The sequence below is a fragment of the Burkholderia sp. BCC0398 genome (assembly GCF_902833245.1).
In the GTDB taxonomy this organism is placed as follows: domain Bacteria; phylum Pseudomonadota; class Gammaproteobacteria; order Burkholderiales; family Burkholderiaceae; genus Burkholderia; species Burkholderia sola.
The window spans coordinates 1-56667 of record NZ_CADFEM010000018.1 but is presented as its reverse complement, the minus strand read 5'-3'; the positions used below and the strand labels follow the sequence as shown (position 1 = coordinate 56667).

The window sequence follows — 56667 nt, the reverse complement described above, 5'->3', positions numbered from 1 at the left end:
GTCACGTAGTTCGTCAGCACGCCGAGCCGCACGCCTTCGAGCGGCCGCGCGGCCGGTACGTGCGGCTCGAGCCCCGCGAGCATCCGGTCGACCAGCGCGCAGCACGCGACCGTCAGGCCGATCGGGCCGAACGAGTCGAGCGTCGTCGACAGCGGCACGCCGCCTTGCGTCGGGATCCGGCTCGCGGTCGGCTTGAAGCCCGTCAGCCCGCATAGTGCGGCCGGAATGCGGATCGAGCCGCCGGTGTCGGTGCCGAGCGCGACGGCGGCCATCCCGTCGGCGACCGACGCGGCCGCCCCCGACGACGAGCCGCCCGAAATCCGCGCATCGCCCGGCACGTCGCGGTGATACGGCGAGCGCGGGTGGCCGAAGTGTGGATTCAGCCCGAGCCCGGAAAACGCGAACTCGCTCATGTTGGTGCGGCCGACCAGCACCGCGCCCGCGCGCTTGAGCCGCGCGACGGCGACCGCATCGGTGTGCGCGGCCGGCGCGCCGTCGAGCACCCGCGAACCCGCGCGCGTGACCTGGCCCGCGACGTCGAACAGGTCCTTGACCGACACCGGAATGCCCGCGAGCGGCGACAGCACCGTGCCCGCGGCGCGCAGCCGGTCGTGCGCGTCGGCGGCCGCGCGGGCGTTGTCGGCATCGACTTCGGTGAAGACGACGGCGCCCTGGCCCGACGGATCGGCGATCCGGTCGAGCGCGGTGTCGACGAGCACGCGGCTCGTGGTCCGGCCGGCGGCGAGGTCGGCGGCGAGCTGGGCGAGCGGGGGGAAGGGCGTGAAAGTGGTCATGGCGGCTCAGGGGCGAAGATGTTGAAGAAGCGTGGAGCGGAACGAATCGATATGGTTTTCGACGGCCGCGCGCGCACCGGCGGCGTCGCGCGCGGACAGCCGGTCGAACAGCGCGCGGTGCTCGTGCTGGACGTCGGCGAGATGGTGCGGTTCGGACAGCGTGACGAACCAGAAGCGCAGCGAGCGCTCGTGCAGCGCGCGCAGGATGTCGGCGAGGACCGCATTGCGCGCGGCCGCGGCGATCGTCTGATGAAACGCGCGGTCGAGCTCCATCATGCCCTCGACGTCGTGCATGTCGACGCAGGCCTGCCCGTCGTCGAGCAGCGTGGCCAGGCGCGCGAGATCGTCGGGGGTCGCATGGCGCGCGGCGAGTTCGGCGCAGTGCGCTTCGTTGACGCGCCGCACGTCGATCACCGCGACGATGTCGTCGAGCGACAGCGGCTGCACCATCAGGCCCTTGCGCGGCATCACGGACAGCAGCCCTTCGAGCACGAGCCGATGCACGGCCTGATGCACCGGCGTGCGGCCGATGCCCGTGCGTGCGACGAGGTCGGCTTCGTTCAGCGCGGCGCCCGGCTTCAGGCGCATCGTGATGATGTCGCGCTGGATCAGCGCGTACGCGCGGTCGGCGAGGCTGGCTGGCGACGCGGCGGCCCGGTCGCGGGTGAGGTCGGTCACGGTACTCATGCCGGTGGCGGCGCGGCGGCCGGGAGGGGCGCGATCATGGCGCGGAGGCTCGGAAAGCGTGGACGATCGCTGGATATTATTGTGATATATCAGTAGTGTCCAGCGCCAGCGAGGCCGGGCAATCGGTGCCGACGCGCGAGCGGCGTCGTTCTGCGGCGTGCGTGGCCGCCGACTTGCAACAATATCGACAGGATGTTGCAGGTTTGCCGCGCGATCGTGCACTGAAGCATAATGAATCCTCGTCTATCCCTACGCGCGAGCGACGCATCAGACTATCGTCATGAGCGAAAACACGCCTTCCCCGGCCGGTCTGCCCGGCACCTCTTCCGCTTCTTCCGATTCCCCCCGTCCCGATCCGGCGAAAACGCCCGATGCGCCGGCCACGCAGGCCGCCGCGGAGCATGTCGCCGATGACGGCGCGTCGCCCGTCACGGCTGCATCCGAACCCGGTGCGCCCGGTGCGGCAGGCGCCGTCGGCGATGGCGCGGCCGCGCCCGCGCCGCTGAAGCCAGGCGCACCGCCGCCCGGATTCGGCGCGCCGCCCGATTTCGACACGCCGCGGCCGCCGCCCGCGAGCGCGCAGAATGCGCCGCCCGCCTATCTGAAGCAGAGCGACACGCCGTGGTCGGTGTTCGGCCGGATCGTCGCGGCGCGTGCGCGGCGGCTGTTCGACCGCGCCGGCCAGCGCATCACGCAGCGCACGCTGCGCATCGGCGTGTCGGCGCGGATCTTCCATCCGGAGCCGGGCGCGAAGGGGCTGCGCGGCAAGACGCTGCAGTATCTCGAGGAATCGATCGCCCACTGGGTGATGTCGCGCGACGTGCTCGTGTTCATGATTCCGACCGTCGGCCATCAAGGCATGATCCATCCGAGCAACATCCGCCTGCGCGATTACGCGAAGCATCTCGACGGCCTGCTGCTGCAAGGCGGCGCCGACGTGTCGCCGCAAACCTATGCGGCGTCGGATGCGCGTCCCGAATGGCCGGGCGATCGCGTGCGCGACATGTACGAGCTCGAACTGCTGCACGAATTCGTCGAGTCCGGCAAACCCGTGCTCGGCGTATGTCGCGGCTGCCAGCTGATCAACGTCGCGTTCGGCGGCTCGCTGTACCAGGACATCGCGACCGACGTGCCGACCGCGCACGCGCACGTGAGCGAGCATTACGACCAGCATCGTCACGCGATCCGCTTTCCCGATTCGTCGACGCTCGCGAGCATGTTCCCGGGGCGCAGCGAAGCGATCGTCAACTCGATTCACCACCAGGCGATCCGCGATCTCGGCCGCGATCTGAACATCGAGGCCGTGTCGGCCGGCGACGGGATCATCGAAGGCATTCGCCATCGCCGTTCGCCGTTCGTCGTCGGCGTGCAGTGGCATCCGGAGTTCCATCGCGCGGGCGGTTCCGAACTGCTCGACTGCACGCCGCTGCTCGACGCGTTTCTGCGCGCGGCGCGCGAAACGCGTCTGTAGCACGCCGTATTTTCCGTGCTGAACGAAGGCCGGCCGCATCCCGATTAATTCGAGATGCGGCCGTTTCGTTTTGCACGATAATCGCCAGTTCCGATTCGTTCGCCGGAGTCTGACGTTGGCTTTCCGAAATTTCTCCCCTGCACGATGCGCAACGTGGATCGTTGCGCTGGCTGCCTGCGCGCAAGCGGGCACGGCCTGGTCTACCGACGCGACCGCACCCGTCGCCGGTACGCGTCCGGCGGTCACGAGCCTGAGCGGCGGCGCGGCGCCGGCGCCGGCGGCGTCGGCCGCGACGGAGGCCGCCGTGCAAGGCAACGTCGCCGAGCTGACGCAGATGCTGCACGACGGCCGGATCGTCGAGATGCGCACGACGTACAACGGCAGCTACGGTGCGAGCCTGATGTTCGATCCGCGCGAGATGACGTATTACGTCGCGCTGTTCCAGGACAAGAACCTGTGGCGCGTGATTCGTTCGCAGGAAAAGACGCGCGCGGAGATGGTGTACGCGAATTTCGTCCAGCAGACGGCGCAGCTCGCCGAGATCGAGATCCGCCGGACCGAGCTGCAGGCGCAGAAGGCATTTTTCGAACGCGTGATCGCGCTGCAGGCGAATCGTGCGCAGCAGTTGCAGGCCGATCTGAGCGTCGCGCGCAGCCAGCAGGCCGAAGTCGCGCAGCGGCAGAAATCGGCGCAGGAGCAGGCGCAGGCGCTGCAGGTCGAGAAGCGGGCGGCGCAGTTGCAGTTGCGCGATTTGCAGGAGCAGGTGCGGCAACTCGAGAAGCAGACCGAGACGGGGCTGCCCGTGCACAAGTAACGTGTCGTCGAGCGGACGAAACGAGACGAGCGAAAACCCGGCGAAGCGATCTTCGCCGGGTTTTTTATTGCGCGGGCGTCAATGCGCGAACGCGTCCGGCACGTCGGTCACGCGGCGGTGCGACAGGTGCGACGTCCAGTCGACGCCGGCCGGGCCGGCTGCGCGGCGCGCAGCGTGTTCGCCATTGCGATCAACGTGGCCGGATCGTCGAACGAGTCGCGTGTATCGCGCGTATCTGCCGTGCGCAGCGGCCGAGCGAGTCGATCGCGTGTGCCGGTGTTGGCCGCGTCGCGCTGGAGCGGCGCACGCTGGAGCGGCTGATGTGCGGCGAGCCGCGGCACGACCGGCGTACGGGTCGGGGCGTTTGCCGTGCGCTGGCCGGTTGCCCGACGTGGCGAAGCAGGGGCGGCATGCCGCACGTCGGCCGTCGCTTGCGGGTGAAGCGTTGCGGGTCGAAGCGCGACGCGATGCTTGGCTGGCGGCGATTCGACCGTGTTCGCGACAGGCGTCGCCACCTTGTGCTGCGGCATCGCATGCGTCGACGTATCCGGTTGCGCCGCCGCGATACGTATCGTACCGGTCGATGTCGCGGCGTGATCGGGCGTACTGCCGGCCGCCTGGATCGCGTACGCGGGACCGGAACCCGCGGGCCGGTCGTACGTGCCGATCAGCCAGCCGATGATGCCGAGCGCGCCGATGCTCCAGCAGACGACGTACATCGCGCGCCGGTCGCGAGCGTGGCGCGCGGAATGGCGCAAGCGCCGGCCCGGGACAACTGTCGACGGGACAGGCAGCCCGGCCGAAGCCGGCAGCGACGCCGCCACGGATAGCGGCTGCCATCGGCACTCGCGGTGCGGTCGGTCGACATCGATGCAGGACGTCGTCAGCGTCGCGAGGCAGTTCCTGCCAGGCGCTGCGCCGGGTGCGCCGCGAAATCGCCATTCGCGGCCGAACGGCGGGACGTGGTCGAGCGGGGTGGCGCGAGGGCGGGCGAGCGCGCCTTCGACCGGGACGAGGGGCGATGGGATCATGGCAGGGGCGTCGTGCGACACGAGCATCCGTGCCGGCGCGGCGTGAAAATGTCGTCGCAAATCGTGACATTGTGGTCAGCCGGCGAAGGTCGGTCGATCAGATCGATCTGATTCTTGTGTCCGCTTCGGGGCGACTTGTACGAGGCGGACATCGCGACGTCGGTGACAGGGGCGCTACAAGGCAAATGTCGGGTTGCCGTGGCATGATTCGCGGATCATGCCGGCGGCGCGCCGTTACGCGCCGTGCCGCCGGCGGGCAGCGATGCCCGTGCGCGTCGGCCCGACCCGGCGCGGCGCGCGTCGCCGGATCCATGCGGCGCGGTATTCGCGCCATCCGAGCTGAGCGAGAAACCATGTCCACAGCGTCGCCTGCGATCGCGCAGGAATCGAAAGTCCGCACCGTCTTCCGGGTCGTCAGCGGCAACTTCCTGGAAATGTACGACTTCATGGTCTACGGGTATTACGCGTCGGCCATCGCGAAAACGTACTTTCCGAGCGGCAACGCGTTCGCGTCGCTGATGCTGTCGCTGTCGGTATTCGGCGCGGGCTTCCTGATGCGACCGGTCGGCGCGATCGTGCTCGGCGCGTATATCGACCATCACGGCCGCCGCAAGGGGCTGATCCTGACGCTCGGGCTGATGGCGATCGGCACGCTCGCGGTGGCCGCGATACCGGGCTATGCGACGATCGGTGTGCTCGCGCCGGTGCTCGTGCTGCTCGGCCGGTTGTTGCAGGGCTTCTCGGCGGGCGTCGAACTCGGCGGCGTGTCGGTCTACCTGTCGGAGATCGCGACGAAGGGCCACAAGGGGTTCTATACGTCGTGGCAGTCGGGCAGCCAGCAGGTGGCCGTCGTGTTCGCCGCGTTCGTCGGCGTCGTGCTGAACCGCGCGCTGCCGGTCGAGGAAATGACCGCGTGGGGCTGGCGCATTCCGTTCCTGATCGGCTGCCTGATCGTGCCGTTCCTGTTCCTGATCCGCCGTTCGCTGAAGGAGACCGACGAATTCCTCGCGAAGCGCCACCGCCCGACGATGGGCGAGATCATGCGCTCGATGCTCGACAACTGGGGTGTCGTGGTGGCCGGCATGGGGATGGTGATCATGACGACGGTGTCGTTCTACATGATTACCGCGTACACGCCGACGTTCGGCAAGGAAGTGCTGCATCTGTCGTCGCTCGATGCACTCGTCGTGACCGTCTGCGTCGGGATCTCGAATCTCGTGTGGCTGCCGCTGTCCGGTGCGCTGTCCGACCGTATCGGCCGCCGCCCGGTGCTGATCGCGTTCACCGTGCTGACGCTGCTGTCGGCTTACCCGGCCGTGCGCTGGCTCGTCGGCGATCCGTCGTTCCTGCGGCTGCTCGCGGTCGAGCTGTGGCTGTCGTTCCTGTACGCGTCGTACAACGGGGCGATGGTCGTCGCGCTCACCGAAGTGATGCCGGCCGACGTGCGGACGGCCGGTTTCTCGCTCGCGTACAGCCTGGCCACGACGATCGGCGGCTTCACGCCGGCGATCTCGACGCTGCTGATCCACCAGACCGGCAACAAGGCGGCGCCGGGGCTGTGGCTGAGTGTGGCCGCGATCTGCGGCTTGATCGCGACGCTCGTGCTGTACCGCACGTCCGACGCGCGCAACCAGTACAAGTCGGCCTGACGGCGGCCGGCATAGTGCGCGACGTCGGCCGCGGATCACCTTGAACAAGGGAGCGCAATGCGCTCCCTTGTTCGTTTGCGGTCATGCTTCGCGCAGCATGTCGGCCACCGTGGCCGCCACGTCGGGCCACGCGCCCGGCGCAGGCTGGCGCGCGATGCTGGCGCGCGCATACCACGGGCAGTCGTCGCCGGTGAACCAGCGCCAGTCGGGAGCGAACGGCAGCATGACCCACAGCGGCTTGCCGAGCGCGCCCGCGAGGTGCGCGACCGCCGTGTCGATCGTGACGACGCCGTCGAGGCGCTCGACCAGCGCGGCCGTATCGGCAAAGTCGTTCAGCCGGCCGTCGAGACGATGCACGCGCGGATGCGCATCGACGCGCGCGCGTTCGTCGTCGTCGAGCGCGGGCTGCAGCACGATCCAGTCGATGTCCGGCAGCGCGAGCAGCGGCGCGAGCGCATCGAACGGCATCGAGCGGTTTTCCTGCGCCTGTCGGCGCCCCGACCACGCGAGGCCGAACTTGCGCTTCGACTGCCCGCCGAGCGAGCCGCGAAAGCGCCGCCGGGCGCCGTCGGGTGCATCGAGGTAGCGCGAGCCGACAATGTCCTCCGGCCGAAGCCCGAGCAGGAACGGCAGGCTCATCAGCGTGCAGGCGACGTCCGCGGCCGGCGGCTTCGCGGCGCCTTGCGGGACGAGCGTCACGCGCCAGCGCGCGGCGGCCGGCGTCAGCAGCGCGACGAGTTCCGGCTGGACTTCGAGCACGACGCGCGCGCAGCGTGCGCGCACCTGCGGCACGAAGCGGACGAACTGCAGCGTGTCGCCGAACCCCTGTTCCGCGCGGATCAGCAGCGTGCGCGACGTAATCGGCTCGCCTTGCCAGCGCGGCAGCGCGCCGAGCGGCGTCGCGCCGGGCGTCTCGTGACGCGCTTCGTACGCGGGCAGGCCGCGCGTGAAGTCGCGCAGCGTCAGCAGCGTGACCGCGCGATGCAGCCGCGCGAGCGTGAGATCGGGCGCGACGCGCAGCGCCTGGTCGAATGCGCGCAGCGCCATCTCGTGCGCGCCGAGCGCGTGATGTGCGTTGCCGAGATTCAGCCACGCGAGCCCGAACGACGGATCGAGCCCGACGGCGCGCTCGTAGTAGGGCAGCGCGTCGCGGTGGCGCGCCTGCGCGCAGAGTGCGTTCGCGAGCCCGAACAGCGCGAGCGGAAACGGCGGGTGCAGTGCGAGCGCGGCTTCGAACGCCGCGGCCGCCTCGGCATGCCGGCCGACCGCATCGAACGTGTTGCCGAGATTGAAATGCGCGGCGACGAACCGCGGCTGCGCGGCGATCGCAGCCTGGAAGTGCGCGATCGCATCGTCGGCGCGACCCATCGCGCTCAGCGCCATCGCGAGGTTGTTGTGCGCGCCCGCATGGCCGGGCCGCAGCTCGAGCGCGCGACCGAACGCGGCGAGCGCGTCGTCGTGGCGGCCGAGCGCGTTCAGCGCGTTGCCGAGATTGTTGTGGATCGATGCGTCGTCGGGCGTGAGCCGCAGCGCACGGCCGAACGCGTCGATCGCATCGTCGTGACGCTGCAGCGCCGCATACGCGTTGCCGAGGTTGTAGTGCGCGAGCGGGAATTCGGGCGCGAGCGTCAGCGCGTTGCGGAAGCGGTCGATCGCTTCGTCGAGCCGGCCCAGCGCTTTCAGCGCGTTGCCGAGATTGAGCTGCAGCGCGGCATCGTCCGGACGCAGCGCGACGGCGCGGCCGACGAGGTCGGCTGCCTCGGCATGCTGGCCCTGCTGGTGCCGCAGCACGCCGAACAGGTGCAGCGCGTCGGCGTTGGCAGGGTTGGAGGCGAGTGCGTGGCGATAGCCGTGCTCGGCCTCGGCGAGGCGGCCCGCGCGATGTGCGGCGTACGCCCGGTCGAATGCGGAATCCATGACGCGAAAAGGGGCGGAAAGCGCGTATTTTCCCACACCGCGCGGCGAGGCCGCGCATCGGCCGGTCGGCATATGGCCCCGTCACGCGGAGCGGCGTAGACTGGCAGGGTCGCGTGTCATCGAGGTCTCCATGGCTGACACACTATCCGATATCCCGCCCGTGCTGATCGTCGGCGCGGGGCCGACCGGCCTTGCCGCGGCGATGAGCCTCGCGCGGACTCGCGTGCCGGTGCGCATCATCGATCGTCTCGCCGCACCGGCGCCGTTTTCGCGTGCGATCGGCATCCAGGCGCGCACGCTCGAACTGCTGGAGCAGCATCGCGCGGTCGAACCGTTTCTCGCGCTCGGCCATCGCGCGCATGCGGCCGAGCTGCATGCCGACGGCCGCGTGATCGCGCGACTCGATTTCGATCCGCTGCAAACGCGCTATCCGTATCTGATGTTTCTCGACCAGAGCGTCACCGAGCGGCTGCTCGCCGAGCACCTGGCCGGAATGGGGGTGACCGTCGAACGCGGTACGGCGCTGACCGCGTGCGACACGGGCGCTACGTCGCTCGACGTGACGCTGCGCCGCGCCGACGGCCGCGACGAGTCGTTCGCGCCGTCGTACCTGATCGCCGCCGACGGCGCGCACAGCACGGTCAGGCACCTGCTCGGCCTGGGCTTTACCGGACATGCGTTCGAACAGACTTTCCTGCTGGCCGATTTCGCGGCGATACCCGACTGGTCCGACGAGGAGATCCACCTGTTCACGACGCCCGCGGGCATCGCGGGCCTGTTTCCGATGGGCGGCGGCCGTTACCGGCTCGTCGCGGACCGGCCGCCCGGCAGCGGCGCGTCGCCCGACTCGACGCCGTCGCTCGACGAATGCGACGCGATCATCCGCGCGCGCGTCGGCGCATCGATCTCGCCAAGCGATCTCGCGTGGTCGTCGTATTTCCATCTCCACAGCCGGATGGTCGACCGGCTGCGTCACGGCCGCGTGTTTTTCGCGGGCGACGCCGCGCACGTTCACAGCCCGGCCGGCGCGCAGGGCATGAACACCGGCATCCAGGAGGCGTTCAACCTCGGCTGGAAGCTCGCGCGCGTGCTGCGCGCCGGTGCGCCCGAGCGGTTGCTCGACACGTATCACGCGGAGCGCCATCCGATCGAGCGCGACGTGTTGCGGCAGACCGGTTTCGTCACGCAGGTGGTCGAAGCCGAGCGCGGCGCGATGAAGCTGCTGCGCGATCACGTCGTGCCGCTGCTGGCATCGTTCGGGCCGATGCGCGACGCGCTCAGGCGCACGGTCAGCGAGCTCGGCGTGCAGTACCGGAAGAGTCCGCTCACGCTCGAGCGCGTGCTCGACGGCGGTCCGCGCGCGGGCGAGCGCGCACCCGACGCGCTCGTGCACGTGCTCGACGGGCCGCTCGGTCGCGCGCCCGGCACGGCGCGGCTATACGATCTTCACGATCCGGCGAGTTTCACGCTGTTGCTGCTGGAAGAGCCGGCGAATACCGACGCCGGCGAGGTGCCGCCGATCCCGGCCGATGCGCAGGCGCTCGTGCAGGGGCTCGAACGGATCATGCCGGAAGCGGTGCGCGTGTGGCGCGTCGCCGATGCCGAAGGCGACGGCGCCGCGGGGCTCGCGCAGGAATACGGCCGCTCGCGGCCGTCGTTCTATCTGCTGCGGCCGGACGGCTATGTCGCCGCGCGCGGGCGCACGGCGACCGACGCGAACGCGCTGCTGCGCCACTGCGAAAGCTGGTTCGCGGGCATGTCGGTATCCGCGTAGCCGCGCGCTCAGGCGGGCGCCGCGGCAGGGACGAGCGACGCGCGATGCGCGGCGATCGCATCGCGCACGATCGGCGCCGCGCGCTGTCCGGCTTCACTCGACGGATCGTCGAGCGCGGCGAGCAACGCGCGACGCATCCGCGGCTCCCAGAAGCGCCGGATATGCTCGGCGATGCCGGCCAGCGCTTCGTCGCGATCGGGCATCGATTCGAAGAACGCGCCGATCTGGTTGGCCATGTCGATCAGGTGGTCGTGGTCCATGGTTGCCTCACTTGCCCGTCGTCGCGGCGGCCGGCTCGGCGGCGCGGCGCTCGAGCAAATCGAGCTGCTCCGAGTTGAAGCGCGCATACGCTTGTTGCCAGTCGGACGGTTGCGCCACCGGCAGCACCTGCACGGCCGTCACCTTGTATTCCGGGCAGTTCGTCGCCCAGTCGGAGCTGTCCGTCGTGATCACGTTCGCCCCCGATTCGGGGAAGTGGAACGTCGTGTACACGACGCCCGGCTGCATGCGCTCGGACACCAGCGCGCGCAGCACCGTCTGCCCCGCGCGCGATTCGATGCCGACCCAGTCGCCGGTGCGGATCCCGCGGTCCTCCGCGTCGTGCGGATGGATCTCGAGGCGATCCTCTTCGTGCCACCGGACGTTTTCGGTCCGGCGCGTCTGCGCGCCGACGTTGTATTGCGACAGGATGCGGCCCGTCGTCAGGATCAGCGGATAGCGCTGTGTGACCTTCTCCGGCGTCGGAATGAACTTGGTGATCACGAACCGCCCCTTGCCGCGCACGAACGTGTCGATGTGCATGGTCGGCGTGCCTTCCGGCGCGTGTTCGTTGCACGGCCACTGGATGCTGCCGAGCGCGTCGAGCTTCTCGTACGACACGCCCGAGAAGGTCGGCGTGAGCCGCGCGATCTCGTCCATGATTTCCGACGGATGCGTGTAGTGCATGTCGTAGCCGAGCGCCTGCGACAGCAGCAGCGTGACTTCCCAGTCCGCGTAGCCCGCGAGCGGCGGCATCACCTTGCGCACGCGCGAGATCCGGCGCTCCGCGTTCGTGAACGTGCCGTCCTTTTCGAGGAACGTCGAGCCCGGCAGCAGCACGTGCGCGTATTTCGCGGTTTCGTTCAGGAAGATGTCCTGCACGACGATGCATTCCATCGCCGACAGCGCGGCCGCGACGTGCTGCGTGTTCGGGTCCGACTGGACGATGTCCTCGCCCTGGCAGTAAAGCCCCTTGAAGCTGCCGTCGAGTGCCGCGTCGAACATGTTCGGGATGCGCAGCCCCGGCTCCGGCTGCAGCGTGGCCGACCACGCCTGTTCGAACTGCGTGCGCACGACCTCGTCGCTGATGTGCCGGTAGCCGGGCAGTTCGTGCGGGAACGAGCCCATGTCGCACGAACCCTGCACGTTGTTCTGGCCGCGCAGCGGATTGACGCCGACGCCTTCGCGGCCGACGTTGCCGGTCGCCATCGCGAGGTTCGCGATGCCCATCACCGTCGTCGATCCCTGCGCGTGTTCGGTCACGCCCAGGCCGTAATAGATCGCGGCGTTGCCGCCCGTCGCGTACAGGCGTGCGGCCTCGCGCACCAGCTCGGCCGGCACGCCCGTCACGTCCGCGGTCGCCTCGGGCGAATTGTCCGCCTGCGCGACGAAGTCGCGCCATTGCTCGAACGCGCGCGTGTCGCAGCGCTCGGCGACGAAGGCGTCGGCCACCAGCCCTTCGGTGACGATCACGTGCGCCAGTGCGTTGACGATCGCGACGTTGGTGCCGGGGCGCAGCTGCAGATGATGCGTGGCCTTCACGTGCGGGCCGTCGACGACGTCGATGCGGCGCGGGTCGATCACGATCAGCTTCGCGCCTTCGCGCACGCGCCGCTTCAGCCGCGAGCCGAACACCGGATGGCCGTCGGTCGGGTTCGCGCCCATCACGACGATCACGTCGGCCTGGCCGACCGATGCGAACGTCTGCGTGCCGGCCGATTCTCCGAGCGTCGTCTTGAGGCCATAGCCGGTCGGCGAGTGGCACACGCGGGCGCAGGTATCGACGTTGTTGTTGCCGAACGCCGCACGCACGAGCTTCTGCACGAGATAGGTTTCCTCGTTCGTGCAGCGCGACGACGTGATCCCGCCGATCGAATCGCGGCCGTACTTCTGCTGCAGCTTGCGGAATTGCGTCGCCGCGTAGGTGAGGGCTTCGTCCCAGCTCACTTCGCGCCACGGGTCGGTGATCTTCTCGCGGATCATCGGCTTCGTGATGCGGTCCTTGTGCGTCGCATAGCCCCACGCGAAGCGTCCCTTCACGCACGCGTGGCCTTCGTTCGCGAGACCGTTCTTGTGCGGCGTCATGCGCACGACCTGCGTGCCCTTCATCTCGGCCTTGAACGAGCAGCCGACGCCGCAATACGCGCAGGTCGTGACGACCGAGTGCTCGGCCTGCCCGAGCTGCACGACGGATTTTTCCTGCAGCGTGGCCGTCGGGCAGGCGGCGACGCACGCGCCGCACGACACGCATTCCGACGCCATGAACGATTCGCTTTCGCCGGCGGCGACGCGCGATTCGAAGCCGCGCGCGGCGATCGTCAGCGCGAACGTGCCCTGCGTTTCCTCGCACGCGCGTACGCAGCGGTTGCAGACGATGCACTTCGACGGATCGTACGTGAAGTACGGATTCGATTCGTCCTTCGTGTCCTTCAGGTGATTGGCGCCATCGAAGCCGTAGCGCACTTCGCGCAGCCCGACCACGCCGGCCATGTCCTGCAGCTCGCAGTCGCCGTTGGCCGGGCAGGTGAGGCAGTCGAGCGGGTGATCGGAGATGTACAGCTCCATCACGTTGCGGCGCAGGGACTGCAGCCGGTCCGACTGCGTGCGCACCTTCATGCCGGCTTCGGCCGGCGTCGTGCACGACGCCGGATAGCCGCGCCGGCCTTCGATCTCGACGAGGCACAGCCGGCACGAGCCGAACGGCTCGAGCGAATCGGTCGCGCACAGCTTCGGGACGTTGACGCCGGCTTCGATCGCCGCGCGCATCACCGATGTGCCGGCCGGCACCGTGACCGGCTGGCCGTCGATTTCGAGCGTGACGTCGGTATCGGCGTACCGTTGCGGCGTGCCGTAGTCGGTCTCGTCGTGCGGATCGCGTGCGTGCGCCTGGGCGGCGCTCTTGCACGCGCATTGGCCCGAGCCGCAGCCGCCTTGGCGGACGTTGTTCGTGTCGAGGGACATGCAGGGCTCCTTCTGGGTCAGGCCGCAGCCTTGACCGGGCCCGACGCGGCATCCTTGCCGGCAGCGAGCCCGAAATCTTCGGGGAAATGGTCGAGTGCGGACAGCACCGGGTACGGCGTCATGCCGCCCATCGCGCACAGCGAACCGGCGAGCATCGTGTCGCACAGGTCGCGCAACAGCGTGATTTGCCGCTCCGACGTGTCGCCGTCGCGGATCCGCGCGATCGTCTCGACGCCGCGCGTCGAACCGATCCGGCACGGCGTGCACTTGCCGCACGATTCGATCGCGCAGAACTTCATCGCGTATTCGGCCAGCTCGGCGAGATTCGACGTGTCGTCGTGCAGCACGATGCCGCCGTGGCCGACCACCGCGCCGATCGCCGTGTACGCCTCGTAGTCGAGCGGCACGTCCCACTGGTGATCGGGCAGGTAGGTGCCGAGCGGGCCGCCGACCTGCGCGGCGCGGGCCGGCCGGCCGCTGGCCGTGCCGCCGCCGAAGTCGAACAGCAGCTCGCGCAGCGTGACGCCGAACGCGAGCTCGACGAGGCCGCCGTGACGGATGTTGCCCGCCAGCTGGAACGGCAGCGTGCCGCGCGAGCGGCCCATCCCGTAGTCGCGATAGAACGCGGCGCCGCGCGCGAAGATCACGGGCGCCGTCGCGAGCGTGATCACGTTGTTGATCACGGTCGGCTGGCCGAACAGGCCCGCGAGCGCGGGCAGCGGCGGCTTCGCGCGCACGACGCCGCGCTTGCCCTCGAGCGATTCGAGCAGCGCCGTTTCCTCGCCGCACACGTACGAGCCCGCGCCTTTCGCGACGTGCAGCTCGAACGCATGCGCGGAGCCCAGCACGTGCTCGCCGAGCCAGCCGGCTTCGCGTGCGCGGACGATCGCGGCTTCGAGCGTCGCGATCGCGTGCGGGTATTCGCTGCGCACGTAGATGTAGCCGACCGTCGCGCCGGTGGCGACGCCCGCGATGATCATCCCTTCGATCAGGCAGTACGGATCGCATTCCATCAGCAGGCGGTCGGAGAACGTGCCCGAGTCGCCTTCGTCCGCGTTGCAGACGATGTATTTTTGCGCGGCGCGGGCTTGCCGCACGGTACGCCACTTGATGCCGGCCGGGAACGCCGCGCCGCCGCGGCCGCGCAGCCCCGACTCGATCAGCGTTTCGCATGCGGCGTCGCCGTCGAGCGCCAGTGCGTTCTTCAGGCCGGCGAGGCCTTCGTGTTTCAGGTAGTCGTCGATCGACAGCGGATCGGTCAGGCCGATCCGCGCAAACGTGAGTCGTTGCTGGCGGGCGAGATACGGCAGCGCGTCGACGAGGCCGACACCGCTCGGATGCGCGCCGCCATCGAGCCAGTCGGCGTCGAACAGGGCCGGCACGTCGGCGGCCGACAGGTTCGCATAGCCGACGCGGCCCGCGGCCGTCCCGACCTCGACGAGCGGCTCGAGCCACAGCAGCCCGCGCGAGCCGTTGCGGACCAGTTCGATCGCGACGCCGCGCCGTTCGGCTTCGGCCGCGATCGCGGCGGCGAGCGCGTCGGCGCCGAGCGCCAGCGCGGACGAATCGCGCGGAACATAGATGCGGGTCGTCATGCGGCCTCCGGCGTGTGGGCGACCGCGTCGGCCAGCAGCGCGTCGAACTTCTCCGGCGTGACCTTGGCGTGGAGCACGCCATTGACCGTCATCGACGGCGATTGCGCGCACAGTCCGAGGCAGTAGACCGATTCGAGCGCGACGTCGTCCGGCGTGTGGCCCGCGGCCCCGTCGCCGTGCGCGGCGTCGAACCGGCAGCCCGTGCGGGCTTCCGCGTGGGCGGCGAGCGTTTCGCAGCCCATGCTGCGGCACGCTTCGGCGCGGCACATCTGGATCGTCACGCGCGCGGGCGGCGCGGTGCGGAAATGGTGGTAGTAGGTCAGGACGCCGTGCACTTCCGCGCGCGACAGGTTCAGCGCTTTGGCGAGCGGCGCGACGCAGCCCGAAGGCACGTAGCCCGCGTCGTCCTGGATCGCGTGCAGGATCGCGACGAGCGACCGGCCGGCGCGCGCGTGGCGCTCGACGAGCGCGTCGGGCGCAGGGGAATTCGGGGACATCGGTTATGCTCCTCCAAAGTCTCATATGCGCTCGGAATTCATATAGTGCGCAGCGTGACTTCGTTCTGATTGATTTTCACCAACGATAAGCGGAAGATTTCGCGGTCGCAATAGGAAATCGGAGTGCATAATTGATTCGAATCGAATGCGACGCGTATCTGACCGTGCGCGACACCGAAGGCCGGTCGGCCAGCCTGTCCGACGTCGCGCCGCTGCTGGAACTCGTGGCCGGGACGGGCAGCATCGCTCAGGCTGCGCAAGCCAAGGGGCTGTCGTACCGGCACGCGTGGGGCATGCTGCGCGCGCTGGAGTTGTGCGTCGGCGGCGCGCTGATCGAGACCGCGCGCGGCAAGGGGTCGACGCTGTCGGCGCTCGGGCAGGCGGTCGTCGATGCGCAGCGCCTCGCGCGCAGCCGCCTCGACGGGAACCTGCGCACGCTGGCGGCCGAGGTGGCCAGCGAACTGAACCGCCGGCTCGCGCAGCGCGACGGGGCCGTGCGCATTCATGCGTCGCACGGGTACGCGGTGGCGACGCTCGTCTCCGCGCTCGTCGATGCGCAGGCGGCCGTCGACATCAAATACCGCGAGAGCGTCGAGGCCGTGCAGGCGCTCGCGCGCGGCGAATGCGACCTCGCCGGCTTCCATTTGCCGCGCGGCGCGTTTCGCGCGCAGTGCGCGCAAATCTACCGGCCGTGGCTCGACGACACGCGCCACGTGCTGATTCACCTGACGCGCCGCCAGCAGGGATTGTTCGTTCCCCGCGGCAACCCGAAGCAGGTCCGCGGGCTCGCGGATCTGGCACGCAACGACATCCGCTTCGTCAACCGGCAGCCGGGGTCTGGCACGCGCATGCTGCTCGATCTCGCGTTGCGCGCGATCGGCATCGATCCGGAGCGCATCGACGGCTATGCGTCGGCCGAACTCACGCATTCGGCGATCGCGGCGTTCGTCGCGAGCGGCATGGCCGATCTCGGTTTCGGCGTCGAGCCGGCCGCCCGTCATTTCGGGCTCGACTTCATCCCGGTCGTCGACGAGGATTATTACTTCGCCTGCGAACGCGCGCGGCTCGATGTGCGGCCGCTGGCCGATGTGCTGGCGCTGCTGCGCGACGCACGCTTCGTCGAGCGCGTCGCGCATCTCGACGGCTACGATCCGGCCGCGTGCGGCGCGCTGGAACACATCGCGACCGGGCTGGCCGGCGGCGACGGCGCGCGCGCGCCGGACGGCAATTCCCGGTAACGCGGCGGCGATCGAATCGCGCTGCAGCAGCGGGGGATTTGCGCTACGCTTGCCGCTCGATCAACGTTCCAACAAGCACGCCGTTCAGGCGTCATCCCGACATGAAATTTTCCGTTCCCCTTGCCGCGGCAGCGTTGACCGCGGGGCTGCTGGTCGTCGCTTCGCCGTTTGCGTTCGCGCAGAATTCCCCGGGTGTGCCCGGCGGCATCCTGAGCGAACAGTTCCGCCTGAACGAACATCCGCAGATGCCGTTCGCGGCGTCGGCGCCGTCGGAGAAATATCAGAGCGGCAAGAAGTCGGCATTGCGCCGCAAGGGTGACCTGGGCGACCCGAACGGCTGCAACCTGAAGTGCCCGATGGATACCCGGTAACGGGCAGGCAGCGTGTCGGCGCCCGAGCGGGGGGCGCCTCTTCTGCGCCGCAGCGTGATCCACTGACGGAGCTGCGTACGTTCCACCCCGATCTCGCTTGATTCGAGCCCCGCGAAGCCCGTCGCTTCGCGGGGCTCATGCTTTCTGGCGAGCGTTCATGTAATGCGGGATGGACGAAGCGGCCGTTCGCCCGCATGGGCCGCGCCGACAGTGATTAAGGGTTAACCCGTAAATCAGGAAGGATGTCTTCCTCAAACCTGCCTTATTCTTAAGCATCCACCTACATAAACTTCGGTTTGTCGGCGCTGATCAAGGTGTTCACCGCCGAATCAGACAAATCTGGAGGTAGGTCATCATGAAGTCGCTCGTTCAAGCCGTTGTCGTTGCCGCTGCTCTCGTTGCTCCGGTCGTGTCGTTCGCCCAGTCGGGTTCGACGATCACCCGTGCGCAGGTCCGTGCCGAACTGGTTCAACTCCAGCAGGCCGGTTACAACACCGCCCGCGGCGAGGACCCGCATTATCCGGAAGCGATCCAGGCCGCAACGGCGCGTGTCGCGGAGCAGCAGCGCAGTGCGCTCGCACAGGCTCGAGGCGCCGACGCCGGCGGCTACGGTGCGCAGGCGCAGGGCGCATCGGCGTCGGGTTCGCGCGCAATGGGTGTGCGCCCGGCCAGCGCGGAGGAAATGAAGTCGCTGTATCGCGGCAGCTAAGCGGCACCTCGCCCGGTATGGGCGGCGCGGGCCCCGGCGCGGCGATGCGTCGCGCGCTGCCCGAAGCCTGACCACCGGGCCGGCCGCCACCCGGCGCAATCGACGATGGCGCGGGCGCGGGAGAAACATCCGTCACCTCCGGCCGCCGAACACCGGCGGCATTCCGCCCGGCCCGTCCGTGGCTGGGCGCTTTTTCGGAAGGGAAGGGAAGGCGTGGGGCGTACGCGTTACGCCGGCAACAAAAAACCCCGCAGACTGGCGTCATGCGGGGTTCGTGCGACGAGCGCGGAATTTGGTGGAGGCGGCGGGAATCGAACCCGCGTCCAGAAGCGCTCCACGACTAGTTCTACATGTTTAGTCCAGTCTTTTGATTTAACCGCAGCGACGCGGACGAACACGCTGCACTACGGCGATTCGCTAGATTTTCGACCCTGGCGTCGCGACGCCGACAGGGCTTAACTGACGTAAATGACCTCTGGCGGTATTGCTACCGGTCTTGCGACACTAGCCCGTCAGTGAACTAGGCAGAGGACGGCGGCCCTTAGGCTGCCAGTGCGAACGTATCGTCGTTTGCAGTTACGATTTTCCCATTGATTAACGAGGTGACGGGTCCTCGACATGCCCTAGCCGCTTCACAACCCCTGTCGAAACCAGGTCGCCCCCGCGGATAAGATCGATCATTATAGCCCAACATCGCGCAGCAGGTCCCGCAGTTCCTGCGTCGTATCGACGAGGTGCTGGGCCTGCCAGTCGGCCGGCGCGACGCCGTCGCCGCAATAGCCGTATGCGGCTGCGACGGTGGCCATGCCGGCGGCGCTGCCGGCCTGAATGTCGCGCAGGTCGTCGCCGACGTAGACGATACGCTCGGGCGCGAGCGTCAACTGGTCGGCCGCATGCAGCAGCGGGGCCGGATGCGGTTTCGGATGCGGCGTAGTGTCGCCCCCGACGATGCAGGCGGCGCGCGGCGCGAGGCCGAGCAGCTCGACGAGCGGCGCGGTGAGCCGCATCGCCTTGTTCGTGACGATGCCCCAGCGTACGCCGCGCGCATCGAGTTCGTCGAGCACGTCGCCGATGCCGGGGAACAGCGTCGTATGCACGCAGAGGTCGGCTGCGTAGTTGGCCAGGAACTCGTCGCGCATCGCTTCGTAGCCGGCCGTGTGCGGATCGATGCCGAACGCGCCGCCGAGCAGGCCGCGTGCGCCGGCCGAGGCCAGCGGCCGCAGCACGTCGAGCGACGTTTCGGGCAGGCTGCGCGCGCGCTGCATCTTGTTGACGGCTGCCGCGAGATCGGGCGCCGTGTCGGCGAGCGTGCCGTCCAGATCGAACAGGACCGCATCGCAGTGCAGCAGGCGCGGTTCGTCTGCGATCCGCGCGGTCGAAAGGGGAGTCGTCATGCCGGTCAAAAGGTCATGCGCCGCGTCGGCATGCGACGAGGTAGTTGATGTCGGTGTCGTTCGACAGCGCGAAGCGCTTGCCGATCGGGTGATACGTGATGCCCTTGATCTCGGCGATGTGCAGATCCGTCGCGCGCACGAAGCCGGCCAGTTCCGACGGGCGGATGAAGCGCGCGTAATCGTGCGTGCCCTTCGGCAGCATTTGTGCGATGTATTCCGCGCCGATCACCGCGAACAGGTAGGACTTCAGGTTGCGGTTCAGCGTCGAGAAGAATACCCAGCCGCCCGGCTTCACGAGCGTCGCGCACGCGGCCACGATATCGGCGGGCGACGGCACGTGCTCGAGCATCTCCATGCACGTGACGACGTCGTAGCTGCTCGGTTCGCGCGCGGCGATCGCTTCGGCGGCGATCGCCTCGTAATCGACCGAAATGCCGCTTTCGAGACTGTGCAGATCGGCCACGCCAAGCGCTTCGGTCGACAGGTCGATGCCTTTCACCTGTGCGCCGAGTCCGGCCATCGATTCGGACAGGATGCCGCCGCCGCAGCCGATGTCGAGCACGCGCTTGCCGGCCAGGTGCGCATGCGCGTCGATCCAGCCGAGCCGTACCGGGTTCAGGTCGTGCAGCGGTTTGAATTCGGCATTCGGGTCCCACCACCGATGGGCGAGGTCGCTGAATTTCTGGAGTTCGTGCGGATCGGCGTTGGTCATGTCGGCAAACGGGCTACGAGAGGAGGGCGGTGCGTCGGTGCGTCAGCCCCGAGTATATAAGCGGGCGGACGGCGAGGCCAGCGAGCGCCTGGACGGGCGTCAATGAAAAAGCCCCGCCGGAGCGGGGCTTTGAAGCAGTCGAAAACCGCGGCTTAGTTTGCCGGAACGGTCGTCTTCTGGACTTCTTGCGTACCGACCACTTCGACTTCCACGCGGCGGTCCGGTGCGAGGCAGGCGATGAGTTGCTTGCGGTTCTTCTGGTTGCAGCCGGTCGTAACCGGGTTGCGCTTGCCCTTGCCTTCCGTGTAGATCTTGTTGGCCGGCACACCCTTGCTGACCAGGTACGACTTCACGGCTTGCGCGCGGCGCAGCGACAGACGGTCGTTGTACTTGTCCGAACCGATGCGGTCCGTGTAGCCCGTTGCGACGACCACTTCCGTGTTCATGCCCTGGATCTTCGACGACAGTTCGTCCAGCTTTTGCTTGCCCAGCGGCTTGAGCGTTGCCTTGTCGAAGTCGAACAGTGCGTCAGCTTGATACGTGATCTTCTGGCTCGTGATGGCCGGAGCGACCGGAGCGACCGGCGGCTGCGGTGCCTGGGCGACCAGTGCGCCATCGCACTTCGCGTTGGCGGTGGCCGGCGTCCAGAACGCATCGCGCCAGCAGAGCTCGTTCGTGCCGTTCATCCACACCCATTCGCCCGTGCCGTTCACCCAGTTGTCATTGACGGCTTGACGCGACGCCGGCACCGACTGTGCCGAAGCGGATGCAGCCATAACTGCGGTAGCTGCAATGAACGCGAGCTTTGAAAGTTTATTCATATTTCTCCTCTCGAAATTGAGATTACCGCAGGTTTACTGCGAGCCTGTTGACGGTGACAAGTCATACATTGCTCGAAGTATAACATTGGTGCGGCACAAAAAACGCGGCACCGCTCTGTGTAGACTTCGAGCAGCGTCTAACTTTCAGTGCGTTGGCATTTTGCCATATCGTTCCCTTCCTACGAAAAAAAATCCTCCCCACCCCAAGATCGCTTCAACTTTGTGGTGCATGCGCAACACCCGCCTGCCGTAACTTTTAGAGATTGTCAAGAGCGGGGCGGCGAAATTGCGCGATTGCATGCGGTTGTTTACTCGCGCGCAGGAAACGCGGCGGATGCGATCGCCTGCGACGTCGCGTCGCGTCGCGTACCCGCGTACCCTTTCGTCGGCCCGATTTCGACCGAGGATTTCGGCCGATTCGCCGCGGCCGCGATTTTTGCTGTTTACATATAGTGGGGGAGGCGGATTGGCGGCCGATGGGCGCATGTTAGAATCTCGCGTTGCGTTGCGCATGCAGCGCCCACGCGAAAGGCGTTCGCCGTCTTCGCTCCGAAACGATACGGATACATGGATCAATTCGCCAAAGAGACCCTGCCCACCTCCCTAGAGGAGGAAATGCGCCGTTCGTATCTCGATTACGCGATGAGCGTGATCGTCGGACGTGCCCTCCCGGATGTCCGCGATGGCCTCAAGCCCGTGCACCGGCGCGTGTTGTTCGCGATGCACGAACTGAACAACGACTGGAACCGCGCGTACAAGAAGTCGGCGCGTATCGTCGGTGACGTGATCGGTAAATACCACCCTCACGGCGATACCGCGGTCTACGACACGATCGTGCGGATGGCGCAGGATTTCTCGCTGCGCTACATGCTGATCGACGGGCAGGGCAACTTCGGCTCGATCGACGGCGACAATGCCGCGGCGATGCGTTACACCGAAATTCGCATGGCGAAGATCGGCCACGAGCTGCTCGCCGACATCGACAAGGAAACCGTCGATTTCGAGCCGAACTACGACGGCAACGAAATGCAGCCGTCGGTCCTGCCGTCGCGCATTCCGAACCTGCTGATCAACGGCTCGTCGGGCATCGCGGTCGGCATGGCGACCAACATCCCGCCGCACAACCTGAACGAAGTCGTCGACGCGTGCCAGCACCTGCTCGGCAACCCGGAAGCGACGATCGACGAGCTGATCGAGATCATCCCGGCGCCGGACTTCCCGACGGCCGGCATCATCTACGGCGTCGCCGGCGTGCGCGACGGCTACCGCACCGGGCGCGGGCGCGTCGTGATGCGTGCGGCCACGCACTTCGAGGAGATCGACCGCGGCCAGCGGATGGCGATCATCGTCGACGAGCTGCCGTATCAGGTGAACAAGCGCTCGCTGCTCGAGCGGATCGCCGAGCTCGTCAACGAGAAGAAGCTCGAAGGCATTTCCGACATCCGCGACGAGTCCGACAAGAGCGGCATGCGCGTCGTGATCGAGCTCAAGCGCGGCGAAGTGCCGGAAGTGGTGCTGAACAACCTGTACAAGGCGACGCAGCTGCAGGACACGTTCGGCATGAACATGGTCGCGCTCGTCGATGGCCAGCCGAAGCTGCTGAACCTGAAGGAAATCCTGCAGTGCTTCCTGTCGCACCGACGCGAAGTGCTGACGCGCCGCACGATCTACGAACTGCGCAAGGCTCGCGAACGCGGCCACGTGCTCGAAGGTCTCGCGGTCGCGCTCGCGAACATCGACGAGTTCATCGCGATCATCAAGGCCGCGCCGACGCCGCCGATCGCGAAGCAGGAACTGATGGCGAAGCCGTGGGATTCGTCGCTCGTGCGCGAGATGCTGACGCGCGCCGAGAGCGAGAACGCGGCGGCCGGCGGCCGTTCCGCGTACCGTCCGGAAGGCCTGAACCCGGCGTTCGGGATGCAGACCGACGGGCTGTACCGCCTGTCCGACACGCAGGCGCAGGAAATCCTGCAGATGCGTCTGCAGCGCCTGACCGGCCTCGAGCAGGACAAGATCATCGGCGAGTACCGCGACGTGATGGCGCAGATCGCAGACCTGCTGGACATCCTCGCGCGCCCCGAGCGGATCACGACGATGATCGGCGAGGAACTGACCTCGGTGAAGGCCGAATTCGGCGACGCGCGCCGCTCGAAGATCGAGCTGAACGCGACCGAGCTGAACACCGAGGATCTGATCACGCCGCAGGACATGGTCGTCACGATGTCGCACGCGGGCTACGTGAAGTCGCAGCCGTTGTCCGAGTACCGCGCGCAGAAGCGCGGCGGTCGCGGCAAGCAGGCGACGCAGATGAAGGAAGACGACTGGATCGAGACGCTTTTCATCGCGAACACGCACGACTACATCCTGTGCTTCTCGAACCGCGGCCGCGTGTACTGGGTCAAGGTCTATGAAGTGCCGCAGGGCTCGCGCAATTCGCGCGGCCGTCCGATCGTCAACATGTTCCCGCTGCAGGAAGGCGAGAAGATCAACGTCGTGCTGCCGGTCAAGGAATTCTCGGCCGACAAGTTCATCTTCATGGCGACGTCGCTCGGCACCGTGAAGAAGACGCCGCTCGAAGCGTTCAGCCGCCCGATGAAGAAGGGCATCATCGCAGTCGGCCTCGACGACGGCGACTACCTGATCGGTGCGTCGATCACCGACGGCGCGCACGACGTGATGCTGTTCTCGGACTCCGGCAAGGCCGTGCGTTTCGACGAGAACGACGTGCGTCCAATGGGGCGCGAGGCGCGCGGCGTGCGCGGCATGCAGCTCGAGGACGGGCAGCAGGTCATCGCGATGCTCGTCGCGGGCAGCGAGGAGCAGACCGTGCTCACCGCGACCGAAAACGGCTACGGCAAGCGCACGCCGATCACCGAGTACACGCGCCATGGCCGCGGGACGAAGGGTATGATCGCGATCCAGACGTCCGAGCGCAACGGCAAGGTCGTGGCTGCCACGCTCGTCGACGCCGAGGATCAGATCATGCTGATCACGACGGCCGGCGTGTTGATTCGCACCCGCGTATCCGAGATTCGCGAGATGGGGCGCGCCACGCAAGGTGTTACACTCATCAGTCTCGATGAGGGTACGAAGCTCTCTGGCCTCCAGCAGATCGCCGAGGCCGAAGAGGGAGAGGGCGAAGCCGACGAGGCGTCGGACGGCGAAGCCTGAAGAACGGATGAGACTCTGGCCGCCGCGGGCGAAAAGCGCCGCGGCCGGCGAGCAACCATTCATATTTCCAAAAGGGAGTGATGATGCAAAAGCAATTCAAGCAACTGGTTCTGCTGGCTGCACTGGTGCCGACTTTCGCGATGGCGCAGGCGCTGTCGAATTCCGCACCGGCTGCTCCGGCGGCAGCTGCGCCGATCGATGCCGACAAGAAGGCAGCGATCAAGGATCTGCTCGACGCGATCGACGCGCCGAAGCTCGTGTCGGCAATCGGCAACAGCGCCGAAATGCAGGCCAAGCAGCTCGTGCCGGCCATCCTGTCGGACGCGCTGTCGGAAAACAAGACGCTGAACGACAAGCAGAAGCAGGCTGCCGTTCCGACGCTGCAGAAGAACGCGGTGCCGAAGCTGGTCGACGGTGCTGGCAAGGTGTTCGGCACGCAACAGTTCCAGAGCGACGCGATGTCGGCTCAGTACGACGCGTACGCGAAGTACTACAGCACGTCGGAGATCAAGGATCTGACGACGTTCTACAAGAGCCCGACGGGCCGCAAGTTCATCCAGGTTCAGGATCAGGTCGGTCGCGACGTGGTCAACGGCCTGATGCAGAAGTACATGCCGCAAGCGATCCAGGCAACGCGTACGCAGGCTGACAAGGAAGTCGCAGCAGTCAAGCCGGGCAAGTAAGCTGTCCGGGCGCGCCCCCCCGGCCGTTCGGCCGGGTTTGGCGGGAGCCTGACGACAGTGCGATAATGGCCGTTTGCGCGCGAGCGCAAGCGGCCATTTCTTTTCTGGCGCGTTTTGCCGGCGACAAGCCGGTCGCGTCCCTCCCGAGGTTTTCACGATGCGCGTCTTTAATTTCTCCGCCGGCCCTGCGGCGATGCCCGAGGAAGTGCTGCGGCAGGCCGCCGACGAAATGCTCGACTGGCACGGCAGCGGCATGAGCGTGATGGAGATGAGCCATCGCGGCAAGGAATTCATGTCGATCCACGAGGCCGCGCTGACCGACCTGCGCGACCTGCTAGGCGTGCCGGCGAGCCACCGGATCCTGTTTCTGCAGGGCGGCGGCATCGCGGAAAACGCGATCGTGCCGATGAACCTGCTGGGCGCGCGCAAGACGGCCGACTTCGTCGTGACGGGTTCGTGGTCGCAGAAATCGTTCGGCGAGGCGAACAAGTTCTGCACGCCGCATCTGGCCGCGAGCGGCAAGACGGAAGACGGCTTCACGCGTGCGCCCGTGCGCGCGGAATGGCAACTATCGGACGATCCGGCCTACGTGCATCTGTGCACCAACGAGACGATCGACGGCGTCGAGACGTTCGAGATCCCCGATCTCGGCGACGTGCCGCTGGTCGCGGATGTCTCGTCGCACATCCTGTCGCGTCCGATGGACGTCGCGAAGTACGGCGTGCTGTTTGGCGGCGCGCAGAAGAACATCGGGATGGCCGGCGTGACGGTCGTGATCGTGCGCGAGGATCTGCTCGATCGCGCGCTGTCGATCTGCCCGTCCGCGTTCGAATGGAAGACCATCGCCGCGAACAACTCGCTGTACAACACGCCGCCCACCTACGCGATCTACATCGCGGGCCTCGTGTTCCAGTGGCTGAAGCGGCAGGGCGGCCTCGAAGCGATCGAGGCCCGCAATATCGAAAAATCGAAGCTGCTCTACGACACGATCGACGCGAGCAGCTTCTATCTGAACAAGGTCGAGCCGGCAGCACGTTCGCGGATGAACGTGCCGTTTTTCCTGGCCGACGAAACGCGCAACGAAGACTTCCTTGCCGGCGCAAAGGCGCGCGGGCTGCTGCAGCTGAAGGGCCACAAGTCCGTCGGCGGCATGCGGGCGTCGATCTACAACGCGGTGCCGCTCGAGGGCGTGAAGGCGCTCGTCGAGTACATGAAGGACTTCGAGCAGCGCGGCGCCTGACGGCGGCGCTGCTCAAACAGCACGGCAAAACGCATGGACGACGAACTGAATTCCCGCCTGAAACCGCTGCGCGACCGCATCGACGCGATCGACGCGCAGCTGATCGCGCTCCTGAACCAGCGCGCCGCGGTGGCGCTCGAGGTGGGCGAGGTCAAGAAGCATTTCAACGCGCCGGTGTTCCGGCCCGAGCGCGAGCTGCAGGTGATCGCGCGGCTGCAGGACATGAGCGCCGGGCCGCTCGCGAGCGAGCACATCAGCGCGATCTGGCGCGAGATCATGGCGGCGAGTCGTGCGCTCGAGCAGACGATCCACGTCGCGTTCCTCGGGCCGGTCGGCACGTATAGCGAGCAGGCGATGCTCGAGTATTTCGGCCAGTCGATCGAAGGGCTGCCGTGCCCGTCGATCGACGAGGTGTTCCGCTCGGTCGAGGCCGGTGCGTCCGCGTTCGGCATCGCGCCGGTCGAGAATTCGACCGAAGGCGCGGTATCGCGCACGCTCGACCTGCTGCTGCAGACCCAGCTCGTGATCAGCGGCGAACTCGCGCTGCCGATCCATCACAACCTGCTCACGCAGAGCGGCACGCTCGACGGCGTGACGCGCGTCTGCGCGCATGCGCAGGCGCTCGCGCAATGCCAGCAGTGGCTCGCGGCGAATGCGCCGCAGCTCGAGCGGCAGGCCGTGGCGAGCAACGCGGAGGCCGCGCGCCTCGCGGCGGCCGATCCGACCGTCGCGGCGATTGCCGGCGACCGCGCGGCCGCACACTATGGATTGCAGATCGCGTTCTCGCTGATCCAGGACGATCCGCACAACCGCACGCGCTTCGTGATCGTCGGCAAGCAGCCGGCCGGGCAGAGCGGTCACGACCAGACGTCGCTGATCGTGTCCGTGAAGAACGAGCCGGGCGCCGTGTTCAAGTTGCTCGAGCCGCTCGCACGGCACGGCGTGTCGATGACGCGCTTCGAGTCGCGTCCGGCGCGCGTCGGCACGTGGGAGTACTACTTCTATATCGACATCGAAGGGCACCGTGACGATGCGGCGGTGGCGGCCGCGCTCGCGGAACTCGGCCAGAAGGCCGCGTTCCTGAAGATACTCGGTTCGTATCCGCGCGCACGCTGACGCGCGGCGGCCGTCGCGTGCTTGGCGCAGGCGGGGCGGGCAGGGCAGGCCGGTCCGCTGCCGAAGGCGGGTTCGGGCGGTATCCGGCGCAGGTGGCGCCGGGTGCGGGCCCGTTGCCCGGAATCTGGAATTCCGCGTGCGGGGCGTCGTTTCGCGCGCGTAACTTGGCTCTTGTCGTGTCAGGCTTTGCATTCAACAAACTGGTCATCTTCGGCGTCGGCCTGATCGGCGGATCGCTGGCCCGCGCGCTGCGCGAGCGCGCGCCGGGCGGCGCGGGCGAGATCGTCGGCGTCGGCCGTTCGCGCGCGTCGGTCGAACGTGCGTGCTCGCTCGGCGTGATCGACCGCGCGGCGGCGCTCGACGACGACGCGCAATTGCGCGACGCGCTTGCCGGCGCCGATCTCGTCCTGCTGGCCGCGCCCGTCGCGCAGACGGGCCCGTTGCTCGCGCGCATCGCGCCGTGGCTCGACGGCGCGACGATCGTCACCGATGCCGGCAGCACCAAGTCCGACGTCGTCGCGGCTGCGCGCGACGTACTCGGCGCGCGGATCGCGCAGTTCGTGCCCGGTCATCCGATCGCGGGGCGCGAATCGAGCGGCGTCGAGGCGGCGTTGCCGGACCTCTACGTCGGCCGCAACGTCGTGCTTTGCCCGCTGCCGGAGAACGCGCCCGACGCGGTGGCCCGGATCGACGCGATGTGGCGCGCGACCGGCGCCGACGTGCGCATGATGAGCACCGAGCAGCACGATCGCGTGTTCGCGTCGATCAGCCATCTGCCGCACGTGCTGTCGTTCGCGCTCGTCGAGCAGATTCTCGGCGAGGCTGACGCGGAACTGAAATTCTCGTACGCGGCCGGTGGTTTCCGCGATTTCACGCGTATCGCGGCGTCGAACCCGGAAATGTGGCGCGACGTGTGCGTCGCGAACCGCGCGGCACTGCTCGACGAACTCGACGGCTACACGCGCGTGCTCACGCGGTTGCGTGCGGCGATCGACGCCGGCGACGGCGCGGCGCTCGAAGCCGTATTCACGCGCTCGCGCGCCGCACGCAAGGCATGGCAGGAGCGCGGCGGCGCGCCCGCTGCCGAACCGGTCAAGAAATAACAGGACGATTCCCATGGACTACCTCGATCTCGGCCCGTACTCCAGCGCTTCGGGTACCGTGCGCCTGCCCGGCTCGAAGAGCATTTCGAACCGCGTGCTGCTGCTCGCGGCGCTCGCCGAAGGCGAAACGACGATCACCAACCTGCTCGACTCCGACGACACGCGCGTGATGCTCGACGCACTCGGCAAGCTCGGCGTGAAGCTCGCGCGCGACGGCGACACCTGCGTGGTCACCGGCACGCGCGGCGCGTTCACCGCGAAGACGGCCGACCTGTTCCTCGGCAACGCGGGCACGGCCGTCCGGCCGCTGACCGCCGCGCTCGCGGTAAACGGCGGCGACTATCGCGTGCACGGCGTGCCGCGCATGCACGAACGGCCGATCGGCGATCTCGTCGACGGCTTGCGCCAGATCGGCGCGCAGATCGACTACGAGCTGAACGAAGGCTACCCGCCGCTGCGGATCAAGCCCGCGACGATTGCGGTCGATGCGCCGATCCGCGTGCGCGGCGACGTGTCGAGCCAGTTCCTCACCGCGCTGCTGATGACGCTGCCGCTCGTGAAGACGAAGGACGGCACGACCGTCGTCGAAGTCGACGGCGAACTGATCTCGAAGCCGTACATCGACATCACGATCCGGCTGATGGCGCGCTTCGGCGTGACCGTCGAGCGCGACGGCTGGCAGCGCTTCGTCGTGCCGGCCGGCGTTCGCTACAAGTCGCCGGGACGGATCATGGTCGAGGGCGATGCGTCGTCCGCGTCGTACTTCCTCGCGGCCGGTGCACTGGGCGGCGGCCCGCTGCGGGTCGAGGGCGTGGGGCGCGCGAGCATCCAGGGCGACGTCGGTTTCGCGAACGCGCTGATGCAGATGGGCGCGAACGTGACGATGGGCGACGACTGGATCGACGTGCGCGGCATCGGCCACGATCACGGCAAGCTCGAGCCGATCGACATGGACTTCAACCTGATTCCCGACGCGGCGATGACCATCGCGGTTGCGGCGCTGTTCGCGAGCGGCACGAGCACGCTGCGCAACATCGCGAGCTGGCGCGTGAAGGAGACGGACCGCATTGCCGCGATGGCGACCGAGCTGCGCAAGGTCGGCGCGATCGTCGAGGAAGGCCCCGACTATCTCGTCGTCACGCCGCCGGAAAAGCTCACGCCGAACGCGGCGATCGATACGTACGACGATCACCGGATGGCGATGTGCTTCTCGCTCGTCAGCCTGGGCGGCGTGCCCGTGCGGATCAACGATCCGAAGTGCGTCGGCAAGACGTTCCCCGACTATTTCGACCGCTTCGCCGCGCTCGCCAAGGCCTGACCCACTGTTCCGATGAAATCGACCCGACCCTTTCACCCGACTCCCGTCATCACGATCGACGGCCCGACCGCTTCCGGCAAGGGCACCGTCGCGGCGCTCGTCGCCGCGCACCTCGGCTTCCACCTGCTCGACAGCGGCGCGCTGTACCGGCTCGCCGCGCTCGCGAGCGTGCGCTACGGGATCGCCGCGGAGGACATCGACGCGCTGGTGAAGCTGATCGACGATCTGCACATCACGTTCCGTGAAGGGTGCGCGCAGCTCGACGGCGTCGACGTGTCGAACGACATTCGTGCCGAAGCGGTCGGCAACCGCGCGTCGGCCATTGCCGTGCACGGCCCCGTGCGCACCGCGCTCGTCGCGCGCCAGCGCGCGTTCCGCAAGACGCCGGGCCTCGTGGCGGACGGGCGCGACATGGGCACGGTGATCTTCCCGGACGCCGTGCTGAAGGTGTTCCTGACGGCCAGCGCCGAGGCGCGCGCGACCAGACGGCATAAGCAATTGATGCAAAAAGGTTTTTCTGCTAATATAGATGACTTGCTCCGGGATCTTCGTGAACGTGACGCGCGCGACAGCAATCGCGCAGCCGCGCCGCTGAAGCCTGCGGCAGATGCCAAGCTGCTCGATACGTCGGCGCTTTCGGTCGATGAAGCGGTCGATCAGGTGCTGCAGTGGTACCGGGCGCTCGGCCAGCCCGCCTGAGAAGGCGGGCAGCGGTAGGTGCTTCGCGTCGCAAGCGCGGAGCGTGTTTCGAACCCTTAACCCCGTGTGGTCCTCGATCTGGCCCTTTCAGCCTGCCATTCCGGCCGGCGTGGCACAGCGAGCCATGCACAATCAGATTTTTATGTCCGACCTGCAAACCTCCACCCCGAATACCGAATCCTTTGCGGCTCTGTTCGAAGAGTCGCTGACCCGCCAAGACATGCGCGCCGGCGAAGTGATTTCCGCCGAAGTCGTGCGCGTCGACCACAACTTCGTGGTCGTCAATGCAGGCCTGAAGTCCGAGGCTTACATTCCGATCGAGGAATTCCTGAACGATCAGGGCGAGGTTGAGGTGCAGTCGGGCGATTTCGTGTCCGTCGCGATCGACGCACTCGAAAACGGCTACGGCGACACGATCCTGTCGCGCGACAAGGCGAAGCGCCTTGCATCGTGGCTGTCGCTGGAAAAGGCCCTCGACAACAACGAACTCGTCACCGGCACGATCACCGGCAAGGTGAAGGGCGGCATGACCGTGATGGTCAACGGCATCCGCGCGTTCCTGCCGGGTTCGCTGGTCGACACGCGTCCGGTCAAGGACACGACCCCGTACGAAGGCAAGACGCTCGAGTTCCGCGTGATCAAGCTCGATCGCAAGCGTAACAACGTCGTGCTGTCGCGTCGTGCAGTGATCGAAGCAACCCAAGGCGAAGAGCGCGCGAAGCTGCTCGAGACGCTGAAGGAAGGCGCGATCGTCAACGGCGTGGTCAAGAACATCACCGACTACGGCGCATTCGTCGACCTCGGCGGCATCGACGGCCTGCTGCACATCACCGACATCGCATGGCGTCGCGTGCGTCACCCGAGCGAAGTCCTGTCGGTTGGCCAGGAAGTCACCGCGAAGATCCTCAAGTTCGACCAAGAGAAGAACCGCGTCTCGCTGGGCATCAAGCAACTGGGCGACGATCCGTGGGAAGGCATCTCGCGCCGTTACCCGTCGGGCACGCGCCTGTTCGGCAAGGTCACGAACATCACCGACTACGGCGCATTCGTCGAAGTGGAATCGGGCATCGAAGGCCTCGTCCACGTGTCGGAAATGGACTGGACCAACAAGAACGTCGCGCCGTCGAAGGTTGTCCAGCTGGGCGACGAAGTCGAAGTCATGGTCCTCGAGATCGACGAAGACCGTCGTCGTATCAGCCTCGGCATGAAGCAGTGCAAGCCGAATCCGTGGGATGACTTCAGCCGCAACTTCAAGAAGGGCGACAAGATCACGGGCGCAATCAAGTCGATCACCGACTTCGGCGTGTTCATCGGTCTGCCGGGCGGCATCGACGGCCTGGTCCACCTGTCGGACCTGTCGTGGAGCGAAGCCGGCGAAGAAGCCGTTCGCAAGTACAAGAAGGGCGACGAAGTCGAAGCAATCGTGCTCGGTATCGACGTCGAGAAGGAGCGCATTTCGCTCGGCATCAAGCAGCTCGAAGGCGACCCGTTCAGCAACTACGTTGCAATGAACGACAAGGGCTCGATCGTCGACGGCGTCGTGAAGACGGTCGATGCGAAGGGTGCGGTCGTCACGCTGACGGGCGACATCGAAGGCTACCTGCGTGCGTCGGAAATCTCGCAGGATCGCGTCGAAGATGCACGCAACGTGCTGAAGGAAGGCGACAAGGTCAACGCGATGGTGATCAACATCGATCGCAAGTCGCGCGGCATCAACCTGTCGATCAAGGCGAAGGATTCGGCTGAACAACAGGAAGCGATCCGCGGCCTGCAGTCGGACTCCAGCGCTGCTGCGACCGGTACGACCAACCTCGGCGCGCTGCTGAAGGCGAAGCTCGACGGCCAGAACCAGTAAGCCTTACGAGGTCTGCTGAAGTATGACCAAATCCGAGTTGGTCGCGCAGCTGGCATCGCGATTTCCGCAACTTGTCCTCAAGGATGCGGATTTCGCGGTGAAAACGATGCTCGATGCGATGTCCGACGCCCTGGCGAAAGGGCATCGCATTGAAATTCGGGGTTTCGGCAGCTTCGGCCTCAATCGTCGCCCGGCGCGCGTCGGACGCAACCCGAAGTCGGGGGAGAAAGTGCAGGTGCCCGAGAAGTTCGTGCCGCACTTCAAACCTGGCAAGGAATTGCGTGAACGCGTCGACGGCCGCGCCGGTGAACCGCTGAAGGCTGACGATCCGGACGACGAGCGTTGAGCGTCGTTCGGTGAGCCCGGAACCTGTCCGGCGAAGGCTGAAAAGAAAAGCGCCCCTTGTGGGCGCTTTTTTCATTTCCGGCGGCATGTCCGGCAACCGACCCGCAACGCTGCGCACAGGATCTGCGCAGCCGCGGAAACGCTTCCTTTACAATACGGGTCGATTCGGTGCGACGAAGGGGAGTCGCGCGCCGCGGCAAACCTCAACAAAGAGAGGGCTTCATGAAGTTTATCGTCTGGCTGATCCGGGTATTGGTGTTCGTCCTGCTGCTGGTGCTTGCGCTGGCCAATACACAAACCGCGACGCTGAATTTCGTTGCCGGCTACGCATGGCAAGCGCCGCTGATCCTGATCGGCCTGGCATTCTTCGCCGTGGGGCTGCTGGCCGGCCTGCTGTCCGCGCTGCCTTCGATCTTTCGTTTGCGTCTCGAGAACGGGCGTTTGAAGCGCGATCTGCGTGCGGCGCGCGAAACGCCTGCCGTCATCGACCAGCCGCCGATGCCGCCCGTCATTTAACCCCGGACGCCGCGCGATCATCGCGCGGTTTTCGTCTCTGCTTCGATATTTCGCATGGATCTGGATTTCTGGTGGTTGCTCGCGATTCCGGTCGCGTTCGCGCTCGGTTGGGCGGCGTCACGCTATGACCTGAAGAATCTCCTGTCGGAGAGCGCCAACCTGCCGCGCTCGTATTTTCGCGGCCTGAATTTTCTGTTGAACGAACAACCCGACAAGGCGATCGATGCGTTCATCGAGGTGGCCAAGCTCGACCCCGAAACGGTCGAGTTGCACTTCGCGCTCGGCAACCTGTTTCGCCGTCGCGGCGAGACCGACCGCGCGATCCGCGTGCACCAGAACCTGCTGAGCCGCACCGACCTGCCGGTCAACGAGCGCGACCACGCGCTGTACGAACTGGGTCAGGATTTCCTGAAGGCCGGCCTGCTGGATCGCGCCGAAGAGGCGTTCCACAAGCTCGCGGACGGCGACTACGCGCTCGGCGCACAGCGGGCGCTGCTGACGATCTACGAGATCGAGAAGGACTGGAACAAGTCGATCGATACGGCGAAACGTATCGAATCGATGAGCGACAAGCCGCTCGGCATCGAAATTGCGCAGTTTCACTGCGAACTCGCGCAGGACGCGCTGCAGCGCAAGCAGGCCGACGTGGCGGCCGAACAGTTGCGCCGTGCGCTGACCGTGAATCCGCAGAACGTCCGTGCGACGATCCTGTCCGGCGACGCGGCGCAAGCGGCGGGCGACCACGCGGCCGCGATCGAGCACTGGAAGCGCGTCGAAGCGCAGAACCCGGCGTATCTGCCGCTCGTCGCCGACAAGCTGATGAAGGCGTACGTCGCGCTCGGCAAGAACGTCGAAGGCGCCGAGCTGCTGATGGGGTACGTCGATCGCTATCCGTCGAACGACCTGCTCGACATCGCCTATCAGCATATCGCCGGGTTGCGCGGCCAGGATGAGGCGCACACGCTCGCGCGCACGCAGATGGAAAAGTCGCCGAACCTGTCGGGGATGCTGCACCTGCTCGATGCGCAGATCGCGGCGGCCGACGAACCGCGTCGTAAGGAACTTGAAATGATGCGTGCGCTGATCAAGCAGCGTACGAAAAATCTGCCGCGGTATACGTGCCAGAATTGCGGTTTCCGGGCACGGCTCTTCTACTGGCAGTGCCCCGGATGCAGCGGCTGGGAAACCTATGCGCCGCGCCGCGTCGAACCCGCGATGCCGGGCTGATCCCGGCACGCGGAGCCAACGCGCTGCGGCCAAGTTAGTCTATTACCGGGAAGTACCGGAACATCTATGAAAATCACCATCATCGGCACCGGCTATGTCGGCCTCGTCACGGGCGCGTGCCTCGCGGAGATCGGTCACGACGTCTTCTGTCTCGACGTCGATCCGCGCAAGATCGACATCCTGAACAACGGCGGGATGCCGATTCACGAACCGGGGCTGCTGGACATCATCGCGCGCAACCGCACGGCGGGGCGCCTGCGCTTCTCGACCGACATCGAGGCGAGCGTCGCGCACGGCGAGATCCAGTTCATCGCGGTCGGCACGCCGCCCGACGAGGACGGCTCGGCCGACCTGCAATACGTGCTCGAGGCCGCGCGCAACATCGGCCGCCACATGACGGGCTTCAAGGTGATCGTCGACAAGTCGACGGTGCCGGTCGGCACCGCGCGGCGCGTGCACGGCGTGGTCGACGAGGCGCTGGCCGCACGCGGGCTCGCGGGCAGCGTCGCGCATCGCTTCTCGGTCGTGTCGAACCCGGAATTCCTGAAGGAAGGCGCCGCGGTCGAGGACTTCATGCGCCCGGACCGGATCATCATCGGCGTCGACGACGACGAAACCGGCACGATCGCACGCGAGAAGATGAAGAAGCTCTACGCGCCGTTCAACCGCAATCACGAGCGCACGATCTACATGGACGTGCGTTCGGCCGAATTCGCGAAGTACGCGGCGAACGCGATGCTCGCGACGCGCATCTCGTTCATGAACGAGATGTCGAATCTCGCCGACAAGGTCGGCGCCGACATCGAGGCCGTGCGCCGCGGGATCGGCTCCGATCCGCGCATCGGCTATCACTTCCTGTACGCCGGCGTCGGCTACGGCGGCTCGTGCTTCCCGAAGGACGTGCAGGCGCTGATCCGCACCGCGGGTGAGAACGGCCAGCCGCTGCGTATCCTGGAGGCCGTCGAGGCCGCCAACCATGCGCAGAAGGACGTGCTGATCGGCAAGATCGAGCAGCGTTTCGGCGCCGACCTGACGGGCCGCGAGTTCGCAGTCTGGGGCCTGGCGTTCAAGCCGAACACCGACGACATGCGTGAGGCGCCAAGCCGCCGCCTGATCGCCGCGCTGCTCGAGCGCGGCGCGACCGTGCGCGCCTACGATCCGGTTGCCGTCGACGAAGCGCGGCGCGTGTTCGCGCTGGATTTCGGCGACGATGCCGACGTGCTGGCGCGATTGCACCTCGTCGACACGCAGGACGCCGCGGTCACGGGCGCGGACGCACTCGTGATCGTGACCGAGTGGAAGGAATTCCGCAGCCCCGATTTCACGCGCCTGAAGGCCGAGCTGAAAGCGCCGGTGATCTTCGATGGGCGCAACCTGTACGAGCCGGATGCGATGGCCGAACTCGGCATCGACTACTACGCGATCGGTCGGCCGTACGTCGATCCCCAGTCGTTTTCCCGTGGCTGAACGTACGATGAATACTCTTCGTGAAGTCGTTCCGGTGCCGCGCGAGCAACTCGCGCGTTCGCGTGTGCTCGTCGTCGGCGACGTGATGCTCGACCGCTACTGGTTCGGCAACGTCGATCGCATTTCGCCTGAAGCGCCGGTGCCGGTCGTGCACGTGCAGCGTCAGGAAGAGCGGCTCGGCGGCGCGGCCAACGTGGCGCGCAATGCGGTGACGCTCGGCGGCCAGGCCGGGCTGCTGTGCGTCGTCGGTTGCGACGAACCCGGCGAGCGGATCGTCGAGCTGCTCGGCAGCAGCGGCGTGACGCCGCATCTCGAGCGCGATCCGGCGTTGCCGACCACGATCAAGCTGCGCGTGCTCGCGCGCCAGCAGCAACTGCTGCGCGTCGACTTCGAGGCGATGCCGACGCACGAGGTGCTGCTCGCGGGGCTCGCGCGCTTCGATGCGCTGCTGCCGCAGCACGACGTCGTGCTGATGTCGGATTACGCGAAAGGCGGCCTCACGCACGTCACGACGATGATCGAGAAGGCGCGTGCGGCCGGCAAGGCGGTGCTGGTCGACCCGAAGGGCGACGACTGGGCACGCTATCGCGGCGCATCGCTGATCACGCCGAATCGCGCGGAACTGCGCGAGGTGGTCGGGCAGTGGAAATCGGAAGACGACCTGCGCGCGCGCGTCGCGACCCTGCGTGCGGAGCTCGGCATCGACGCGCTGCTGCTCACGCGTTCGGAAGAGGGCATGACGCTCTTTTCCGCGGGCGGCGAACTGCATGCGCCGGCGCTCGCACGCGAAGTGTTCGACGTGTCGGGCGCGGGCGACACCGTGATCGCGACGGTCGCGACGATGCTCGGCGCCGGTGTGCCGCTCGTCGATGCTGTGGTGCTCGCGAATCGCGCGGCAGGCATCGTGGTCGGCAAGCTCGGCACGGCCACCGTGGACTACAACGAACTGTTTCACTGAGCGCATTCGGCGGCGCGACGAGCGCGCCGCACGAGTGGCTCGCACTTTTCAGGCAGGACGATCATGACCCTCATCGTCACCGGCGCAGCCGGTTTTATCGGCGCGAACATCGTCAACGCGCTCAACGCGCGCGGCGAGACGCGCATCATCGCGGTCGACAACCTGACGCGCGCGGACAAGTTCCGCAATCTCGTCGACTGCGAGATCGACGACTATCTCGACAAGACCGAATTCGTCGAACGCTTCGCGCGCGGCGATTTCGGCAAGGTACGCGCGGTATTTCATGAAGGCGCCTGTTCGGACACGATGGAAACCGACGGCCGCTACATGATGGACAACAATTTCCGCTACAGCCGCGCGGTGCTCGATACCTGCCTCGCGCAGGGCACGCAGTTCCTGTATGCATCGTCGGCCGCGATCTACGGCGGCTCGACGCGCTTCGTCGAGGCGCGCGACGTCGAGGCGCCGCTGAACGTGTACGGCTATTCGAAGTTCCTGTTCGACCAGGTGATCCGTCGCGTGCTGCCGAGCGCGAAGAGCCAGATCGCGGGCTTCCGCTATTTCAACGTGTACGGCCCGCGCGAGACGCACAAGGGCCGCATGGCGTCGGTCGCGTTCCACAACTTCAACCAGTTCCGCGCGGAAGGCAAGGTGAAGCTGTTCGGCGAGTACAACGGTTATGCGCCGGGCGAGCAGACGCGCGATTTCGTGTCGGTCGAGGACGTGACCAAGGTGAACCTGTTCTTCTTCGATCATCCGGAGAAGTCGGGCATCTTCAACCTCGGCACGGGGCGCGCGCAGCCGTTCAACGATATCGCGTCGACGGTCGTCAATACGCTGCGCGCGCTCGACAACCAGCCGCCGCTGACGCTCGCGCAGCAGGTCGAGCAGGGATTGATCGAATACGTGCCGTTCCCCGATGCGCTGCGCGGCAAGTACCAGTGCTTCACGCAGGCCGACCAGACGAAACTGCGCGCGGCCGGCTACGACGCACCGTTCCTGACCGTGCAGGAAGGCGTCGACCGCTACGTGCGTTGGCTATCCGGCCAGGTTTAAACCGGCGCGTTGCATCGATAGACTGGGTCTCACGGTCGGCAGCCGCCGGCCGTTTTTCTTCGGAGATCCAGCACATGATCAGGAAATGGTTTGCCGCAGCGGTCATGCTCGGCGCAGTGGCGTCGGCCTGGGCGGCCGTCGACGTCAACACCGCGAACGAGGATGCGCTCGTCGGCATCAAGGGCATCGGCCCGGCGCGGGCGAAGGCGATTCTCGACGAGCGCGGTGCACGCGGTCCGTTCAGGAATGCGGACGATCTCGCCGCACGCGTGAAGGGCATGGGCGGGCATACCGTCGAGCGGCTTCAGCAGGAAGGGTTGACGGTCGGTACGGCGGCGGGCGCGGGCACGACGCCGGCGGCCGCGGGCAAGCCGGCGGCAGCGAAGCCCGCCGCCGTGCCGGCCCGCACCGCGCAGAAATAACGGGTCGCGCGTACCCGACACCGGGCTCCTTCAGTCGCCGTCGTTGCGACGGCTTCCCGCGGCATGCCGCGGGTTTTTTGCGTGGGGCCGCGCGCGCGGCGAAACGCGAACCGCGCGGTACGCGTATTCCATCGTCGCAAAGGGGTTGCCGGCGCGCGTGCCGGTGCTGGTTTACAATCGATCGATTGATCGGCCTCGCACTCACGGTATATCCATGGCTTACAAAACTATCGAAGACACGATCGGCAATACGCCGCTCGTGCAACTGGTCCGCCTGCCGGACGACGAGATTCGCGCGCGCAACAACGTGCTGCTCGCGAAGCTCGAGGGCAACAATCCGGCCGGTTCCGTGAAGGATCGCCCGGCGCTGTCGATGATCAGCAAGGCCGAGGCGCGCGGTCGCATCAAGCCGGGCGATACGCTGATCGAGGCGACGAGCGGCAACACGGGCATCGCGCTCGCGATGGCCGCGGCGATCCGCGGCTACAAGATGGTGCTGATCATGCCGGAGGATCTGTCGGTCGAGCGCCGCCAGAGCATGGCGGCCTACGGCGCCGAAATCATCCTGACGCCGGTGAAGGGCGGGATGGAGCTGGCGCGCGACCTCGCGGAGCAGATGCAGCGCGAGGGCAAGGGCGTGATCCTCGACCAGTTCGGCAACCCCGACAATCCCGTCGCGCACTACGAAGGCACGGGGCCGGAGATCTGGCGCGATACCGAAGGGCGCATCACGCACTTCGTGTCCGCGATGGGCACGACGGGCACGATCATGGGCACGTCGCGCTATCTGAAGGAACAGAATCCGGCGATCGAGATCGTCGGTGCGCAGCCGGAAGACGGCTCGCGTATTCCGGGCATCCGCAAATGGCCGGAAGCGTACATGCCGACCATCTTCGATCGCAGCCGCGTCGACCGCGTCGAGAGCGTGAGCCAGGCTGCGTCGGAAACGATGACGCGCCGGCTGGCGGCGGTCGAAGGCATCTTCGCGGGCATTTCGTCGGGCGGCGCATGCGAAGTCGCGATGCGCATCGCGCGTCAGGTCGAGAACGCGACGATCGTGTTCATCATCTGCGATCGTGGCGACCGCTACCTGTCCACGGGCGTGTTTCCAGCGTGAGCCCGGGCGGCACGCACTGCCGCCACACGCAAAAAAAACGCCGCATATGCGGCGTTTTTGTTTTGTGCGGGCGTGCTTATTGTGCAGGTGCTTCCGTGTCCGCCGCAGGCAACGGGAGCGCGCCGCTCGCTTGCATCTGCGCTTTCACGGCTTCGCCGAGCTGGTACACGGTGAGTGCGTAGAAGAAACTGCGGTTGTAGCGCGTCAGCACGTAGAAGTTCTTCAGGCCGAGCATGTATTCGGTCGCGCGCCCCGGCGTCGGCAGGTCGACCACGGTCACCGGCGTGCCGGCTTCGGTCGTGATGTTGACCGTCGGCTCGTTCAGCGTCATGCCTGCGCGCAGCAGTTGCGACAGCGCCCAGTGCGGTTCGGGCTGGCCGTCGGCGGCGGCCTGTGCGATGCCCAGGCTGCCCGTATCGGGCGTGATTTGCCAGACCACCGGGCGGTCGGTTTCCCAGCCGTGCTGTTTCAGGTAGTTCGCGACGCTGCCGATCGCATCGACAGGACTGCTGCGCAGATCGACGTGGCCCGTGCCGTCGAAGTCGACTGCATATTCGCGGATGCTGCTCGGCAGGAACTGCGGAATCCCGATCGCGCCGGTGTACGAGCCGAGCACGGTGGTGGGGTCGAGCTGGTTGTCGCGGGTCCAGACCAGGAAGTCTTCGAGGTTCTTGCGGAACGTGGCCTGGCGGCTGTCGCGATTCGGCGTGTCCGGGTAGTCGAACGTCAGTGTGGTCAGCGCGTCGAGCACGCGGAAATTGCCCATGTAGCGGCCATAGATCGTCTCGACGCCGATGATGCCGACGATCACCTCGGGCGGCACGCCGAACTGCTCGGACGCGCGCTGCAGCGTCGCCTGGTTCGCCTTCCAGAACTTCACGCCCGCATTGATGCGGATCGGCTCGATGAAGCGCGAACGATAGACGCGCCAGTTCTTCACCGAAGGCGTCGGTGCGGGCCTCACGAGCTTGACGGCCGTGGCCGAGTAGCTGACGCGCGAGAACAGCGCATGCAGGCTCGCCGAATCGAAGCCGTTGCGGCTCACCATCTCGTCGATGAACGCGTCGACCTTCGCGTTGCTCGCGTAACGCTGCGGAACGATTTCCTCTTCGAACGTCTGGCCTTGCGGCGTCGGCTGCTGTGGCTGGGCCTGGGCGACGAGCGTGCCGGCGGGCTTCGCCGGCTGCGTCTGCGCGACGGCGGGCGCGGTGCCGAGGGCCGCCGCGACGGCAGCGACGACGAGCGGAGCGCGAACACGGAACAGCGCGGAGAGAAGGGCGGCGGGCTTGCTGGAATTCATGTCGAAGCGGGCGGACAGGGCGATTGTGTTCGGCGCAGTATACCCGACGCATCCGGCGCGCCGGGCCGAAGCCGGCCGCCGTTGTGGTAAGTTAGCGGCGAATTCGCGGCAGACGATGGACATCATTGACGGAGACCTGCGACGCACCGCGCGCCGCGGACGACAGCTTATGGCAACCGCTTTCTATACGCACCCCGACTGCATGCTGCACGAGATGGGGGAATGGCATCCGGAATGTCCGGCCCGCCTGTCGGCGATCCAGGATCAACTGATCGCGAGCCGCATCGACGACCTGATCGTGCACGAAACCGCGCCGTTCGCGAGCGAGGTCGCGCTCGGCCGCGTGCATACGCAGGCGCACATCGACTACATCCGCAGCATGACGCCGGTCGACGGTTACGTCGAGATCGATCCCGATACGCTGATGAATCGCGACACGTGGCGCGCGGCACTGCGCGCGGCCGGCGCCGCGGTCGCGGCGACCGATGCGGTGATCGAAGGCCGCTACGCGAATGCGTTCTGCGGCGTCCGGCCGCCCGGTCATCATGCGGAGCCGGCGCGCGCGATGGGCTTCTGCTTCTTCAACAACGTCGCGATCGCCGCGCGGCACGCGCTCGACGTACACGGCATCGAGCGTGTCGCCATCATCGATTTCGACGTGCACCACGGCAACGGCACCGAGGCGGCGTTCGCGAACGACGAGCGCGTGCTGATGTGCAGTTTCTTCCAGCATCCGCTGTATCCGTTCTCGGGCGTCGATCACCAGGCGCCGAACATGGTCAACCTGCCGATGCCCGCACGCAGCAACGGGATGGCGATCCGCGAAGCCGTCGACATGCTGTGGCTGCCGCGCCTCGACGCATTCAAGCCGCAGATGCTGTTCGTGTCGGCCGGGTTCGATGCGCATCGCGAGGACGACATCGGCAATCTCGGTCTCGTCGAGGCCGACTTCGAATGGCTGACCGCGCGGATCGTCGACGTCGCGCGCCGGCATGCGCAGGGCCGTATCGTCAGCTGCCTCGAGGGCGGTTACAACCTGTCCGCGCTCGGCCGCAGCGTCGTCGCGCACCTGCGCGTGCTCGCCGGGATCTGATTCCCGCTCGACCGGCCGGTCAGGGCGCGCTCAGCGCGCCGGCACGCGCGCGTGAATCCACGCGATCAGCGCGTCGATCACGCGGTCGCGTTCGAGATCGTTCATCGTTTCGTGGAAGCCGCCCTCGTACAGCGTCAGCGTACGATCGGGCGAGCCGACGCGTGCGCCGAACGAACGGCTGCCGTCGGGTTCGGTCAGCTTGTCCTCGGTGCCGTGATAGACGAGCACCGGGACGCGCAGCGCGCCGCGGCCGGCTTCGATGCGCGCCATCGCGTCGAGAATCTCCGCGCCGGTGCGGGCGGGCACTGCGCCGTGATGCACGAGCGGATCGGCGCGATTGGCCGCGACGATGGCCGGATCGCGCGACAGCAGGGCCGCGTCGATCCTGATCGCGGGGAAGGTGGGCCACACACGGCTGATGACGCGGCTGACCGCGAGCATCCAGCGCGGCACGTCGCGCCCTGGCGCAAGCGCCGGGCTCGACAGCACGAGGCCCGCCAGCGCGTGGCAGCGGGCGGGTGCGCGTTCGATCGCGTAGAGCGCCGCGACCGCGCCGCCCATGCTGTGCCCCATCAGGAACAGCGGCGCATCGCCGCGCGCGGCTTCGGCGACCAGCGCATCCGCGTCGTTCAGGTAGCCGTCGAAACGGTCGACCCACACGCGCGTGCCGGGCGACTGGCCATGCCCGCGCAGATCGATCGCCAGCACGTCGATGCCCGCTGCGTTCAGTCGGCCGGCGAGCGCGGCATAGCGGCCCGCGTGTTCGGCGAGGCCGTGCACCAGCGCGATCGTCGCGTGCGGCGGCGCGGCGCCGTCGCCGGCCGGCCAGCGGTACGACGCCAGTTCGAGCCCGTCCGCGGTACGCAGGCGGCCCATGCGCGGCGCGGGCGCCGAAGGTACCGACCCGGCGGTGGCGGGCGCGGCGGCCCGCGGGGTGGTGGTGCTCATCGGGCGTGTCTCCTGGTCGTTGGCATGTGCGTTTCGCGATCATAGTCGCGGCACTCCGGCGCGGGCCCAGCAGCGCCCCTCTAATTTCGTCTGGTTATGAAAAGATCGAAATCGATTATTAAGTGGAATGAGGGGTTTGCGGTAAAATCGCCGGCTATTCCAGATGCATCGGCGGCCGACTGGCGGGCCAACTCGCCGGCCGGCCGCCATTTTGTTTACATGATCGAATTACGCAATCTTTCGCAGCGTTTCCCCGGCCCGGGCGGCTGGGTCGAAGCGTTGCACAACGTCAACCTGACGATCCCGCAAGGCGAGGTGTTCGGCATCATCGGCCGAAGCGGCGCCGGCAAGAGCACGCTCGTGCGCACCATCAACCTGCTGACGCGGCCGACCGAAGGCAATGTCGTCGTCGGCGGGCGCGATCTCACGCTGCTGTCGGCTGGCGCGCTGCGCGAAGCGCGCCGCGAGATCGGCATGATCTTCCAGCACTTCAACCTGCTGTCGTCGCGCACGGTGTTCGACAACGTCGCGCTGCCGCTCGAGCTGGCCGGCGCGAGTCGTGCCGACATCGAGGCCGCCGTGCTGCCGCTGCTCGACCTGGTCGGGCTGTCCGCGCAGAAGGATCGCTATCCGGCGCAGATCAGCGGCGGGCAGAAGCAGCGCGTCGGTATCGCCCGCGCGCTGGCGAGCCAGCCGAAGGTGCTGCTGTCGGACGAAGCGACGTCCGCGCTCGACCCCGAAACCACACGCTCGATCCTCGATCTGCTGAAGCGCATCAACCGCGAGCTCGGCCTGACCATCGTGCTGATCACGCACCAGATGGAAGTGATCAAGCAGGTCTGCGATCGCGTCGCGGTGCTCGATGCGGGTCGCGTGGTCGAGGAAGGCCGCGTGATCGACGTGTTTCTGCAGCCGCACCACGAAGTGACGCGCGCGCTGATCGGCGACGTGATCGCGCAGGAACTGCCGCCCGCGCTGAAGGCGCGCGTGGCCGAGCGGCTGAAGACGGGCCGCGGCCATCTGCTGCGGCTCGCGTTCACGGGCTCGGGGGTCGACCAGCCGATCCTGTCGGAGACGATCCGCCGGTACGAACTCGATTTCAACATCCTGCACGGCCAGATCGACGAGATCCAGGGGCAGGCATTCGGTTCGCTCGCGGTGCTCGCGGGCGGCGAGCCGGGCAAGGTCGGGCAGGCGCTCGCGTTCCTGCGCGAGCAAGGTGTGGTGGTAGAGGAGCTTTCGTATGTTGAGTGAGATGTTCGATATGTTCGTGCAGTCGTTCTGGGAGACGCTGATCATGGTCGGCATCTCCGGGGCGGTCGGCGCGCTCGTCGGCCTGCCGCTCGGCGTGCTGCTCTACCTGACCGACCGCCAGGGCGTGCTGCAGAACCTCGCGGTGAATCGCGTGCTCGGCGGCATCGTGAACGCGGTCCGCTCGACGCCGTTCATCATCCTGCTGGTCGCGGTGATTCCGTTCACGCGGCTCGTCACGGGTTCGTCGATCGGCACGGCCGCGGCGGTCGTGCCGCTGACGCTCGCGTCCGCGCCGTTCATCGCGCGTCTCGTCGAAACGGCGCTGCGCGAAGTCGACCGCGGGCTGATCGAGGCCGCGCAATCGATGGGCGCGACCACGTCGCAGATCGTCTTCAAGGTGCTGCTGCCCGAATCGCTGCCGGGCATCGTCGCGGGCCTGACGATCACGTTCGTGTCGCTGGTCGGCTATTCGGCGATGGCGGGCGCGATCGGCGGCGGCGGGCTCGGCGATCTCGGGATCCGCTACGGTTACCAGCGCTATCTGCCCGAAGTGATGTGGACGGTCGTCGCAATCCTGATCGTGTTCGTGCAGATCGTGCAATCGTTCGGCGACTGGCTGGTGCGCCGGCTCAGCCACAAATAAAACCAAACCGATCCGATAGGGGAGAAACGATGCAACGACGCTTCATGCTCAAGTTCGCGGCGGCGCTGGGCGCGGCCGCACTGTTCGCGGGCGCGCATGCGCAGGCCGAAACCATCAAGGTCGGCGTGACGGGCGGCCCGCACGCGCAGATCATGGAAGTGGTGAAGAAGGTCGCGGCGAAGGACGGCCTGGAGATCCGCATCGTCGAATTCTCCGATTACGTGCAGCCGAACGCCGCGCTCGCGTCGGGCGACCTCGACGCGAACAGCTACCAGCACGATCCGTATCTGCAGGCGCAGGTGAAGGATCGCGGCTACAAGCTGCTCAAGGTCGCGGACACCGTCACGTTCCCGATGGGCATCTATTCGAAGCGCGTGAAGTCGCTGGCCGAACTGAAGCCGGGCGCGCGCGTCGCGGTGCCGAACGATCCGACCAACGGCGGCCGCGCGCTGCTGTTGCTGCAGAAGCAGGGGCTGCTGAAGCTGCGCGCGGATGCGGGGCTGAAGGCGACGCCGCTCGATATCGTCGACAATCCGCGCAAGCTGAAGATCGTCGAACTCGATGCCGCGCAGATTCCGCGTTCGCTCGGCGACGTCGATGCGGCCGCGATCAATACCAACTACGCGATGGAAGCGGGGTTGAAACCGAAACAGGACGCGATCGCGATCGAGGGCCCGAACGGCCCGTACGCGAACATCCTCGCGATCCGCGAGGCGGACCGGAACAAGCCGTGGGTCGCGAAGCTGATCGCCGCGTATCACTCGGCCGACGTGAAGCAGTTCATCGAAGGCAAGTTCGGCGGCGCGGTCATTGCCGCCTGGTAACCGGCAGCGCACGGACGCCCGGCGGGATTAGAGTCGATGATCGAAAACCCGGGCTTTGCGTCCGGGTTTTTTCTCTTTTAAAATAGAACGACCGTTCGCTATCATTGGCACGTCGCCAAGAAGCGGTATCCTCGACAACCATCATGGTTGGGTCCGCCTGGCCGCGCAGTCATGAGGCCGCGCTATAAAATGGCCTCTGGTCGTATTCGTAACTTTGGAGCGTGTGCATGAAAATCCTGGTGCCAGTGAAAAGAGTGGTCGATTACAACGTGAAGGTCCGCGTGAAGTCGGACAACACGGGCGTCGACATCGCGAACGTGAAGATGTCGATGAACCCGTTCGACGAAATCGCGGTGGAAGAAGCGGTGCGCCTCAAGGAAGCGGGCGTCGCGACCGAAGTGATCGCGGTGTCGGTGGGTGTCACGCAAGCGCAGGAAACGCTGCGCACGGCGCTGGCGATCGGCGCGGATCGCGCGATCCTCGTCGAATCGAACGACAGCGTCGAGCCGCTGGCCGTCGCGAAGATCCTGAAGGCGCTGGTCGACAAGGAGCAGCCGCAGCTGGTGATCCTCGGCAAGCAGGCGATCGACGACGATTCGAACCAGACGGGGCAGATGCTGGCCGCGCTGGCAGGTCTGCCGCAAGCGACGTTCGCGTCGAAGGTGACGATCGCCGACGGCAAGGCAACCGTTGCGCGGGAAGTCGACGGCGGCGCGGAAACGCTGTCGCTGACGCTGCCGGCGGTGGTCACGACCGACCTGCGCCTGAACGAGCCGCGCTACGTGACGCTGCCGAACATCATGAAGGCGAAGAAGAAGCCGCTGGAAACCGTGAAGCCGGAAGACCTCGGTGTGGACGTCGCGCCGCGTCTGAAGACGCTGAAGGTGGTCGAGCCGCCGAAGCGCGCGGCCGGCGTGAAGGTGCCGGACGTGAAGACGCTGGTCGAGAAGCTGAAGACCGAAGCCAAGGTGCTGTAAGAGGGAGCGCAAAGAAATGACGATTCTGGTGATTGCAGAACACGACAACGCGTCGATCAAGGCCGCGACGCTGAACACGGTGGCGGCGGCGGCCGAAGTTGGCAAATTCGTCGGCGGCGACATCCACGTGCTGGTCGCGGGCCACAACGCGCAAGCGGCGGCCGATGCGGCAGCGAAAATCGCGGGCGTTTCGAAGGTGCTGCTGGCCGACGCGCCGCAACTGGCCGAAGGCCTGGCGGAAAACGTTGAAGCGACCGCGCTGAACATCGCGAAGGACTACTCGCACATCCTCGCGCCGGCGACGGCCTACGGCAAGAACATCGCGCCGCGCATCGCCGCGAAGCTGGACGTCGCACAGATCTCGGACATCACGGCGGTCGATTCGGCCGATACGTTCGAGCGTCCGATCTACGCGGGCAACGCGATCGCGACGGTGCAGTCGAGCGATCCGATCAAGGTGATCACGGTGCGTGCGACGGGTTTCGATCCGGTGGCGGCGGAAGGCGGCAGCGCATCGGTCGACAAGATCGAAGCGGCAGCCGACGCCGGCAAGTCGCAGTTCGTGAGCCGTGAAGTGACGAAGCTGGACCGTCCGGAACTGACGTCGGCGAGCATCATCGTGTCGGGCGGCCGCGGTCTGGGCAGCGGCGAGAACTACACGAAGGTGCTGGAGCCGCTGGCCGACAAGCTGTCCGCAGCGCTCGGCGCATCGCGCGCGGCAGTCGACGCCGGCTACGTGCCGAACGACTACCAGGTCGGCCAGACCGGCAAGATCGTCGCGCCGCAGTTGTACATCGCGGTCGGCATCTCGGGTGCGATCCAGCACCTGGCCGGCATGAAGGATTCGAAGGTGATCGTCGCGATCAACAAGGATCCCGAAGCACCGATCTTCAGCGTGGCCGACTACGGCCTTGTCGGCGATCTGTTCTCGCTCGTGCCGGAGCTCGTGAGCGAGCTCGGCTGACGCGGCGTGACGCTTCAGCGGTAAGCACACAAGAAGAGGGGCGCGACGAGCGCCCCTTTTTTCGTTGTGTGGTCGTTGAATGAGGAGCGGATATCGCTCGTCCGGACGATTCGCGCTCGTACCGTGCCGCGCCGAACATATCGTCGCGCAGGCACGGCGGGTAACGTCGATTCGTTCAACGGACGACGCGTGCATGCGCGCGTCGACTGAAGCGTCGTGCCGAGTGGCCACTCGCAGTCGAGTCGCAGTCGCCAAAACGAGAAAAGCGCCCTCGGGCGCCTTTCTCGTTGATGCAATCGGCCCGCATCGCAGCGGGCCGTTCCGGTTTACGCGTAGGCCGGGCGCGTCTGGCCGGGCACGTCCTTCAGGTAACGATGCACCGACAGGTCGTCGGCCTGGATCGCGGGCATCTTGCCCGAGATCAGGTCCGCGAGCAGTTGGCCCGAGCCGCACGACATCGTCCAGCCGAGCGTGCCGTGGCCGGTGTTCAGGAACAGGTTCGACACCGGCGTGCGGCCGACGATCGGCGTGCCGTCCGGCGTCATCGGGCGCAGGCCCGTCCAGAACGTGGCCTTCGACGTGTCGCCGCCGCCCGGGAACAGGTCGTTCACGCACATCTCGAGCGTTTCGCGGCGCGCCGCGCGCAGCGTCTTGTCGAAGCCGACGATTTCCGCCATGCCGCCGACGCGGATGCGCTGGTCGAAGCGCGTGATCGCGATCTTGTAGGTCTCGTCGAGCACGGTCGACACCGGCGCCGCGGCTTCGTTGACGATCGGCGCGGTGATCGAATAGCCCTTGAGCGGATAGACGGGAATCTTCATCAGGTGGGAGATGAAGCGGGTCGAGTACGAGCCGAGCGCGACGACGTACGCGTCGGCACGCACCGTCTCGCTGCCGCACTGCACGCCGGCGATCTTGCCGCCCGCGATCGCGAGCGCATCGATCGGCGTGTTGTAGCGGAACTTGACGCCGAGCGATTCGGCGAGCGCGGCGAGGCGCGTCGTGAACAGCTGGCAATCGCCGGTTTCGTCGCCCGGCAGGCGCAGGCCGCCCGTCAGCTTGTGCGAGACGGCGGCGAGCGCCGGTTCGGCATGCTTCAGTTCGGCCGGCGACAGCAGTTCGAACGGCACGTTCGCTTCCTGCAGCACGGCGATGTCCTTCGCCGCGCCGTCGAGTTGCTGCTGCGTGCGGAACAGTTGCAGCGTGCCACCCGTGCGGCCTTCGTATTCGATGCCGGTATCGGCGCGCAGCGCCTGCAGGCAGTCGCGGCTGTATTCGGCGAGACGGACCATGCGGCCCTTGTTGACTGCATAGCGCTCGGCCGTGCAGTTGCGCAGCATCTGAACCATCCACTGGAGCTGGAAGCGCGTGCCGTCGAGACGGATCGCGAGCGGCGCATGCTTTTCGAACATCCACTTGACGGCCTTCAGCGGCACGCCGGGCGCGGCCCACGGTGCCGCATAGCCGGGAGAGATCTGGCCTGCGTTCGCGAAGCTCGTCTCCAGCGCCGGGCCGGCTTCCCGGTCGATCACCGTGACTTCATGACCGGCGCGCGCAAGGTAATACGCGCTTGCCACGCCCACTACACCGCTGCCCAGAATGACGACTCGCATAGCTGCTCCAGATGGAAGGAACCAGGTCGAGGCCGGGCGCACCTGCGGCTCCGTGTAACCTCTAGCTGATCTAGTTTTTTGAGCTATGGTATTGTCGAATGTGCAGTTTTTGTTATTGTATTTTTCTGGTTTTCAGCATAAACAAATGAGAACGCAACGTCAGCCCGTACGTACGCTCGACAAGCTCGACCGGCGCATCCTGAAACTGCTCCAGGACGACGGCCGGATGGCGATGAAGGACCTCGCGGAACAGGTCGGACTGACCGTCACGCCGTGCATCGAGCGCGTGCGGCGCATGGAGCGCGACGGCGTGATCACCGGCTATCACGCGCGGGTCGACCCGCATCAGCTGGATGCCGCGCTGCTGGTGTTCGTCGAGATCACGCTCGGCCACAAGGGCGGCAACATGTTCGAGCAGTTCCGCCGGGAAGTGATGAAGATCGACGAGGTGCTCGAATGCCATCTCGTCTCCGGCGATTTCGACTACCTGATCAAGGCGCGGATCGGCGAGATGGCCGACTACCGGAAACTGCTCGGCGACATCCTGCTGCAGTTGCCCGGCGCCGTGCAGTCGAAGAGCTATGTCGTGATGGAGGAAATCAAGGAAACGCTGACGATTGCGGTCGGCGAGTGACGCTGGGCGGCCCGTCGTCGGGCCCTTTATCCCACCCTTGGCATGCTGCGCCCAATACTGTATAAATGTACAGTATTGGGCGCAGGCGAATGGGTGGGCACATGGACGATCGGTCCGACAACGAATTTCCGGTAGCGCCGCCCGTGCCCCGCAAGGGGCGCGGCGCGGTCGACAACCTGCAGGGGCGGTATGAAATCGCGCAGCGCGAAGCGGTGGACGACGGCTGGACGCACGCGTCCGACGATGCCGATTTCCCCGCGCCGCTGCGCACGCAGGTCTTCGAGGAGCGGGCGAAGAGCATCCTGACGCGCAACCAGTCGCCCGATATTCCGTTCAGCGTGTCGCTCAATCCGTATCGCGGCTGCGAGCACGGCTGTATCTATTGCTTCGCGCGGCCGACGCACAGCTACCTCGGGCTGTCGCCGGGGCTCGATTTCGAAAGCCGCATCTACGCGAAGGTCAATGCAGCCGAACTGCTCGAGCGCGAGATTTCGCGCAAGCGCTACGTGCCGGAGCCGATCGCGCTCGGCGTCAACACCGACGCGTACCAGCCGGTCGAGCGCGACCTGCGCATCACGCGCAGCGTGATCCAGGTGATGCACGACCGCGGGCTGCCGTTCGCGGCGATCACGAAGTCGTCGCTGATCGAGCGCGATCTCGACCTGCTCGCGCCGATGGCCGAACGCGGGCAGGTGATGGCGGCGGTCACGATCACGACGCTCGATGCCGAACTGGCGCGCACGCTCGAGCCGCGCGCGGCCACGCCGGCGCGGCGGTTGCGCACGATCCGTGCGCTGCGCGATGCGGGCGTGCCGGTCGGCGTGAGCATTGCACCGGTGATTCCGTTCGTGACCGAGCCCGACATGGAGCACGTGCTGGAGGCCTGCGCGGAAGCCGGTGCGACGCATGCGAGCTACATCGTCCTGAGGTTGCCGTGGGAGGTCGCGCCGCTGTTCAAGCAGTGGCTTGCCGCGCATTTTCCCGATCGCGCGGAGCGCGTGATGAATCGCGTGCGCGACATGCGCGGCGGCAAGGATTACGACTCGGATTTCTCGAAACGGATGAAGGGCGAGGGGATCTGGGCCGACCTGCTGCGGCAGCGCTTCCGTCAGGCCGTCAAGCGGCTCGGGTTGAACGAACGCACGAACGGCATCCTCGATCTGTCGCGGTTCCGCGGTGCGCCTGCCGCCGGGGTGCCGGCGCCGCGCGTCGCGGTTCGTGCAGCTGGCGCGAAATCGCGCGACGACATGCAGTTGAACCTGTTCTGACCGGCGAGCAACGCAGTCGCCGGTGGGCCGTATCGACCGTATTGGTCGTGCTTACTGCGAAATCTGCTTGGCCGCTTCAACCTGCGATTCGAAGTACGTCTGGAACGACAGCGCGAGTGCGGTCATCAACAGGAACGCGCCGATCAGCAGCGAGAAGATCACGACGAAGATCACGGTCCAGCCCGACTGGCTCTGCTTGCCGGTGTCGGCGTTGAATTGCGCATCCCATTTTTCATCGGGGCGCAGCCCGTAGACGAGTGCGGCGAGGAACGCCGCCAGCAGCGAGATTGCACCGGGCACCGCGAGCCACCAGCCGAGGCCGGCGCTGCGCTGGGTTGCGGCAAGCAGCAGGAAGCCCGGGATGCCGACGATCGTCGCGAGCAGGTGGGCCCAGCCGTATACGTCGCGAAAGCCGTACAGATAGAAGCGATGCGCGCCGATCGACCCGAGCAGGAACGCGAGGGCGGCGGTGAGCGTCTTGGAGCGGAAGCGGCGGGGCGATGCGGTGCTGCTGGACATGGATGGCGGCGTAGTGTCGTTGGCATGGGCGGGGCCGGCGGGCCGGCGCGGGCGCGCGGCCCGGCACGCATTCTACGATGCCCGGTCGGGGCCGGTCACCCCTCGCGTGCGTCAGGGTGCCGCATACGTCACGCGGTAGATCGCGCCCGCGTAATCGTCGCTGACGAGCAGCGAACCGTCCGGCAGCGGCAATACATCGGCCGGGCGTCCCCATGCCGTGCCGTCGGGCCGCAGCCAGCCCGTGACGAACGGCGTTTGACGAGCATGGCTGCCGTCCGCCGAGACGACCACGCGCATCACGCGGTAGCCGACCTTCGTGCGGCGGTTCCACGAGCCGTGTTCGGCAATGAAGACGTTATTGCGATACGACGCCGGAAACATCGGCCCGGTGTAGAAGCGCATCCCGAGCGCCGCGACGTGCGCACCGAGTTTCAGGACCGGCGGCACATAACGTCGGCACGCGTCGGCGCTGCCGAATTCGGGGTCGGGCGTATCGCCGCCGTGGCAGTATGGAAAACCGAAGTCGAGGCCGGCGCGCGGCGCGCGGTTCAGCTTGTCGTCCGGTACGTCGTCGCCCATCAGGTCGCGCCCGTTGTCGGTGAACCAGAGCTCGCCCGAATCCGGGTGCCATGCAAAGCCGACCGTGTTGCGTATGCCGCGCGCGACCACTTCACGCCCGCTGCCGTCGGCGTTCATCCGCGCGATGATCGCGTAGCGGCTGCGATCGGCGAGGCAGACGTTGCACGGTGCGCCGATCGGCACGTACAGCTTGCCGTCGGGGCCGAACGCGATGAATTTCCAGCCGTGATGGTGATCGGTCGGCAGTGCGTCGGTCACGACGACGGGCGCGGGCGGTTTCGCGAGCCGGTCGTCGATATGATCGACGCGCAGGATGCGCGACACGGCGGATATATAAAGGGCGCCGTCGAGGTAGGCCACCCCGACGGGCATGTCGAGCCCGGACGCGATCACGTAGCGTGCGCTGATCCGGCCCTCGTGCATCACCAGTGCGTGGACGCGGCCGTCCCGCGTGCCGACATACAGGATGCCGCGCGGCGACCACGCCATTTCCCGTGCGGCCGGGACGGCGTCGGTCAGCACGTCCACATGGAAGCCGGGCGGCACGACGAGTTCGTTCACCGGCAGCGGCGCGGCAAACGCCGGGGCCGACGCGAGGCAGGCGAGGCCGGCAAGCAGCGCCGCGAACAGGTGCTGCGCGCGGCGCATCGGGGCGGCGCGAAGAGGCGGCATGACGGTCGGTAGCATCCTGGACACGACGATTGTATGCCCGGCGGACGGGCCGTCCGCGGATTTTTACGCGTAAGTGTTTGTTGTACCTCTGGTTTCCGGCTATAATCGCGTGTTTCAGTAGTTTCGAACCCGGTTTTCCCGAAGGACATCATATGGTTATCATCCGTCTGGCTCGTGGCGGCTCGAAGAAGCGCCCGTTCTACAACATCGTTGCTACCGATTCGCGCAACCGTCGTGACGGCCGCTTCATCGAACGCGTCGGCTTCTACAACCCGGTCGCCACGAAGGGCGAATCGCTGCGTATCGCTCAGGATCGCCTGACGTACTGGCAAGGCGTTGGCGCGCAACTGTCGCCGACCGTCCAGCGTCTGGTGAAGGAAGCGCAAAAGGCGCAACCGGCTGCCTAATGGCACGGTGTGCCGGTCGTGCCGGCTGTGAGGTGCATTGATGGCGGGTCACGATTCCGGTAATGCAAGGCGCGGGCGTGCGTCATTCGGCGCATTCGTCCGCAAGCCGGTCGAGCGCGACGCGGTCGCGAACGCCGGTCAGGCTGCCGAACCAGGCAGTCCCGACGCGACGCAAGCCTGGCCCGACGATGCCGTCGAGGTCGGGGCGGTGGTCGACGCCTACGGCCTGAAGGGCTGGGTCAAGGTGGCGACGCATGCCGATGCCGGTCGCGGCGGCGACGCGCTGCTCAACGCGCGTCGCTGGTGGCTGGAACGCGGTGCGGAGCGGCTTTCCGTCCGCATCATGCAGTCGAAGACGCACAGCGATACTGTCGTTGCGCAACCCGCGGGCGTCAGCGACCGCGATGCCGCGCTGTCCATGCGGGGCTTTCGCGTGTTCGTGCGCCGGGAAGATTTCCCGGCACTGGCCGCGGACGAATTCTATTGGGTCGACCTGATCGGTCTCGAGGTCGTCAACGAGCAATCGGTGGCGCTCGGGAAGGTGAGCGGGATGATCGACAACGGCGTGCATTCGATCATGCGTGTCGAGTATCCGGCAACCGGTAAAGACGGTCAGCCGACCACCGACGAGCGATTGATTCCGTTCGTCGGCGTCTACGTCAAAACGGTGGATCAGGCGGCGCGTCGCATCGTCGTCGACTGGGAAGCCGATTACTGAAATGAACCAGGTTACCGAGAGCGCGGTGCAGTTCGACGTCGTCACGCTCTTTCCCGAGATGTTCCGTGCACTGACCGACTGGGGAATCACCAGCCGGGCCGTGAAGCAGGGGCGCTTCGGGCTGCGCACCTGGAACCCGCGTGATTTCACGACGGACAACTACCGCACGGTCGACGATCGTCCGTACGGCGGCGGTCCGGGCATGGTGATGCTGGCCAGGCCGCTCGAAGCCGCGATCGACGCCGCGAAAGCGGCGCAGGCGGAGCAGGGCATCGCGAGCACGCGCGTCGTGATGATGTCGCCGCAAGGCGCGCCGCTCACGCACGATCGGGCGGTGCGGATGGCGCAGGAACCCGGCGTCGTCGTGCTGTGCGGTCGCTATGAGGCGATCGACCAGCGCCTGCTCGACCGTTGCGTCGACGAGGAAATCAGCCTCGGCGATTTCGTGCTGTCGGGCGGCGAATTGCCGGCGATGGCGATGATGGATGCGGTCGTGCGGTTGCTGCCCGGCGTGCTGAACGATTCGCTGTCGGCCGTGCAGGACAGCTTCGCGGACGGCCTGCTCGATTGTCCGCACTACACGCGCCCCGAGGAATACGACGGCGTGCGCGTGCCGGACGTGCTGCTCGGCGGGCATCATGCCGAGATCGAGAAGTGGCGGCGCCAGGAAGCATTGAGGAATACGTTGCGGAAGCGGCCGGACCTGATCGTCCGGGCGCGCCGCGAGAAGTTGCTGAGCCGGGCCGACGAGGCGTGGCTCGCGAACCTCGCACGCGAAGCGAAGGACGCCTCCTGAGGCGGCTGCGCGAGCGGGAATTGGCGGTGCCGTACATGCGTGTGCGGCGCCTGATGTGAATCCATCCTCTATCGGGGCCAGGCCTGGAAGCAGGCGGGTGTGAACGCCGACACGATGGCATAAGGAGTCAGTAATGAATCTGATCGCAAAACTTGAGCAGGAAGAGATCGAGCGCGCGCTCGCCGGCAAGACCATCCCCGATTTCGCCCCGGGCGACACGGTGATCGTGAACGTGAACGTGGTTGAAGGTAACCGCAAGCGCGTTCAGGCTTACGAAGGCGTCGTGATCGCGATTCGCAATCGTGGTCTGAACTCGAACTTCATCGTCCGCAAGATCTCGTCGGGCGAAGGCGTCGAGCGTACGTTCCAGACGTACTCGCCGCTGCTGGCAAGCATCGTCGTGAAGCGTCGCGGTGATGTGCGTCGTGCGAAGCTGTACTACCTGCGCGAGCGTTCGGGCAAGTCGGCTCGTATCAAGGAAAAGCTGGTGTCGAAGGATCGCGCCGCAGCAGCTTCCCAAGAGTAAGAGCTGTAAGGAAAAAGCACCCAACCGGGTGCTTTTTTCATTCTGGCGCGACAATATGCTCGATACGACACGAACCCGAGAGCCCCATTGAATCGCCGCCCCATCATCGATCCCGAAGTATTGCCGGTCGAAGGCACCGGCGCCGGCCTGCCAGTCATCGATTCCAGGCTAATGACGCCGTCCGGCCTGCGAGAACGCTTCGCGCGCACGCTCGAGTGGAGCGTCGAACCCGGCGAAGCGAGGCTGCAGGAAGGCGTCGATCCGCGTAGCGCGGCCGTCCTCGTGCCGCTCATCGTCCGCGAGTCGGGCCTCACCGTGCTGCTGACGCAACGCGCCGATCACCTGAACGACCACGCCGGACAGATCAGCTTTCCCGGCGGCCGTCGCGAGCCGTTCGACCACGACGCGACCGCCACCGCGTTGCGCGAGGCGAAAGAAGAGATCGGGCTGGCCGCCGAACGCGTCGAGATTCTCGGCGCGCTGCCCGACTACCTGACCGGCACGGGTTTCTGCGTGACGCCGGTCGTCGGCCTCGTGCATCCGCCGTTCACCGTGCAGGCCGACACGTTCGAAGTCGCCGAGATTTTTGAAGTGCCGCTCGCGTTCGTGATGAATCCCGCGAACCATCAGATCCGCGTGTTCCGGTGGGAAGGCGGCGAGCGTCGTTTTTTTGCCATGCCTTACCCGAACGACGAACCGGACGGGCATTACTTCATCTGGGGCGCAACTGCCGCCATGTTTCGCAATCTGTATCGCTTCTTGGCGGCCGGTTAGGCGGGCGCGCCGGCCGGCGCGCGCGAGCGGCTGCCCGGCGACCGCGCCGGCAGCCATGCGCGGCTGACGCTGTGCTATCGTTATGCAAAAAATGACATAACTCCGAAGACGGCGCCACGCATGACTTTCTTTTCGGTTCTCCTCGCTCTCATCATCGAACAGGTCCGCGCGTTGTCGCCGAGCAATCCGGTGTTCGCACTGTTCCAGTTTCATGCGGAAACCGTCGCGCATGGCCTCGACGCCGGCAAGCAGAAGCATGGGCTCCTCGCCTGGCTCGCGGTCGTGCTGCCGTGGGTGCTGATCGTCGCGCTGATCTATTTCCTGCTGTACAAGGTGAGCTTCGTGCTCGCGTTCCTGTGGAACGTCGCCGTCGTGTATTTCACGCTCGGCTTCCGCCAGTTCAGCCACTACTTCACCGATATCCATCTCGCGCTCAACAACGACGACGTGCCGCGTGCGCGCGAAATCCTGCACGAGTGGACGGGCATCGACACGGTCGACATGCCGGTCGGCGAAATCGTCCGCCATACGCTGATCCACGCGGTCGTCGCGTCGCATCGGCACGTGTTCGGCGTGTTCTTCTGGTACGTGCTGCCGATCGGCCCGGCCGGCGCCGTGCTGTACCGGATTTCCGAATACCTCGCGCGCAGCTGGTCGACGCCGGGCGACGACCGCACGGCCGCGTTCTCGACGTTCGCGCAGCGCGCATTCTTCGTGATCGACTGGATTCCGTCGCGCCTGACGGCGCTCGGCTTCGCGATCGTCGGTAACTTCGAGGATGCGATCTATGCGTGGCGCAACCATACGCGCCAGTGGCCCGACCCGAACGACGGCGTATTGCTGGCCGCGGGCAGCGGCGCGCTCGGCGCGCGTCTCGCGGGGCCGCTCGCGGAGCCGTCGAGCCTCGATGCGCTGGCGGTCGGCGACAGCGGTCCGTTGACGGTCGGTGACGATTGCACGCCGCGCACGCTGCAGTCGGCGGTTGGCCTCGTGTGGCGCGCGGTGATCCTGTGGATGATCCTGCTGTTGATGCTGACGCTGGCCGTGTGGGTATCGTGAGTGATGCGCTAGTGTCCTGTTCCGCTGATTCGCGAGCAAAGTCGATGCAGCTTTTCGAGGATCGAATCGGCTGACGCGGTCCAGACGAAGGGTTTGCAGTTTTCGTTGTAGTG

The 56667-nt window shown here is 66.7% G+C and carries 53 protein-coding genes and 1 other RNA gene (1 of these 54 only partly in view); 37 read left to right on the top strand and 17 right to left on the bottom strand.

All coding sequences use genetic code 11. From position 1 onward, the window contains the following. Together HWX76_RS30845 and HWX76_RS30840 are read right to left on the bottom strand one after the other, a co-directional pair. On the bottom strand, positions 1 to 794 hold the 5' portion of the coding sequence (locus tag HWX76_RS30845) for an amidase (protein WP_124629886.1). The gene continues 583 nt to the left of window position 1, outside the view; 794 of the gene's 1377 nt are visible here — the first part of the coding sequence; the start codon lies at positions 792 to 794; its stop codon lies beyond the left edge, outside the window. 6 nt (positions 795 to 800) lie between these two features. Then, on the bottom strand, positions 801 to 1481 hold the full coding sequence (locus HWX76_RS30840) for a GntR family transcriptional regulator (RefSeq protein WP_124629887.1): 681 nt from the start codon (positions 1479 to 1481) through the stop codon (positions 801 to 803). A 280-nt stretch (positions 1482 to 1761) separates the two neighbouring features. On the opposite strand from HWX76_RS30840, the gene HWX76_RS30835 reads away from it, so the two are divergent. Beyond that, a complete protein-coding gene (locus HWX76_RS30835) occupies positions 1762 to 2952 on the top strand; it encodes a type 1 glutamine amidotransferase (protein ID WP_050011561.1) in 1191 nt (396 codons plus the stop codon). 115 nt (positions 2953 to 3067) lie between these two features. After that, positions 3068 to 3766: a DUF2968 domain-containing protein gene (locus HWX76_RS30830; RefSeq protein WP_176016839.1), complete on the top strand. Its 699-nt coding sequence runs from the start codon at positions 3068 to 3070 to the stop codon at positions 3764 to 3766. 107 nt (positions 3767 to 3873) lie between these two features. Here HWX76_RS30830 and HWX76_RS30825 read toward each other — a convergent pair whose 3' ends face one another. After that, complete coding sequence (locus HWX76_RS30825) at positions 3874 to 4797, bottom strand: hypothetical protein (RefSeq protein ID WP_244138040.1); 924 nt, start codon at positions 4795 to 4797, stop codon at positions 3874 to 3876. Between the two features lie 353 nt (positions 4798 to 5150). Between HWX76_RS30825 and HWX76_RS30820 the strand changes: the two genes are divergently transcribed. Further along, a complete protein-coding gene (locus HWX76_RS30820; protein ID WP_050011558.1) occupies positions 5151 to 6446 on the top strand; it encodes an MFS transporter in 1296 nt (431 codons plus the stop codon). 81 nt (positions 6447 to 6527) lie between these two features. Here the strand turns inward: HWX76_RS30820 and HWX76_RS30815 are convergent, their stop codons facing one another. After that, positions 6528 to 8435 (bottom strand): tetratricopeptide repeat protein, encoded by a 1908-nt coding sequence (locus tag HWX76_RS30815; RefSeq protein ID WP_176016838.1) that lies wholly within the window; start codon positions 8433 to 8435, stop codon positions 6528 to 6530. Between the two features lie 58 nt (positions 8436 to 8493). Between HWX76_RS30815 and HWX76_RS30810 the strand changes: the two genes are divergently transcribed. Then, on the top strand, positions 8494 to 10137 hold the full coding sequence (locus HWX76_RS30810) for an FAD-dependent monooxygenase (protein WP_176016837.1): 1644 nt from the start codon (positions 8494 to 8496) through the stop codon (positions 10135 to 10137). 8 nt (positions 10138 to 10145) lie between these two features. Here HWX76_RS30810 and HWX76_RS30805 read toward each other — a convergent pair whose 3' ends face one another. Genes HWX76_RS30805 through HWX76_RS30790 form a run of 4 tightly spaced genes read right to left on the bottom strand, consistent with a single transcriptional unit; the run spans position 10146 to position 15448 of the window. Next, positions 10146 to 10397, bottom strand: a complete 252-nt coding sequence (locus tag HWX76_RS30805) for a formate dehydrogenase subunit delta (protein ID WP_050011555.1) — start codon at positions 10395 to 10397, stop codon at positions 10146 to 10148. A 7-nt stretch (positions 10398 to 10404) separates the two neighbouring features. Continuing rightward, positions 10405 to 13356: a formate dehydrogenase subunit alpha gene (gene fdhF / locus HWX76_RS30800; protein ID WP_050011554.1), complete on the bottom strand. Its 2952-nt coding sequence runs from the start codon at positions 13354 to 13356 to the stop codon at positions 10405 to 10407. Positions 13357 to 13373: 17 nt separating this feature from the next. Then, entirely contained in the window at positions 13374 to 14951 is a 1578-nt protein-coding gene (locus HWX76_RS30795; protein ID WP_124595023.1) for a formate dehydrogenase beta subunit, read from the bottom strand. Continuing rightward, on the bottom strand, positions 14948 to 15448 hold the full coding sequence (locus HWX76_RS30790) for an NAD(P)H-dependent oxidoreductase subunit E (RefSeq protein WP_089488256.1): 501 nt from the start codon (positions 15446 to 15448) through the stop codon (positions 14948 to 14950). Before HWX76_RS30790 ends, HWX76_RS30795 begins: the two co-directional genes overlap by 4 nt. 131 nt (positions 15449 to 15579) lie before the next feature. Between HWX76_RS30790 and HWX76_RS30785 the strand changes: the two genes are divergently transcribed. The 3 genes from HWX76_RS30785 to HWX76_RS30775 all read left to right on the top strand — a co-directional run bounded on the left by HWX76_RS30785 (position 15580) and on the right by HWX76_RS30775 (position 17766). Continuing rightward, the gene (locus HWX76_RS30785; RefSeq protein ID WP_124629891.1) at positions 15580 to 16686 is read left to right on the top strand and encodes a substrate-binding domain-containing protein; all 1107 of its coding nucleotides are present in this window, start codon (positions 15580 to 15582) and stop codon (positions 16684 to 16686) included. Positions 16687 to 16787: 101 nt separating this feature from the next. Further along, on the top strand, positions 16788 to 17057 hold the full coding sequence (locus tag HWX76_RS30780; RefSeq protein WP_050011550.1) for a hypothetical protein: 270 nt from the start codon (positions 16788 to 16790) through the stop codon (positions 17055 to 17057). 355 nt (positions 17058 to 17412) lie between these two features. Beyond that, positions 17413 to 17766: a DUF4148 domain-containing protein gene (locus HWX76_RS30775; RefSeq protein WP_050011549.1), complete on the top strand. Its 354-nt coding sequence runs from the start codon at positions 17413 to 17415 to the stop codon at positions 17764 to 17766. A gap of 293 nt (positions 17767 to 18059) precedes the next feature. Here HWX76_RS30775 and ssrA read toward each other — a convergent pair. From ssrA to ompA, 4 genes are all read right to left on the bottom strand, one after another. Then, positions 18060 to 18429: a transfer-messenger RNA gene (ssrA, locus tag HWX76_RS30770) on the bottom strand. A gap of 17 nt (positions 18430 to 18446) precedes the next feature. After that, positions 18447 to 19160, bottom strand: coding sequence for a phosphoglycolate phosphatase (gph, locus tag HWX76_RS30765; protein WP_050011548.1), 714 nt, complete (start codon positions 19158 to 19160; stop codon positions 18447 to 18449). Between the two features lie 13 nt (positions 19161 to 19173). Continuing rightward, a complete protein-coding gene (gene ubiG, locus HWX76_RS30760) occupies positions 19174 to 19872 on the bottom strand; it encodes a bifunctional 2-polyprenyl-6-hydroxyphenol methylase/3-demethylubiquinol 3-O-methyltransferase UbiG (RefSeq protein ID WP_050011547.1) in 699 nt (232 codons plus the stop codon). A 152-nt stretch (positions 19873 to 20024) separates the two neighbouring features. Further along, positions 20025 to 20693, bottom strand: a complete 669-nt coding sequence (ompA, locus tag HWX76_RS30755) for an outer membrane protein OmpA (RefSeq protein ID WP_050011546.1) — start codon at positions 20691 to 20693, stop codon at positions 20025 to 20027. A 567-nt stretch (positions 20694 to 21260) separates the two neighbouring features. Here ompA and gyrA point away from each other — a divergent pair. The 16 genes from gyrA (at position 21261) to cysM (ending at position 38986) form a co-directional block, all read left to right on the top strand. Further along, complete coding sequence (gene gyrA, locus HWX76_RS30750) at positions 21261 to 23864, top strand: DNA gyrase subunit A (RefSeq protein ID WP_050011545.1); 2604 nt, start codon at positions 21261 to 21263, stop codon at positions 23862 to 23864. A gap of 83 nt (positions 23865 to 23947) precedes the next feature. Then, entirely contained in the window at positions 23948 to 24547 is a 600-nt protein-coding gene (locus tag HWX76_RS30745) for a DUF2059 domain-containing protein (protein ID WP_006486966.1), read from the top strand. Between the two features lie 157 nt (positions 24548 to 24704). Beyond that, positions 24705 to 25787, top strand: coding sequence for a 3-phosphoserine/phosphohydroxythreonine transaminase (gene serC / locus HWX76_RS30740; protein ID WP_050011544.1), 1083 nt, complete (start codon positions 24705 to 24707; stop codon positions 25785 to 25787). A 33-nt stretch (positions 25788 to 25820) separates the two neighbouring features. Then, positions 25821 to 26903 (top strand): prephenate dehydratase, encoded by a 1083-nt coding sequence (pheA, locus tag HWX76_RS30735; RefSeq protein ID WP_050011543.1) that lies wholly within the window; start codon positions 25821 to 25823, stop codon positions 26901 to 26903. Positions 26904 to 27079: 176 nt separating this feature from the next. Then, complete coding sequence (locus HWX76_RS30730) at positions 27080 to 28006, top strand: prephenate dehydrogenase/arogenate dehydrogenase family protein (RefSeq protein WP_176016836.1); 927 nt, start codon at positions 27080 to 27082, stop codon at positions 28004 to 28006. A gap of 13 nt (positions 28007 to 28019) precedes the next feature. Then, positions 28020 to 29324, top strand: coding sequence for a 3-phosphoshikimate 1-carboxyvinyltransferase (aroA, locus tag HWX76_RS30725; protein ID WP_124637824.1), 1305 nt, complete (start codon positions 28020 to 28022; stop codon positions 29322 to 29324). A gap of 12 nt (positions 29325 to 29336) precedes the next feature. Further along, complete coding sequence (gene cmk / locus HWX76_RS30720) at positions 29337 to 30023, top strand: (d)CMP kinase (protein WP_006476573.1); 687 nt, start codon at positions 29337 to 29339, stop codon at positions 30021 to 30023. Between the two features lie 124 nt (positions 30024 to 30147). Further along, a complete protein-coding gene (gene rpsA, locus HWX76_RS30715; RefSeq protein WP_011694214.1) occupies positions 30148 to 31878 on the top strand; it encodes a 30S ribosomal protein S1 in 1731 nt (576 codons plus the stop codon). 22 nt (positions 31879 to 31900) lie between these two features. Then, a complete protein-coding gene (locus HWX76_RS30710) occupies positions 31901 to 32224 on the top strand; it encodes an integration host factor subunit beta (RefSeq protein WP_006486894.1) in 324 nt (107 codons plus the stop codon). 221 nt (positions 32225 to 32445) lie between these two features. Next, entirely contained in the window at positions 32446 to 32739 is a 294-nt protein-coding gene (locus HWX76_RS30705; protein ID WP_012328123.1) for a LapA family protein, read from the top strand. A gap of 54 nt (positions 32740 to 32793) precedes the next feature. Continuing rightward, complete coding sequence (lapB, locus tag HWX76_RS30700) at positions 32794 to 33966, top strand: lipopolysaccharide assembly protein LapB (protein ID WP_050011540.1); 1173 nt, start codon at positions 32794 to 32796, stop codon at positions 33964 to 33966. A 66-nt stretch (positions 33967 to 34032) separates the two neighbouring features. Next, complete coding sequence (locus HWX76_RS30695; RefSeq protein WP_050011539.1) at positions 34033 to 35433, top strand: UDP-glucose/GDP-mannose dehydrogenase family protein; 1401 nt, start codon at positions 34033 to 34035, stop codon at positions 35431 to 35433. Positions 35434 to 35440: 7 nt separating this feature from the next. Further along, entirely contained in the window at positions 35441 to 36391 is a 951-nt protein-coding gene (gene rfaE1 / locus HWX76_RS30690; protein WP_080334140.1) for a D-glycero-beta-D-manno-heptose-7-phosphate kinase, read from the top strand. A gap of 63 nt (positions 36392 to 36454) precedes the next feature. Next, positions 36455 to 37447: an ADP-glyceromanno-heptose 6-epimerase gene (gene rfaD / locus HWX76_RS30685; RefSeq protein ID WP_050011537.1), complete on the top strand. Its 993-nt coding sequence runs from the start codon at positions 36455 to 36457 to the stop codon at positions 37445 to 37447. A gap of 74 nt (positions 37448 to 37521) precedes the next feature. Next, complete coding sequence (locus HWX76_RS30680) at positions 37522 to 37869, top strand: helix-hairpin-helix domain-containing protein (protein ID WP_050011536.1); 348 nt, start codon at positions 37522 to 37524, stop codon at positions 37867 to 37869. A gap of 214 nt (positions 37870 to 38083) precedes the next feature. Next, positions 38084 to 38986: a cysteine synthase CysM gene (cysM, locus tag HWX76_RS30675; protein WP_050011535.1), complete on the top strand. Its 903-nt coding sequence runs from the start codon at positions 38084 to 38086 to the stop codon at positions 38984 to 38986. A gap of 76 nt (positions 38987 to 39062) precedes the next feature. Here the strand turns inward: cysM and mltB are convergent, their stop codons facing one another. Then, positions 39063 to 40412 (bottom strand): lytic murein transglycosylase B, encoded by a 1350-nt coding sequence (gene mltB, locus HWX76_RS30670; RefSeq protein ID WP_080334139.1) that lies wholly within the window; start codon positions 40410 to 40412, stop codon positions 39063 to 39065. Positions 40413 to 40455: 43 nt separating this feature from the next. Here mltB and HWX76_RS30665 point away from each other — a divergent pair, with 43 nt between their 5' ends. Beyond that, positions 40456 to 41379 carry a histone deacetylase family protein gene (locus HWX76_RS30665; protein ID WP_050011533.1) on the top strand — a complete coding sequence of 308 codons (924 nt, stop codon included), beginning with the start codon at positions 40456 to 40458 and terminating at the stop codon, positions 41377 to 41379. A gap of 30 nt (positions 41380 to 41409) precedes the next feature. Here HWX76_RS30665 and HWX76_RS30660 read toward each other — a convergent pair whose 3' ends face one another. Beyond that, positions 41410 to 42327: an alpha/beta hydrolase gene (locus tag HWX76_RS30660; RefSeq protein WP_124629894.1), complete on the bottom strand. Its 918-nt coding sequence runs from the start codon at positions 42325 to 42327 to the stop codon at positions 41410 to 41412. A 219-nt stretch (positions 42328 to 42546) separates the two neighbouring features. Between HWX76_RS30660 and HWX76_RS30655 the strand changes: the two genes are divergently transcribed. From HWX76_RS30655 to HWX76_RS30635, 5 genes are all read left to right on the top strand, one after another. After that, positions 42547 to 43581 (top strand): methionine ABC transporter ATP-binding protein, encoded by a 1035-nt coding sequence (locus tag HWX76_RS30655; protein WP_050011531.1) that lies wholly within the window; start codon positions 42547 to 42549, stop codon positions 43579 to 43581. Further along, positions 43571 to 44224, top strand: a complete 654-nt coding sequence (locus HWX76_RS30650; RefSeq protein ID WP_006476559.1) for a methionine ABC transporter permease — start codon at positions 43571 to 43573, stop codon at positions 44222 to 44224. The genes HWX76_RS30655 and HWX76_RS30650 overlap by 11 nt, the downstream gene beginning before the upstream one ends. A 29-nt stretch (positions 44225 to 44253) precedes the next feature. Next, positions 44254 to 45048: a MetQ/NlpA family ABC transporter substrate-binding protein gene (locus tag HWX76_RS30645; RefSeq protein WP_089488260.1), complete on the top strand. Its 795-nt coding sequence runs from the start codon at positions 44254 to 44256 to the stop codon at positions 45046 to 45048. A gap of 227 nt (positions 45049 to 45275) precedes the next feature. Beyond that, positions 45276 to 46025 carry an electron transfer flavoprotein subunit beta/FixA family protein gene (locus HWX76_RS30640; RefSeq protein WP_014897713.1) on the top strand — a complete coding sequence of 250 codons (750 nt, stop codon included), beginning with the start codon at positions 45276 to 45278 and terminating at the stop codon, positions 46023 to 46025. Between the two features lie 16 nt (positions 46026 to 46041). Then, entirely contained in the window at positions 46042 to 46989 is a 948-nt protein-coding gene (locus HWX76_RS30635) for an electron transfer flavoprotein subunit alpha/FixB family protein (RefSeq protein WP_050011528.1), read from the top strand. A 326-nt stretch (positions 46990 to 47315) separates the two neighbouring features. On the opposite strand, the gene HWX76_RS30630 is transcribed toward HWX76_RS30635, so the two are convergent. After that, positions 47316 to 48602 (bottom strand): D-amino acid dehydrogenase, encoded by a 1287-nt coding sequence (locus HWX76_RS30630; protein ID WP_050011527.1) that lies wholly within the window; start codon positions 48600 to 48602, stop codon positions 47316 to 47318. Between the two features lie 145 nt (positions 48603 to 48747). Here HWX76_RS30630 and HWX76_RS30625 point away from each other — a divergent pair, with 145 nt between their 5' ends. Beyond that, complete coding sequence (locus HWX76_RS30625; protein WP_050011526.1) at positions 48748 to 49236, top strand: Lrp/AsnC ligand binding domain-containing protein; 489 nt, start codon at positions 48748 to 48750, stop codon at positions 49234 to 49236. Between the two features lie 89 nt (positions 49237 to 49325). Then, the gene (locus HWX76_RS30620; protein WP_124629896.1) at positions 49326 to 50504 is read left to right on the top strand and encodes a PA0069 family radical SAM protein; all 1179 of its coding nucleotides are present in this window, start codon (positions 49326 to 49328) and stop codon (positions 50502 to 50504) included. 51 nt (positions 50505 to 50555) lie between these two features. On the opposite strand, the gene HWX76_RS30615 is transcribed toward HWX76_RS30620, so the two are convergent. Both HWX76_RS30615 and HWX76_RS30610 read right to left on the bottom strand, forming a co-directional pair. Next, positions 50556 to 51023, bottom strand: a complete 468-nt coding sequence (locus HWX76_RS30615) for a TM2 domain-containing protein (protein WP_050011523.1) — start codon at positions 51021 to 51023, stop codon at positions 50556 to 50558. Between the two features lie 111 nt (positions 51024 to 51134). After that, on the bottom strand, positions 51135 to 52274 hold the full coding sequence (locus HWX76_RS30610) for a PQQ-dependent sugar dehydrogenase (RefSeq protein ID WP_124557543.1): 1140 nt from the start codon (positions 52272 to 52274) through the stop codon (positions 51135 to 51137). Between the two features lie 152 nt (positions 52275 to 52426). Between HWX76_RS30610 and rpsP the strand changes: the two genes are divergently transcribed. From rpsP to HWX76_RS30580, 6 genes are all read left to right on the top strand, one after another. Further along, on the top strand, positions 52427 to 52681 hold the full coding sequence (gene rpsP / locus HWX76_RS30605) for a 30S ribosomal protein S16 (RefSeq protein WP_006476550.1): 255 nt from the start codon (positions 52427 to 52429) through the stop codon (positions 52679 to 52681). A gap of 40 nt (positions 52682 to 52721) precedes the next feature. Then, positions 52722 to 53399, top strand: coding sequence for a ribosome maturation factor RimM (gene rimM / locus HWX76_RS30600; protein WP_124557542.1), 678 nt, complete (start codon positions 52722 to 52724; stop codon positions 53397 to 53399). 1 nt (position 53400) lies between these two features. Then, positions 53401 to 54195, top strand: coding sequence for a tRNA (guanosine(37)-N1)-methyltransferase TrmD (trmD, locus tag HWX76_RS30595; protein WP_006476548.1), 795 nt, complete (start codon positions 53401 to 53403; stop codon positions 54193 to 54195). Between the two features lie 133 nt (positions 54196 to 54328). Beyond that, positions 54329 to 54721 carry a 50S ribosomal protein L19 gene (rplS, locus tag HWX76_RS30590; protein ID WP_006486838.1) on the top strand — a complete coding sequence of 131 codons (393 nt, stop codon included), beginning with the start codon at positions 54329 to 54331 and terminating at the stop codon, positions 54719 to 54721. An 87-nt stretch (positions 54722 to 54808) separates the two neighbouring features. After that, positions 54809 to 55495 (top strand): CoA pyrophosphatase, encoded by a 687-nt coding sequence (locus HWX76_RS30585; protein ID WP_089488263.1) that lies wholly within the window; start codon positions 54809 to 54811, stop codon positions 55493 to 55495. 120 nt (positions 55496 to 55615) lie between these two features. Beyond that, on the top strand, positions 55616 to 56554 hold the full coding sequence (locus tag HWX76_RS30580) for a CobD/CbiB family protein (protein WP_050011514.1): 939 nt from the start codon (positions 55616 to 55618) through the stop codon (positions 56552 to 56554). The last annotated feature ends 113 nt before the right edge of the window (positions 56555 to 56667 follow it).

Coding starts and splice junctions, on each gene's coding strand:
- HWX76_RS30840 (WP_124629887.1), bottom strand. CDS start 1,481: ATGAGTACCGTGACCGACCTCACCCGCGACCGGGCCGCCGCGTCGCCA.
- HWX76_RS30835 (WP_050011561.1), top strand. CDS start 1,762: ATGAGCGAAAACACGCCTTCCCCGGCCGGTCTGCCCGGCACCTCTTCC.
- HWX76_RS30825 (WP_244138040.1), bottom strand. CDS start 4,797: ATGATCCCATCGCCCCTCGTCCCGGTCGAAGGCGCGCTCGCCCGCCCT.
- HWX76_RS30820 (WP_050011558.1), top strand. CDS start 5,151: ATGTCCACAGCGTCGCCTGCGATCGCGCAGGAATCGAAAGTCCGCACC.
- HWX76_RS30815 (WP_176016838.1), bottom strand. CDS start 8,435: ATGCCGACCGGCCGATGCGCGGCCTCGCCGCGCGGTGTGGGAAAATAC.
- HWX76_RS30810 (WP_176016837.1), top strand. CDS start 8,494: ATGGCTGACACACTATCCGATATCCCGCCCGTGCTGATCGTCGGCGCG.
- HWX76_RS30805 (WP_050011555.1), bottom strand. CDS start 10,397: ATGGACCACGACCACCTGATCGACATGGCCAACCAGATCGGCGCGTTC.
- fdhF (WP_050011554.1), bottom strand. CDS start 13,356: ATGTCCCTCGACACGAACAACGTCCGCCAAGGCGGCTGCGGCTCGGGC.
- HWX76_RS30795 (WP_124595023.1), bottom strand. CDS start 14,951: ATGACGACCCGCATCTATGTTCCGCGCGATTCGTCCGCGCTGGCGCTC.
- HWX76_RS30790 (WP_089488256.1), bottom strand. CDS start 15,448: ATGTCCCCGAATTCCCCTGCGCCCGACGCGCTCGTCGAGCGCCACGCG.
- HWX76_RS30780 (WP_050011550.1), top strand. CDS start 16,788: ATGAAATTTTCCGTTCCCCTTGCCGCGGCAGCGTTGACCGCGGGGCTG.
- HWX76_RS30775 (WP_050011549.1), top strand. CDS start 17,413: ATGAAGTCGCTCGTTCAAGCCGTTGTCGTTGCCGCTGCTCTCGTTGCT.
- gph (WP_050011548.1), bottom strand. CDS start 19,160: ATGACGACTCCCCTTTCGACCGCGCGGATCGCAGACGAACCGCGCCTG.
- ubiG (WP_050011547.1), bottom strand. CDS start 19,872: ATGACCAACGCCGATCCGCACGAACTCCAGAAATTCAGCGACCTCGCC.
- ompA (WP_050011546.1), bottom strand. CDS start 20,693: ATGAATAAACTTTCAAAGCTCGCGTTCATTGCAGCTACCGCAGTTATG.
- gyrA (WP_050011545.1), top strand. CDS start 21,261: ATGGATCAATTCGCCAAAGAGACCCTGCCCACCTCCCTAGAGGAGGAA.
- HWX76_RS30745 (WP_006486966.1), top strand. CDS start 23,948: ATGCAAAAGCAATTCAAGCAACTGGTTCTGCTGGCTGCACTGGTGCCG.
- serC (WP_050011544.1), top strand. CDS start 24,705: ATGCGCGTCTTTAATTTCTCCGCCGGCCCTGCGGCGATGCCCGAGGAA.
- pheA (WP_050011543.1), top strand. CDS start 25,821: ATGGACGACGAACTGAATTCCCGCCTGAAACCGCTGCGCGACCGCATC.
- aroA (WP_124637824.1), top strand. CDS start 28,020: ATGGACTACCTCGATCTCGGCCCGTACTCCAGCGCTTCGGGTACCGTG.
- cmk (WP_006476573.1), top strand. CDS start 29,337: ATGAAATCGACCCGACCCTTTCACCCGACTCCCGTCATCACGATCGAC.
- rpsA (WP_011694214.1), top strand. CDS start 30,148: ATGCACAATCAGATTTTTATGTCCGACCTGCAAACCTCCACCCCGAAT.
- HWX76_RS30710 (WP_006486894.1), top strand. CDS start 31,901: ATGACCAAATCCGAGTTGGTCGCGCAGCTGGCATCGCGATTTCCGCAA.
- HWX76_RS30705 (WP_012328123.1), top strand. CDS start 32,446: ATGAAGTTTATCGTCTGGCTGATCCGGGTATTGGTGTTCGTCCTGCTG.
- lapB (WP_050011540.1), top strand. CDS start 32,794: ATGGATCTGGATTTCTGGTGGTTGCTCGCGATTCCGGTCGCGTTCGCG.
- HWX76_RS30695 (WP_050011539.1), top strand. CDS start 34,033: ATGAAAATCACCATCATCGGCACCGGCTATGTCGGCCTCGTCACGGGC.
- rfaE1 (WP_080334140.1), top strand. CDS start 35,441: ATGAATACTCTTCGTGAAGTCGTTCCGGTGCCGCGCGAGCAACTCGCG.
- rfaD (WP_050011537.1), top strand. CDS start 36,455: ATGACCCTCATCGTCACCGGCGCAGCCGGTTTTATCGGCGCGAACATC.
- HWX76_RS30680 (WP_050011536.1), top strand. CDS start 37,522: ATGATCAGGAAATGGTTTGCCGCAGCGGTCATGCTCGGCGCAGTGGCG.
- cysM (WP_050011535.1), top strand. CDS start 38,084: ATGGCTTACAAAACTATCGAAGACACGATCGGCAATACGCCGCTCGTG.
- mltB (WP_080334139.1), bottom strand. CDS start 40,412: ATGATGTCCATCGTCTGCCGCGAATTCGCCGCTAACTTACCACAACGG.
- HWX76_RS30665 (WP_050011533.1), top strand. CDS start 40,456: ATGGCAACCGCTTTCTATACGCACCCCGACTGCATGCTGCACGAGATG.
- HWX76_RS30660 (WP_124629894.1), bottom strand. CDS start 42,327: ATGAGCACCACCACCCCGCGGGCCGCCGCGCCCGCCACCGCCGGGTCG.
- HWX76_RS30655 (WP_050011531.1), top strand. CDS start 42,547: ATGATCGAATTACGCAATCTTTCGCAGCGTTTCCCCGGCCCGGGCGGC.
- HWX76_RS30650 (WP_006476559.1), top strand. CDS start 43,571: ATGTTGAGTGAGATGTTCGATATGTTCGTGCAGTCGTTCTGGGAGACG.
- HWX76_RS30645 (WP_089488260.1), top strand. CDS start 44,254: ATGCAACGACGCTTCATGCTCAAGTTCGCGGCGGCGCTGGGCGCGGCC.
- HWX76_RS30640 (WP_014897713.1), top strand. CDS start 45,276: ATGAAAATCCTGGTGCCAGTGAAAAGAGTGGTCGATTACAACGTGAAG.
- HWX76_RS30635 (WP_050011528.1), top strand. CDS start 46,042: ATGACGATTCTGGTGATTGCAGAACACGACAACGCGTCGATCAAGGCC.
- HWX76_RS30630 (WP_050011527.1), bottom strand. CDS start 48,602: ATGCGAGTCGTCATTCTGGGCAGCGGTGTAGTGGGCGTGGCAAGCGCG.
- HWX76_RS30625 (WP_050011526.1), top strand. CDS start 48,748: ATGAGAACGCAACGTCAGCCCGTACGTACGCTCGACAAGCTCGACCGG.
- HWX76_RS30620 (WP_124629896.1), top strand. CDS start 49,326: ATGGGTGGGCACATGGACGATCGGTCCGACAACGAATTTCCGGTAGCG.
- HWX76_RS30615 (WP_050011523.1), bottom strand. CDS start 51,023: ATGTCCAGCAGCACCGCATCGCCCCGCCGCTTCCGCTCCAAGACGCTC.
- HWX76_RS30610 (WP_124557543.1), bottom strand. CDS start 52,274: ATGCCGCCTCTTCGCGCCGCCCCGATGCGCCGCGCGCAGCACCTGTTC.
- rpsP (WP_006476550.1), top strand. CDS start 52,427: ATGGTTATCATCCGTCTGGCTCGTGGCGGCTCGAAGAAGCGCCCGTTC.
- rimM (WP_124557542.1), top strand. CDS start 52,722: ATGGCGGGTCACGATTCCGGTAATGCAAGGCGCGGGCGTGCGTCATTC.
- trmD (WP_006476548.1), top strand. CDS start 53,401: ATGAACCAGGTTACCGAGAGCGCGGTGCAGTTCGACGTCGTCACGCTC.
- rplS (WP_006486838.1), top strand. CDS start 54,329: ATGAATCTGATCGCAAAACTTGAGCAGGAAGAGATCGAGCGCGCGCTC.
- HWX76_RS30580 (WP_050011514.1), top strand. CDS start 55,616: ATGACTTTCTTTTCGGTTCTCCTCGCTCTCATCATCGAACAGGTCCGC.